Source organism: Acinetobacter sp. YH12239 (assembly GCF_013417635.1).
Lineage (GTDB): Bacteria > Pseudomonadota > Gammaproteobacteria > Pseudomonadales > Moraxellaceae > Acinetobacter.
In genome coordinates this window covers 57,672-115,342 of sequence record NZ_VPDP01000009.1, presented here as the reverse complement: position 1 = coordinate 115,342, position 57,671 = coordinate 57,672, and the positions used below count along the sequence as shown (strand labels likewise).

Below are 57,671 nucleotides of genomic sequence, written 5' to 3'. Positions count from 1 at the left end.
TTTCTTTCAGCGTATACAGTACCTTTGCTCTGCATACTTCTTATTTCATCTTTAGAGGCATCGCTCTTCATCATCAACCATAAAAGCATCATGTATGTTGTACTGAAATCCTCATAATACTTCTCCGATAAACTATTTTTTAGCTCGAAATCATCTAAACGCTGCTCTAGCCTAATTCCTCAAATTTTTTCAATGAATACACTTGAAGTAACACATGCTGAAATATTGCATCTTGTAAATCTTTTGAAGTTTTTGAATCTAATTTATCAATAAGTTTCAAGTTTTGAGGCAGAAATGACAAAACATTACTAGCAGAATGCTCCGCTTCCAGTTGGGCTATTTTAAGGTTGCTTTCATATTTTTCGTCAGCAAAGCTACAACCACTTAACTGAAGAGTTAAAAACAGTACCGTAAGTTTTTTCATATTAATAACCTAACCTTTTATAGTCAGCATTTAATCCATCTCCTTTATAAGTACCTTCTTTCCGCAATTGATCTAACATTCCAGCGTGATAGTCTTGTTTGAAGACTTTCTTGTACATATTTCGATTAATGGTTAATGGACCTTGATTTACAACTAATTCCCTTGTATCTGTAACAACTTTTGCCACACTAAAATTGAAAGGGTAATTGAACATAGTGAGGCAACATTAGTACCTAAAATAGTCTGTAATGCTTTTCGATAACCGCCTTTTGCACCTGCACTGATCACCAAAATCATAACAGGGCCTGGAGTGGCAATCATAATAATGACAGTGAAAATATATAAAAAATACTCAAGATAATTCATGGAAATACTATTTTTTAAATTTTATTTATATGAATATTATAATCTCTTTAGATTTAATTCATCTCATTTATTTAAAATATCTCATAGAGTGAAATAAATAATAAAAAAGGAAGCTTAAGCTTCCTTTTTTATTATATTATTGAATATTAATAACCTACGCTAAAGCGCTCTTGAATATGGTTATTATTTTCAAGTTCATCAATGAGCGCTACTGCGAAATCTTCTGCAGAGATTTTACTACCTTCTTCACCAACGATAAGTTCATCTTTACCAGAGCGATATTCACCAGTTCGCTTACCAGGACTGAATTCCGCTGCAGGAGCAATAAAAGTCCAGTCAATGTCGTCCACTTGTTTTAGCTTATCAAAGAACTGAATGCCTGCTTCCGCCTCAGCTTTATAGGCATCAGGGAAGTCCTCGGTATCGATTACACGCACATTTTTATTTGGCACAGTTAAACCGCCAGCGCCACCAACAACAATATAACGTTTAACTTTTGATTCACGAATAGCATTAAGAAGTGAATTGATATCAAGACCTTGGAAACGTACTGCACTAATGACAGCATCTTGACCTTTCAGCTCATTTACAAGTGCTTCTTGATCATTTAAATCTAAATCTACAGTTAAAACACGCTCTGTATCTGAAACTTTGCTTGTATTACGCGCAATCGCTTTGACGTAGTGTCCACGTGAAACAAGCTCTTCAAGAATACGAGAACCTGCCATGCCTGTTGCACCAATTAATACTATTTTCATAATGCCCTCATTAAATTTATAACTATGATTATTGGAGTGCTAAATATTTAGTCATCACGATTAAAAAAATGAAATCATGAATGATTAAAATGTAATATTAATTTAGCTTGAAATAAAAAAGATTAATGTATTAAATCTATGTTGATTTATAGTTAAAATAGGAGTGAGAAGTTATTTAATTATTTTAAATGTAAATTTTATGTAATTACAAGCTTGAAAAATATTCATATAAAACCAGTCTAACTCTTATTTATTGTTGAAGTTGGTTTAAAGAAAATCGCCATATATCATTTTTATATCCATAGCTTTCATCTTTTGAGTTTGGTGGATGCTGTAAGATAAAATTATGTAGTTGCTTTTTTTGATCATTATTCAGAACTTCAACTATAGCTGGTTGGTCGACAATTTGATTATTTAAATTTGAAATAATGTCTTCAATCATCTTCGGATTTTTATGCGCAAGTTGTTCTAGTGTTGTGTTATTTCCCTGACCATTTAGCAGATATTGAGAAAGAAATTGTGCTTCGTTTGGTGAGATAGAATTTTGTTGAAGAAGTTCTTGTGCAAGATTGTGCTGAGTTTGGACAGATGCGGTATGCGGTAGGCTAGAAATAAGAACTTGTTTAACCTTTGGATCTAAATTTGGATCCTGAAAACGTTGCTCTAAAGCGTGACTAATTTTCTGTCGAATCAAATCATTTTCAGGTAGGGATTTTTTGAGTTCATGTTCTCGATCAGTCAGCAACATCGCATTATTCAGTGCGCCTATTGCTAAGCTTTGAATTTTAGGATTTTGATGTGTTAGAAATGGCAAAATTTGTTCAGTTGCTTCTAAAGGATTGAGAGAAGTAAGTTGAGTCAGGATTTCTTCTATTGCATTTTCATCATGCTGGTTTTGTTCAAGGAGCTGAATTAAATCATGTATTTTTTCTTCTCGATTCGCAGCAGATTGATCCAGTTGAAGTAACTTTTTTGCCCATACGGGTAGGTTAGTGTTGAGTTTCATATCTTCACTATTTTCAGACAAGCTAGTCGCGCGATCTTCATTGCTTTTTAACGTTGAAGTATTATTGTTTTGATTTGATATACTTTGAGTCGTATCTGCTGTCGATTTCAAATACACCCATAAAATTACTGCACAGATCACGAAGATCAAAATAACCAAAAAAATATTTTTCTTATTCATAATATTAAAATATTAAGCTGTCGTTGCCTTCAACATCAGAGATGTGAAGGCAATCCAATGGAATGATTTATTTACACTCGTGTAATTGTGAGTAAGCTACTGTTGAAAGTTCCACGCGGTGTGCTTCCTCCTAGATTACCATTACCCGTCTGAGTGTAGAGCCATTTCGTAAAGCTGTCACATCGGAACGCTCCCTTTTGCCATGTATATTTGCTACAAGCACCATTGGAATTATATTGTGAACAGACTTGCACAGCTGGGTTCGGTGTTGCTGAATACAGCGTGTAAGCGACATGAGGTCGTTGCTGATTTGAAATCGCAGTGATTTGATTAGCAGCAGATGAGTAAGGAGATTTATATCCAAAACTTGTTTTGGCCTTTGCTCCCCAATATTTTGTAGTTTTAAATCCACTTAAGCTGACATATTCAATCACATCTACATATGCCGTTTTGTTCATGACTTGAACAATATTGTTTGAACTTACATATACACCTGTATGCCCTAATGCACCAACGAGTGGAACGTCGAGGTCTCGACCGAGTACATCACCGACTCGTGTAGGATTACCTGCTGCTAAAGTAACTGAACTGATACAGAGTAAACAGAGTGTAGAAATTATTTTAATCATGGACTTGTACCTATTGTTGGAATATCAAGTCCTGTTAGTTTTATTCAACGATGTTAATGTTTGATGTAATTCGTATTTGAAGTTGTAACAGTACATCAGAATTTAATTTCACTACTCGATAATTATCTAATATTTATAAATATAGATCTTGAGCGCTATTGATTTGAGTTTCAAATAAAACTTTATAATTTCAAACTTTACATTCTTATATCGAATACTTCACACATTAAGTGCTGCATAACTATGATTCAAAATTTAATAATTTCGCTTTTACCTATTCTCATTTCTCTTATATTGGGTTGGGGCATAGGTAAAGCTGCAAACGTTCAAGTTCGCAATATATTGGTTGGTCAAATTACGTTTTTGGTTTGGTTGCTCCTCATCTCTATAGGCTTTCAATTTGGCAGTGTATTGTTTGATAAAGACCTTGGTTCAAAAATATTAATTGAAGCTTTTATTTATTCAACAGTGTTAAGTGTGATTACCTTTGGACTTTTATTTAATCGTAGCCACTTTAAGGCTGAGCACCAAAAATCATTCAAGGATATGCTCAAACCTATTACCGAATGCTTGATTGCGATTGGAATGGTGTTGATCGGCATGGGGCTATATTGGCTATTACCCAAGACTTTATCAGGGGAAATGTTAAGCGCGATACTATTGTATGTGTTGATTTTTTTAATCGGAGTGGATTTGTCTACGATTAAAATTCAAGCTCTCACTATGAATCATATTAAAGTGCCATTTTTTTCAATCATTGCACTGTTTATTGGGGCTTATTTGACGAGTCATATCATGACTCAATCCTTTGTCGAACTCGTGGTGATGGGGAGCGGATTTGGTTGGTTCTCTCTTTCTGGTCCTTTAGTTGCTAAAGTTTTAGGACCTGAGCAGGGAACTTTTGCTTTGATCACAGATCTTGTACGAGAGTTTTATGCGATTGCATTGTTGTATTTATTAGGTCAGCGTTATCCAAAGCCAATCATTGGTGTATGTGGTGCCACGGCGATGGACTCGACTTTACCCTTTGTAAAAAACAATTGTTCACCATTAGATGTACAAATTGCAATTCTCAGTGGATTTTTCCTGACGCTCATTGCGCCGTTTTTTATTATTTTTTTTAGTAGTTTGGTATGAATGCAAACTCTAGTGCTCAGCAGAAATAGGAAAGAGCTTCGCTGAATTTATACAATTGATCCTTTGATAGATCAGTAGATCGTTCACTAAACTTCGTTATAATCGCTTCATTGATAAAATAGAGAACAGATCATGCGCGTACTTGTGGTGATGGATCCCATCGAAAATGTAAACCTCAAAAAAGATTCGACCATGGCAATGCTTTGGGCTGCTGCACGTCGCGGTCATGAGTTAGGGTATGCACTTCAGGAAGATTTATATATCGATCAAGGCAAAGCTTTTGGTTTGATCTCACCACTTAAAGTGTTTGAGGATTATAATCATTACTATGAACTTGGTGAAAAACAGAAAGAATCTTTAGCCGCATACGATGTTGTGCTCATGCGTAAAGATCCACCTTTTGATATGAACTTTGTTTATACAACTTATATTCTGGAACAAGCGGAACGTGAAGGTTCGTGGATTATCAATAAACCTCAAAGTTTGCGAGACTGTAACGAAAAGCTGTTCGCTACACAATTTCCAGAACTGCAGGTTCCGACTTTGGTAACTTCACAGCAAAGTTTAATCCGAGAGTTTATTGCTGAACATCAAGATGTGATTGTAAAACCCCTAGATGGGATGGGCGGTATGGGAATTTTCCGTTTAACCGCTGCAGGGGCAAATATCGGTTCAACTTTGGAAATGTTGACTCAAATGGGTCAGCAACCGATTATGGCGCAACGTTATATTCCTGAAATCGTGGATGGGGATAAACGTATTCTGATGGTCAATGGTGAGCCAATTCCATATTGTTTAGCTCGTATTCCACAAAATGGTGAAACGCGAGGTAACCTTGCTGCTGGTGGGCGTGGTGAAGCACGTCCGTTGACTGAAAATGATAAGGCGATTGCTGCTAAAGTTGGACCATTCTTGCGTGAGAAGGGACTGGTATTTGTGGGTCTTGATGTCATTGGAAACTATGTAACAGAAATTAATGTGACTAGTCCAACATGTATACGTGAAATAGACGCACAATTTGGTACTTCTATCGCAGATACATTATTTGATGTTTTAGAAGCTGGACGTTAGTTGATCTGCAAAAAAAAGAGCCTAAACAGGCTCTTTTTTTTGCGTATATATTTTAAATAAATAATAGCTGGTCAATAGTCCTAGGGTGGAAAGACTTAAGGTAACCCATGCGGCATTTGACCACTGGTGAGAAGACGAAACGAGAGCCGCTGTGGCTGGGGGAACAAGGAACTGCGCACATGCAGAAATTTGCAGCACTAAGCCCATACTGGATGCTGCTGCATTGGCCTGTGGAGCGTATTTAAGTGTATTGGCGAAGACGGTCGTCGGAATAATGCCACCGATAAAAGAAAACAAAATAGCGCACAAATATTGCAACTCAAAACTCAACCAATGTGGTTGTGAGAATACAACCCAGCTACATAAAATTAGACTTAAAAAACTACATTGAAGTAATTTAAAAGGAGCTATGCCTTTTTGAAGTAATACGCCTGCGCCAAAGGTTCCACCTAAGTTAGATAACACAACCATTGACACCAAAATTCCTGCGAGCTTTAAATCCATATTGAATGAGACATACAAGCTGGGTAAAAAACCTGTGAGTGTGATCCATTGACTGGTATAGCAAGCAAAGATAACGGCTAGACAGAGAATGGGTGGATGGGTCACGGTGGCTTTAACAATAGATAAAAAAGAGTTGGAGGTTGATGTGCTCAGTGCCTTTGTCGTTACAGTGGTTTGTTTATCGTCATAACGTAAAAAATGGTAAATCATCAAGGCAACCAGCCAACACAAGGCACCAAATAATGCCCAAATGTGTTGCCAACTGAGCCATTCGAGTAATACAGGGATGGTCAAAATAGCAAGACTAACCCCAACTCCCATATAAGAACTCCATAACCCCATTTTAAAATTCATGGTTTCAGGCGTGCTCAGGCGTTTTAAAATTGCGGGAGCGCAAAGACTAATGGTGAGAAATCCAATACCTTCCATAAATCGAAAAAAATAAAGGCTAACACTATGATCAATCCATAAGCCTGCAAAACTACTCATCCCCAATAGAATGAGTGCAAAAATAAGACATTTTTTGAGTCCTATTTTCTCAGATACAGCACCAATACACAGGGCAAACAGCATTCCAGCACCTTGAACCAGTGATAAGGATAGGCCTGCTTGGGTGAAACTTAGATTTAAATCTTTTTGAAGAATTGGAATAACAGCAGAAAGTTTACCGACATGAATTGCAGCAAGGTAGCCTGCCAAAATAATCCAAATGTCATAAGGTGATATTTTTGACATTTGCGTTTAAAAATCCTTTTATTCGCGAGCTGAATCTCAATGAGATATATCAATATCATAAATAGAAAGGTTGCCTCATACCATTTAGACATAAGTTTATATCCAATATGGCGGTAGCGAAGATACGAAGGAATAATAGAACCAATACTGTGGTGGTTTTTAATGTGCACATTAATCATTATTCTGGTGCGTTATAAACTAGATCGAATGGTAAAATACATAAAAAAGGCACACCTCATAATAAATCTAGTTTAAACTCTGAAATCATATGAAAAAAACAATTAAAGGCTCCGTGAAAAAAAGTAAATAAACTTTCATGGATATACGATTGTGATTACAATTGATACCTTATATAAAATTTTCTGTTAGCTCTTAGATTTGAAGAATTAGACCGTGACACAAGCTCAGCATAAACAACCTAAACATGTCATGATGATGGCTGCAGGTACAGGTGGACATGTATTTCCTGCCCTAGCAGTTGCTCAGGAATTACAACAGCAAGGTGTCGAAGTGTCATGGTTGGCAACGCCTTCAGGCATGGAAAATCGCCTGCTTAAAAATCACCACATTCCAATTTATCAAATTGATATTCAGGGTGTCCGTGGCAATGGAATCGTCCGTAAGCTGCAAGCCCCTTTTAAAATTTTAAAAGCAACGCTTAGCGCAATGCGCTATATGAAACGATTAAACGTAGATGCAGTCGCTGGTTTTGGCGGTTATGTTGCGGGTCCTGGTGGTTTGGCTGCGCGTATTCTTGGTATTCCTGTCATCATTCATGAGCAAAATGCAGTAGCGGGTTTCACCAATACGCAATTGGCTCGTGTTGCTAAAACGGTCTGTCAGGCATTCCCGAAAACATTTCCAGAAAATCATAAAATCGTGACTACAGGTAATCCCGTACGTAAGGAAATTTCTGCGATATTGAGTCCTGCTTGGCGATATCAAGAGCGAGAAAAAGCCAATCAACCTATTCGTATTTTAATTGTAGGCGGCTCTTTGGGCGCACAAGCATTGAATGAGCGCGTACCCGAAGCACTGAAACAATTAGATGTTCCTTTAAGTGTTTATCATCAGTGTGGTCAAAATCATGCTGATAGCACGCGGGCACGTTATGCCGATGCTCCTGATCATTTACAGGTAGAAGTTCAACCGTTTATTGAAAATATGGCGGAAGCCTATGCCAATGCCGATCTAGTAATCTGTCGTGCTGGTGCACTGACGGTCACTGAGATTGCTACTGCGGGTGTTGCAGCCGTATTTGTACCTTTGCCAAGTGCAGTAGATGACCACCAAACCGCGAATGCCAAATTCCTAGCAGATATTAATGCTGCAAAAATTTGTCCACAAGCGACACTCACTCCTGATTCATTAAAAGCAGTTTTATTGCCACTCATGAACCGTACATTGTTGACGGAAATGGCTGTTAAAGCACGTCAACAAGCTCAACCAGATGCAACTCAGCGTGTGGTTGGTTTAATTCAAGATTTGTAAGTTTTAGAGAAAATTATGTCTTCAACGAACCCAGCTGATAAAGCAAAAAACCTGATTAAGATTCCTGAAATGCGCCGTATCAAACATATTCATTTTGTGGGTATTGGTGGTGCAGGAATGTGCGGGATTGCGGAAGTCTTAAAAAACCAAGGCTATAAAGTTTCAGGGTCGGATATTAAAGCCTCTAAAACCACTGCACAGCTTGAAGAAAATGGCATTAAAGTTCATATCGGACACGCTGCTGATAATATTGACGGTGCGAATGTATTGGTTGTATCGACTGCGATTGACCAAGAAAATCCAGAAATTAAAGCAGCGATTGAAACACGCATCCCTGTAGTGCGTCGTGCGGAAATGTTGGGCGAGTTGATGCGTTACCGTCATGGTATTGCGGTTGCAGGCACACATGGTAAAACCACAACAACAAGTTTGGTGACCTGTATGCTTGCTGAAGAAAACATGGATCCGACATACGTGATTGGTGGTTTGCTTAATCGCTCTGGAGTAAATGCTGCTTTAGGTGCGAGTCGTTATATTGTAGCTGAAGCAGATGAATCTGATGCTTCATTCCTATATTTAGAACCAATGGCTGCCATTGTCACCAACATTGATGCTGATCATATGGACACTTATGGTGGTAGCTTCGATGTTTTGAAAGATACTTTTGTTCAATTCTTGCAGAAGCTTCCGTTCTACGGTTTAGCCGTAGTGTGTGGCGATGATCAAAATATTCGTGAAATCATGCCACGTATTGGTCGACCTGTTTTAACTTATGGGTTTAACGAAGATAACGATATTCGTGCCGTAGATGTGGTACAAGAGGGGATGCAATCGCATTTCACAGTGCTTCGTAAAAACAAAGAGCCACTCAAGTTAACCATTAATATGCCTGGTTTGCATAACATCCTTAATGCGTTAGCTGCGATTGGTGTGGCAACTGATGAAGGTGTATCTGATGCTGCAATTGCCCGTGCTTTAGAAAGTTTTAGTGGTGTAGGGCGTCGTTTCCAAATTCAAGGTGAATTTGAGTTAGGTGATGGAACGGTCAAACTGGTTGATGATTATGGTCACCATCCAAAAGAAGTTGAAGCAACGATTAAAGCTGCGCGTGCAAGTCATCCTGATCGTAGACTTGTGATGATGTTCCAACCTCACCGTTTTAGCCGTACACGTGATTGTTTTGATGATTTCGTTGATGTCTTGTCACAAGTCGATCAATTACTGCTATTAGAAGTATATTCTGCAGGTGAAAAGCCGATTGTTGGTGCAGATAGTCGCTCATTGGCAAGAAGTATCCGATTACGTGGTGATGTTGAACCAATCTTGATTGATCCAGTAGAAGGGAATTTGCCAAATGTGATACAAAAAGTGTTACAAGCAAATGACTTGTTATTGACTCAAGGTGCGGGTAACGTTGGAGCAATTTCAATTGAGCTTGCTCAGAACCAGCTCTATTTAAAATAATCGTCGTTTGATGATTTGGCTAAATTGAAAATTTTATAAGTTTAAGGAACTAAACGTGTCAAATGCTTCTAAATTCGGCAAAGTTGCTGTATTGCTTGGTGGTAAATCTGCAGAGCGTGAGGTGTCATTAGATAGTGGTAAGGCTGTACTTGAAGCATTGGTACGTTCAGGGGTGAATGCAGAGGGTTTTGACCCTCAAGAACGCAGTGTGACTGAACTGGTAAATTACGATCGTGCATTTATTGTGTTACATGGTCGTGGTGGAGAAGATGGTCAAATCCAAGGCGCATTAGAGTGGTTAAATATTCCATATACTGGAACTGGTGTGCAGGGGTCGGCTATTGGAATGGATAAAGTAAAGACCAAACAAATTTGGCAAGGTTCTGAACTTCCAACAGCGCCATACCGTATTGTTTCTAAAGATACTGATGCGCAAGCACTCGTTGCAGAACTTGGATTGCCACTGATTATCAAACCCGTGCATGAAGGCTCAAGTGTGGGCATGAGTAAGGTTGAGAAAGCAGAGGATTTAGCTGAAGCAATTAAAAAAGCGACTCAACATGATGCTGTGGTCATGGCTGAGAAGTGGATTACAGGTCGTGAATTTACGATTTCATTTTTAAACGGCCAACCATTACCAGTCATCCGTTTACAACCTCCAGCTGATGTAGCCTTTTATGACTATGAAGCTAAATACCAACGCAATGATGTTGAATATGGTATCCCTTGTGGTTTGAGTGAAGCTGAAGAAAAAAGCTTACAAGCGCTTTGCTTACGAGCGTTTCAAGCTGTTGGGGCAAGTGGTTGGGGTAGAATTGATGCTATGCAGGATGAGCAAGGTCAATTTTGGTTGCTAGAAGTGAATACTGTTCCAGGCATGACCAGTCATTCATTGGTACCAAAAGCAGCTCAAGCAGTAGGTTATAGTTTTGAAGATTTGTGTTTGGCTATTTTAGAGCAAACCTTAGCGAAAGAATCACACTAAGTTATGGCTCAACTACCTCCATCGATGCGTCGCAAACGTGCGGCGATTACATCGATTCATGACAAACCACCGACTCGCAAAGAGAAAATGATTAATGCGGGTGGTTGGGTCATGCTTATTTTTGCATGTTGTGTACTTTTGGTCGGGATTTATGGCTTATATAGTGTTATGACCAGTGCAAAGGTAGCATCTTTGGATGTGGTTGGTCTGCAAGCCGAGTCTGAAATTAGTCAAGTGAAACAGCAGTTAATACCTACCATTACAGGCAATTATTTTACTGCTGATCTTGAGCAAATTCGTGATAAGGCATTAGAGATTTCTTGGGTAGATCGAGTGGTCATTTCTAGAGCTTGGCCAGACGGTATTAAGGTTCGTGTTATTCCGAAACATCCGATTGCACGTTGGGGAACAGGACGTCTGTTAAGTGATCAGGGTGTGGTGTATACAGAGGCGTACTCTAGAAATCACGCAAATTTACCACTAATGCATGGTCCGTCAGATCAGTCAAAAGTCATGATGAGACGTTATCATGAAATTAATCAACTGTTTAGTCCAGTTAATCTGCGTTTGAAAGAGCTATATTTAACAGATCGTCGGACATGGTTTATGCAGTTCGATTCGGGTTTACGTATTATTGTGGATCAGGATCAGACCATGAGCAAACTGCAACGATTGAGTCACTTATCTCAAGCAGATCTGAAAGTGGTTTGGCCAAGAGTTTCCGCGATTGACTTACGTTATCGAAATGGCTTGGCGATTCAATGGAAAAATGCGACACCACCAAAGATTATAAATGGTCAGTTTGTTGTAACCATTAATGACATTAACATTGCAGATTCAAGAGTTGCAAAGCCATAATACGTGGCTTTAAAAATAGGCATAAGCCAGATATAAACAATGAAGAAAATGGTAGTGAATCATGAATGAGGCTGTTCCCTCAGTTGTTGCGATAGACATTGGGACACATAAAGTTTCAGTTCTAATTGGTAAAGTACATGCGCCGGATAATATCCAGGTCATCGGTATGGCGACTGCGCGAAATAAAGGCATGAACAAAGGAAAAATTGTTAGCCTTGAAAAAGTGATCTCTGCGATTAAGAATGCGGTACAAGAAGCAGAAGACATGGCGGAGTGTCGTGTGCATTCAGCATGGGTATCGATCCCGAGTACAGAACTTCAAAGTGCTTATGCGACAGGCCGGACACCGATTTCTAATTCAGAACGTACCATTACGACTTCAGAAGTGGTTAAAGCTTTAGAAATGGCAAAAGCCAGTCATTTAACTTCTGATCATTATCTTGCAAGTGCAGTCCCATTGGGTTTTGAGTTGGATGATTCACCTGAGTGGGTGCATAATCCAATCAACCTTTCAGCAAATAGTATGACGGCGCACTATCAACTCATGATGCTACCAATCAGCACCATGCAAAATTTAGATCGTGCAATGAAAGGCGCCAATATTTTTGTCGAAAAGATGGTGATTTCATGTTTAGCAACGGCTGAAGGTGCATTGCTAAAAGATGAAAAAGAGTATGGTGTATGCTTATTGGATATTGGGGCTGGTACAACCAATATTGCAGTTTATATTGAAGGTCATTTAGTGCTAGCACACACCATTCAACGTGGTGGTGAAAATGTAACGCGTGATATCGCTGCAGTATTGCAAACGACGACCGAAGAAGCTGAACGACTTAAATTGCTTTATGGTTGCGTTGATTTACAGCAAGTCAAACCTGAACATATGATCGAGTTTGAAGCGATCGATGGTCCTCAAGCGATCAGTCGGATTGAGCTATCAGAGATTATTATTGCACGTTACGAAGAAATTCTTTCTATGGTGCGTGATGAGTTACAACAACGTGGTGCGCTACAAAGTTTATACCACGGTGTAGTTTTAAGTGGTGATGCATGTCAGATTGAGGGTATGATCACATTATCACGTCGTATGTTGGGTGTTTCTGCTCATTTAGGCAACCCTCCGCTACAAGTATATGCGGATGATCAACATTTACCTGCATTAAGACGTTCAATGTATTCTACCGCAACAGGACTGCTGTTATTTAGTCAAAGCGATTTACAAGAATCGGTTGAGCAACCTGAAGAAGTGAATAAGCGTCCATTATTAGAGCGCATAGCGAATGGTTGGAATGCGTTTAATAACAAATTGAAAGGTATTTTTTAAGTTTAGTTTTTAAGGGAGTATTGTTTGCAACTTGTAAGAGCAACTTCATGTGCTTGACAAGAATGTGATTGCAACGCATCCTAAAAACAAATTTTTATTATTGAAGATCAAGGCAGTATACGGGCTTAAGTGACTGCCAAATTTATTAGGAAAAGTTAAGGTCATGGCTTCATTTGAATTTTTAGAAGATGAACAAACCGATAATAACGGTCAAGCCCGTTTTACTGTGTTTGGTGTTGGTGGCGGTGGTGGTAATGCCGTACAACACATGGTGCAATCTGATATCAAAGGCGTGAAATTTGTTTGTGCAAATACAGATAAACAAGCTTTAGATCGTATGAATGCGCCATTCAAAATCCAATTGGGCCAACAAAGTACGCGTGGACTAGGTGCAGGAGCAAATCCTGATGTCGGTCAAATTGCAGCAGAAGAAAGTCGCGAGTTAATCCGTCAGCATCTAGAAGGTGCAGATATGGTATTTGTTACTGCCGGCATGGGTGGTGGTACTGGGACTGGTGCAGCACCAGTCGTGGCTGAAATAGCACAAGAAATGGGTATTTTGACGGTTGGTGTTGTCACCACTCCATTTAACTTCGAGGGTCGTCGTCGTCAACGTTCTGCTGAAAAAGGGATCGAAGAACTTGAAAAGCATGTTGACTCATTGATTATCATTCCAAACCAACGCCTACTTAGCGTTTATGGTGATATCTCAATGCAAGATGCTTATCGCAAAGCGGATGATGTCTTGCTTAACGCAGTACGAAGTATCTTTGATCTAGTTGTGCGTCCTGGTCATATCAACCTTGACTTCGCCGATTTAAAAACAGCGATGAGCACACGCGGTTATGCGATGATGGGTGAAGGTAAGAGTAGCGGTCCAGATCGTGCTGAAGATGCAGCGCGTCTTGCGATTCGCAGTCCGTTGCTTGACAACGTAAATATTATGAACGCGAAGGGTGTTTTAATTAATATCACTGGCGGTAATGATGTTACCTTACGTGAAACTGAAATTATCACAGATGTTGTCAATCAAATTGTTGATCTGGATGAAGGTGAAGTCTTCTTTGGTACAGTATTTGATCCAGATGCGCGTGATGAAATCCGTGTTACAGTGATTGCCACCGGTTTAACTCGTAATGCGAATGAAACGGAAGTGAAGCGTCGTGCACCAGTGAGTGTTAATCCATCAGTTGGTGGACAGGCTGCTGCTTTGGATGAAGATGATGTTCCAGCAATCAGTAAACGTCAGAATCAAGAGAGTGTAGCCCCAGAGCCTTCTGCAGGGCCTCGATCTGCACCAATGAGCATTCAAGATTATCTTAAAAATCAACAGCGTAAATAACATGTAACATAATGTGTTTACGATGATCAAACAGAAAAGGTGGCGCTTATGCCACCTTTTTGATTTTTATCAATGGCTAAATGTGCTAACGTATACTAGATTTTAGATGAATATTGAAGAAACATGTTGAAACAACGCACCCTGAAACGAGTCGTGAAAGCGAGTGGTATCGGATTACACAGTGGGCAAAAAGTAATGATTAACTTTGTACCACATGTAGCTGATGGGGGTATTGTTTTTCGCCGTATTGATTTAAATCCGCCTGTAGATATTCCTGCCAATGCGATGCTGATTCAGGAAGCATTTATGTGTTCGAATTTGGTACAAGAAAATGCCAAAGTTGGGACTATCGAACATATTATGAGTGCGATTGCAGGTCTTGGTATTGATAATCTGATTATTGAAGTATCAGCTTCAGAAGTTCCAATTATGGATGGAAGCGCCGGTCCATTTATCTATTTACTCATCCAAGGTGAGTTGATGGAGCAAGAAGCGCCTAAAAAATTTATAAAAATATTAAAGCCTGTAGAAGCATTAATTGACGATAAGCGCGCTATTTTTAATCCGCATGATGGTTTTCAACTTAATTTTACGATTGATTTCGATCACCCAGCCTTTGCCAAAGAATATCAGTCTGCCAGTATTGATTTCTCAACGGAAACATTTGTTTATGAAGTCAGTGAGGCACGTACTTTCGGCTTTATGAAAGATTTGGATTATCTTAAGGCGAATAATTTAGCTTTGGGTGCTAGTTTAGAGAATGCAATTGGCGTTGATGATTCAGGTGTCGTGAACGAAGAAGGCTTACGATTTGCTGATGAATTTGTACGTCATAAAATATTAGATGCGGTGGGTGATCTTTATTTACTCGGACATCAAATTATTGCGAAGTTTGATGGTTACAAATCTGGACATGCACTCAATAATCACCTGCTTCGCAATGTTCAGAGTGATCCATCTAATTATGAAATTGTAACATTTGATGACGAAAAGTCATGTCCAATTCAATATGTAAGTGTGATCTAAGTCATTGTCTTCAGGTTAAATGTTATAGTATAACATTGTTAAGTGTGACTTAATTCGCCTTTAAAATAGTGAATGACGTTTAAATCAAATGATCCTGTTACTTTTTATTGCTTGCCAAACGTATCATAGCTTGGCTAAGCTTAGGATCGTTCACAAAACTAGCAGCGTTGAGTAACATTTCTTGCGTTGTCGGACATAAAGAAGTTTTGGAATTTTCAGTTTGTGTTTGGGGAATTTCTTTTTTTGCTCGAAGACGAACTTGGATTTTTTGTAAATCTTTGAGTTCAGGGATTTGTGATAACTGAGAAATATACTGTTTTTGAAGGTAACCGAGTTGACTAATCATGGCTTGATTTTCACCGGTGATGGTCAAAATACCGTATTGATAACAGACAACTTGCCATTGTTCATTTTTGGGCAATAGCGGTTGAATTAATTTTGTAAGTCTCTGCCAGTCAGCAACTTGCTTTGTGAGAAACGATAAGTTTCCTGTTTTTATGTGTTGTCTTGTTTGTTGAAACATATTTTTTGGTTCTGACATACATTGTTCCTACATTGTTTTGTCTTAATCTTAAACGCTTGTTTCTTTCGATATCAAGGAAGAGATCACACAAGAGACTTGAGTAAGAACAGTTTAATGAGGTTTATATGTATACGCGACGTATTTTATTAGCGTTTTCTTTAGCAGCTTCAGCAGCTTCGGTTGCATTTGCAGATTTAGTTCAATTAGATGCCACACAAGCCTCCAATCCTGATCGATTGGAAGAGTTAACAAGAACACTATCACAAGGTTCTTATAGTCATCCAGATGACATGGACATTCCAGCGACAGCACAAGTCGATGTGACAGTTCGGGCAAAGGCGGATCCAATCGAATTAAATAATGCGCTGCTTAATAGCAAATACCCTGCTCAAAAAACTACAACGACAAGTTCAAATCGTTACTCTTCAAATAACGTATATTCATGGTTAGTGACACACCCACTTCCAAGTGGTCGTGTCAGTTCAAATTATGGCGGCCGAACAATGGGCGGACGTGCTGAAAACCATTCTGGTTTAGATCTTGCGGCACCAACAGGAACTCCAATATATGCAACTGGTCCAGGAATAGTGACTAAATCAGGTTGGGGTACAGGTTATGGTCAATATGTCGAAATCAACCACGGTAATGGGTATATCACACGATATGCACATGCTTCACGCTTAATTGCTAAAGTGGGTGATAAAGTCACTGCTGGCGAGCATATTGCCAATGTAGGTTGTACTGGACGCTGTACTGGTCCTCACTTACATTACGAAGTGGTCAAAGATGGTCAGCGTAAAAATCCTTCAACTTACCTAGCGATGTTGCCTTAATTAATTATCAAACCTCATTAATACACATCCATTGTTAAGTCATTTGAATAAATCGCCAAGCATAGTCTTGGTGATTTTCGTTTTTGCAGTCAGGTCACCTGACTAAATTCAAGATTAAAATAAAGCTTTGTATAAAAAAACAGCAAAATTGGCGTTTTAGTGTTAATTTGTGTAATAAATGGTCAAGTAGTATTTATTATCGAAATATTAGTCTAATGTCGTATTCATTTATAGCCATAACTGCGTATCGCGAAAATATGTTAAATATAGGGCATACAAATAGGCATGAATATAGGTGTAATATGGCGTATTACGGTGATACCGACGCACAAGAAACCCAAGAGTGGCAGGACGCTTTTGACTCTGTTTTACAGCATATGGGGACTGAAAGAGCAGCCTTTCTTCTTGAAAAACTGTATCAACGTGCGATTGCGAAACATGTTCCCATTCAGCGTCTAAATACTCCTTACTTAAATACGATTTCAGTAGAAGAGCAACCTGCAATGCCTGGCGATCCAGATATGGAGCGCCGAATTCGTGCTTTGATTCGTTGGAATGCTTTAGCAATGGTGCTTCGCGCCAATAAAACAGGCGACGATCTTGGTGGTCACTTAGCCAGCTTTGCATCTTCTGCAACTTTATATGATGTTGGCTTTAACCATTTCTTCCGTGCGAACAGTGATAACTTCGGCGGTGACATGATTTATTATCAAGGTCACTGTGCACCAGGGATTTATGCGCGTTCATTCTTGGAAGGTCGTTTAACTGAAGAGCATCTAAACAATTTCCGTCGTGAAGTTGATGGTATCGGTTTGCCTTCGTACCCACATCCATACTTAATGCCAGACTATTGGCAGTTCCCAACGGTATCGATGGGTCTGGGTCCAATCATGTCCATTTATCAAGCACATATTCAAAAGTACTTGATGAACCGCGGTTTGATTAAAGAAGAAGATCGTAAGGTTTGGGCTTATCTTGGCGATGGTGAGATGGATGAACCAGAAAGTACTGGTGCAATCTCGTTGGCAGGTCGTGAAAAGTTAGACAACTTGGTTTGGGTTGTAAACTGTAACTTGCAACGTTTAGATGGTCCAGTTCGTGGTAATGGTAAGATCATCCAAGAACTTGAGTCTTTATTCCGTGGTGCAGGTTGGCGCGTGATTAAAGTAGTATGGGGTCGTCATTGGGATCCACTACTTGCTAAAGATGAATCTGGTGCGCTTAAAGCCATTATGGAAGAAGCTGTAGATGGTGATTATCAGCGTTATCAAGTGAAAGGTGGTGCTTATACACGTGCGCACTTCTTTGGTAAATATCCTGAAGCTGAAGAGTTAGTTAAACACTTAAGTGATGAAGATATCGATAATTTAAATCGTGGCGGTCACGATCCTTACAAAGTATATGCTGCTTATGCAGAAGCCATGAAATCTACAGGTCAGCCAACGGTTATTCTCGCGAAAACTGTTAAAGGTTATGGCTTATCTGAAGAAATTGAAGCGGTCAATAAAACGCATCAAATCAAGAAAATGCAACTTGAATCGCTTAAATATGTACGTAACCGTTTCAACTTGCCATTTACCGATGAGCAACTTGAAGAAGTTCCATTTTATCGACCAAGTGAAAACTCGCCTGAAATTAAATATATGAAGGCTCGTCGTGAGGCTTTAGGTGGTTACTTACCAGCACGTCGTAAAGAAAGTGAATCTTTAGCGATTCCTGAGTTGTCTGTATTTGATGCAGTGTTAGCTGGTTCTAATGGTAAGCAACAATCAACGACCATGGTGATGGTACGTTTGATCTCTGCACTACTGAAAGAAAAAGCAATTAAAGATCGTGTGGTACCAATTGTTCCAGATGAGGCGCGTACTTTCGGTTTAGAAGGGATGTTCCGTCAATTGGGTATTTATGCCGCGCACGGTCAAAAATATACCCCTGAAGATCAAGAGCAGTTGATGCATTACCGTGAAGCGAAAGATGGTCATATGCTTCAAGAGGGGATCAATGAAGCAGGTGCGATGAGTGCTTGGGCTGCTTTAGGAACAAGTTATTCAACCAATAACCTTCCTATGATCCCGATGTACATGTATTACTCAATGTTTGGCTTCCAACGTATTGGTGATATTGCATGGGCGGCAGGTGATGCACAGGCCCAAGGTTTCTTATTGGGTGCAACTGCTGGTCGTACTACGCTGAATGGTGAAGGTCTACAGCATCAAGATGGTCACTCACATATTCTTGCGAATACGATTCCAAATTGTATTTCTTATGATCCATGTTTCGGATATGAACTTGCGGTGATTGTACATGACGGTCTAAAACGCATGTATGTGGATCAGGAGCGAGTGTTCTATTACTTAACTGTAATGAATGAGAACTATGAGCATCCAGCGATGCCACAAGGTGCTGAAGAAGGCATTAAACGTGGTATGTATTTACTTGAGGAAGATGAAAAAGCCACAGTTCAGCTTTTAGGTTCAGGTGTAATTCTGCGTGAAGTGATTAAAGCGGCTCAAATTTTACGTGATGAATATCAAATTCATTCGAATGTCTACAGCGTAACAAGCTTTAATGAGCTTGCGCGTGATGGTATGGCGTGCGAAGAATATAATCGTTTACATCCACTTACTGAAGATGTAAAAGAAGCATGGGTGTCGAAGCAGTTGCGGGGTACGAAAGGTATCGTCGTTTCTGCAACAGATCATATGCGTGCTTACAGTGAGCAAATTCGCGCTTACCTTCCAGATAACCGTCCATTTGTAGCATTAGGTACAGACGGTTATGGTCGCTCAGATACACGTGCAAAACTTCGTAGCTACTTTGGTGTAGATGCTGCACATATTGTTGTTGCGACACTGAAGAAACTTGCTGACGAGGGTGAAGTAGATGCACGTCTAGTTAAAGATGCAATTTCTAGCTTTGAATTAGATACTGACCGTCCAGTCGCTTGGGCACCTCAAACAACGCCTGAACTTCACGCTGTAGCTGACTACAAAGAGGAGAACTAAGCATGCAAATTACGACTCCTGATATTGGTGTAGATAAAGCCACAGTGGCTGAAATTTTGGTCAAAGTGGGTGATACGATTAGTGTCGATGACAGCATTGTTTTGTTGGAGTCTGACAAAGCATCTGTTGAAGTGCCAAGCACTTCAGCAGGTGTGGTGAAAAGTATTTTGGTGAGCCTTGGTGACGAAGTTGCTGAAGGTGCAGTTTTGGTAGAGCTTGAAGCGGAAGGGCAAACGTCATCTGAAGCACCTACAGCACAAGTTGAAGAATTGAAAGCACAAGCTCAAGCAGAACCTGTAGCTCAATCTCAAGTGGAAGCACCAAAAGCAGCAGCAACGGCATCTGAAACTGTTGATGTTCAAGTACCAGACATTGGTGTTGAAAAAGCCACTGTGGGTGAGATCTTGGTTGCTGTTGGCGATGAAATTGATGCCGATCAAAGTATCATAGTCGTTGAGTCAGACAAAGCAACAGTCGAAGTTCCAAGTGCTGTTGCGGGTACAGTTGAATCGATTGAAATTTCAGTTGGTGATACAGTGAAAGAAGGTGTTGTGATTCTGAAAGTGAAAACAGCAGCTTCAGTATCAACCGCGGCGCAAGCTGCTGCAGAAACTGCATCGACTTCTGCTCCAGCTGCAGAAGCACCACCTGCAGAATCAACAAAAGCGACAGTTGCTTCAGCGCCAGCAGGTAAAGTTGAGATTGCTGTCCCTGACTTAGGTGTAGACAAAGCTGCTGTAGCTGAAATTTTAGTGGCTGTTGGTGATAAGGTTGAAAAAGACCAAAGCATCATTGTGGTTGAATCGGACAAAGCGACCGTTGAAGTACCAAGTACTACCACAGGTGTGATTACCGCAATTCATATTGAATTGGGTCAAAACGTGTCTGAAGGCGTGGCTTTAGTTACGATTGAAGCTGAAGGTCAAGTAACCCCAGTTACAGAAGCCCCTGTAGCAGCACCAGTGAGTACAAAAGCGGAAGCACCAAAAGCAGTCCCTGCGCAAGCTGCTGCTCCTGTACAAACAGCTGCTCCTTCAGCAGATAAGCTGACCAAAGAGCAAAATGCAGCAAATGCTAAAGTATATGCTGGTCCTGCGGTACGTAAGTTGGCGCGTGAGCTTGGTGTTGTGTTGGCAGAAGTCAAAGCTTCTGGTCCACATGCACGCTTAATGAAAGAAGACATCTTTGCGTATGTGAAAACACGTTTAACTGCACCAGCACCTGTAACTGCTGCACCGACAGTTGCTGCACCAGCAGGATTGCCTAAATTACCAAGTTTTGATGCCTTTGGTGGTGTAGAAGAAAAAGCGTTAACACGTTTACAGCAAGTGTCTATTCCACAGTTGTCATTGAACAATTATATCCCGCAAGTGACCCAATTTGATGCGGCAGATATTACGGAGCTTGAAGCATGGCGTAATGAGCTTAAAGGCAACTTTAAGAAAGAAGGCATTAGCCTGACCATTATGGCATTCATCATCAAGGCTGTAGCGCATTTGCTAAAAGAAGAGCGTGAGTTTGCAGGTCACTTGTCTGACGATGGCAAAACCGTATTACTGCGTAAAGAAATCCATATGGGCATTGCTGTTGCTACACCAGATGGTTTAACAGTGCCTGTGCTACGTAATCCAGATCAAAAATCAATTAAGCAAATCGCAGTTGAACTCGGTGAGTTGGGTCAAAAAGCACGTGATAAGAAATTGTCACCGAAAGATCTGCAAGGTGCCAACTTCACGATTTCAAGCCTAGGCGCAATTGGTGGTACGGCATTCACTCCGCTTGTCAACTGGCCGCAAGTGGCAATCTTGGGTATTTCACCTGCAACGATGCAACCTGTGTGGAATGGACAAGGTTTTGATCCACGTTTAATGCTTCCATTGTCATTGTCTTATGACCATCGTGTCATTAATGGTGCTGATGCTGCTCGCTTTACCAATAAACTGACGAAGCTGCTTAAAGATATTCGTACATTGCTCATCTAAATATTTTTAACGTATTTTGTCTGCAGAATCAAAACCTCACTTCGGTGGGGTTTTATTTGTAAAAACAAAAAGCCAGGCTTATAATGGATAAACTTCATTGGGGAGTAGCCGCTGTTCTGCAATAGAACAGGTGATGGTCAACATATTTGCTCTAAAACGAGCATGGTCATCATAGCAAAGAACCAAATGAGCTCTATTTGAGCTTTCTTTTGTTGGCAAGACCTTTGATTTACCATTCTGCGGATTTTTGGCTAGCAGGGATGGTGGGTCATTGGTATTTGTTATGCTAGCCAGAGAAAGACATCATGTATGAATTCCTTCTGTCTACAGGTATCGTCGCACTAGCTGAAATGGGTGATAAAACCCAATTGTTAGCTTTACTTCTTGCTGCACGCTTTCGTAAACCCGTTCCAATCTTAATTGCTATTTTGTTAGCAACAATTGTCAATCATGGAGTTTCCGCTGCTCTAGGACAATGGGTTACAACAATTTTAAGTCCCGAGATCCTCATGTGGATTCTAGCAATAGGATTTATTGCTATGGCTGCTTGGATGTTGGTCCCTGATGAATTAGAGGATGAGTCTGGTAGTATTCAAAAATGGCAAAAATTTGGCGTTTTTGGAGCGACATTTATTTTATTTTTCTTGGCTGAAATTGGCGACAAAACGCAGATTGCGACAGTGGCACTTGCTGCACGTTTTGACAGTATCTGGTGGGTGATGGCTGGAACGACATTAGGTATGATGATCGCTAATGCGCCGGCAGTATTTATTGGTGATAAATTGGCGAATCGATTACCTATTTCCTTGATTCACAAAATTGGCGCAATAATTTTCCTTGTCATTGGTGTGGGCACTTTAGTGCAACATTATTGTTTATAAATGGTTGTATACGCATAAAGATCTGAATCTTCAAAAGATTTATTTTATTTATAAATAGTATTGAAATAATGCACCATGAAAGTGATTCATAATGGTGCATTTTTTTAATGGAAGTTATTGATTAGTAAATAAATATAATAAAAATAAATCTTGTTTTTGAAATTAAGTTTTTTTAGGATTTCGTCACTAAAAAATTATTTTTAAGAGATTTAAAAATGCTCTCTCAGATTTCTGCACAGGATGCGTGTTTAAGTTGTGGTGCTTGTTGTGCCTATTTCCGTGTTTCATTTTATGGTGCGGAAGCGATGAACATCCCTACCGAGATGGTTGAGGATATTAACCCTGTATATGCTTGTATGGTGGGGACGAATCAAACTAACCCGCGATGCGTTGCTCTAGAAGGAGAAATAGGGAAGCAGGTCTCTTGCTCGATTTATACGGTTCGCAGTTCATCGTGTAGAGAGGTCCAAGCCGGAGATGCGCAATGTGCCAAAGCTCGACAAGCCCATCATCTGATCCCATTAATTGATATTGAAATTGTTCCATCGTCGAATGATGACGATTACGATCAGGTCAGTTAATTTGAATGATTTAAAATATGCTTCTGTTTTATATGCTCTTATTATGATTTTCTCGGATAGTAAATTGCATAAAAATAGGGGTGATGGGTAAATTTCATAAAATTGTCGATAATAAGAAATGAAATTTACCTTAAAATTTGTATATAATGGCGCACGGAAATTACCAGTGAGACTGTTATGTTGACCATCGTTCAAGACGCGTTAACTTTTGATGATGTCCTATTACTCCCTGCCTACTCTACTGTTCTCCCAAAAGATGTCTCTCTAAAGACACGTTTAACTCGCGGCATTAATTTGAATATCCCTCTTGTGTCTGCAGCAATGGATACGGTGACTGAATCCCGTATGGCAATTGCAATGGCACAAAATGGCGGTATTGGTATCCTTCATAAAAATATGGATATTGCAGCGCAAGCTGCTGAAGTACGTCGTGTTAAAAAATTCGAAGCAGGCATGGTGAAAGATCCAATTACAGTAACCCCTGAAACGACTGTGCGTGAGTTAATCGCAATTACGCAAGCGAACAATATCAGCGGTGTGCCAGTGGTGAAAGATGGCAAAGTAGTTGGTATTGTGACAGGTCGTGATACACGCTTTGAAACTAATCTTGAACAGCCAGTAAGCAACATCATGACTGGTCAAGATCGTTTGGTCACTGTTCGTGAAGGTGAATCGAAAGAAAACATTCAGGCACTTCTTCAAAAAAATCGCATTGAGAAAGTGATTGTTGTTGGCGAAAACAACGAACTAAAAGGTTTAATCACTGTAACAGATTTTAATAAAGCTGAGCTTTATCCAAATAGCTGTAAAGATGACTTAGGTCGTTTACGTGTGGGTGCTGCAGTTGGTACAGGTGTAGAAACTCCAAGCCGTGTTGAAGCATTGGTTGATGCGGGTGTTGACGTGATTGTAGTCGATACTGCACATGGTCACTCTGCTGGTGTTATCGAGCGTGTACGTTGGGTTAAAGCCAACTACCCACAAGTTCAAGTCATTGGCGGTAACATTGCTACTGGCGATGCTGCATTGGCTTTACTTGATGCAGGCGCAGATGCTGTGAAAGTAGGTATCGGTCCTGGTTCAATCTGTACGACTCGTATTGTTGCAGGTATTGGTATGCCACAAATTTCGGCGATCGATTCTGTTGCTAACGCACTGAAAGATCAAATTCCATTGATCGCAGACGGTGGTATCCGCTTCTCAGGTGATATGGCAAAAGCGATCGGTGCAGGTGCAAGTACGATTATGGTGGGTTCTTTACTTGCTGGTACTGAAGAAGCACCAGGCGAAGTTGAATTCTTCCAAGGTCGTTATTACAAAGCTTACCGAGGAATGGGTTCATTGGGTGCAATGGCGGGTGCAACAGGTTCTGCGGATCGTTATTTCCAAGACTCTAAAGCAGGTGCTGAGAAGTTGGTTCCAGAAGGTATTGAAGGCCGCGTACCTTACAAAGGGCCAATGGGCAACATCGTGCATCAAATGATGGGTGGTTTACGTTCATCTATGGGTTATACAGGCTCTGCAGTGATTGAAGATCTTCGTCAAAATGCGAAATTCGTGAAAATCACGTCTGCGGGTATGTCTGAATCACACGTTCACGATGTGACCATTACTAAAGAAGCACCGAATTACCGTGTTGGTTAATTGCCTGTTATAAAACAATTTTTAAAAAAAACCGTCATGTAAATGACGGTTTTTTTATTTTGGTGTAAAGTGGTGCGCATTGAAAAAGGATGATGTTAATCACCCGCTAAGAAGTGAGAGAATGAATGAGTTATTTTGGTACTGATGGTATTCGTGGGAAATTCGGTGTATTTCCAATCACACCTGAGTTTGCACTCAAATTAGGGTTTGCTGCGGGTAAAGTACTTAAGCGTAGAACAAAAAGAAATAAACCGATTGTGGTGATGGGCAAAGATCCTCGTTTATCAGGTTATATTTTAGAAGCGGCTTTACAATCGGGTTTAAACGCAGCTGGTGTTTACGTGCATTTATTGGGTCCATTACCTACGCCTGCCATTGCTCATTTAACTCGTGCTTTGCATGCGAGTCTTGGGATTGTCATCTCAGCTTCACATAACCCTTATCATGATAATGGCATTAAGTTTTTTTCTTCAGAAGGAAAAAAATTACCAGACGAGTTTCAAGATGAGATTAATGCTGAACTCGAGAAAGATATTGTCATTGATGATATTGCGAGTCTAGGAAAAAGTGTGCGTGTTGATGATGCTCCAGGTCGTTATATTGAATTTTGTAAATCAACGTTCCCATACCATTATGATTTAAACAATTTAAAGATTGTCGTCGACTGTGCCAATGGAGCAGCATATAACGTGGGTCCTGCGGTATTCCGTGAGCTCGGTGCCAAAGTGATTGCGATTCATAATGAACCGAATGGTTTGAATATTAACCAAGGCTGTGGCTCAACTCATCCTGAGAGTTTGCAAGCTGCTGTTGTTGAGCATCAAGCAGATTTGGGTATTGCATTTGATGGCGATGCAGATCGTGTCATTCTAGTGGATCAGAATGGAAAGTTGATTGATGGCGATCATATTCTGTATATTTTGGCGACACAAAGTGCCAACAAACCAGCCGGTATTGTTGGTACGCTCATGAGCAATATGGCACTTGAATTGGCACTTGAAAAAGCAGAAGTTCCATTGATTCGTGCCAAAGTGGGTGACCGTTATGTACTGCAAGGTTTAGAAGAAAACGGTTGGGTTATCGGTGGTGAACCTTCAGGTCACATTTTAACTTTAGACAAGAGCACCACAGGTGATGCGATTATTGCAGCCCTACAAGTCTTAACTGTCATGGTTGAACAGAAGAAAGCACTGCATGAGTTGGTTGCTGACTTTAAATTACTGCCAAACGTACTTGTAAATGTTCGTTTAGATGCAATGTTTGATCCATACTCAGTCCCCGCATTGGCTGCAGAATTTGCCAATGCCGAAGCGCAACTGAAAGGTCGTGGTCGATTACTCATTCGTAAATCAGGGACTGAACCTGTAATTCGTGTGATGGTTGAAGGTGATAATCTTCAAGAAGTGACTGCACTGGCACATGCTTTAGCAGATGCTGTACGTGCTAATGCAGCAGCTTAATCGGGGATTGACTCATGAGTGATTTGATTAAAGATCTCAGTGAACTGCGCCTAAGTTATCAAAAAGGCGAATTACATGAGGATCAAGTGAATGCTGATCCACATGAACAGTTTCTATTGTGGTTTAACCATGCGTTAGAAGCAGGGCTTCACGAACCGTATGCCATGTCATTGGCTACGGCAAATGCCGATGGTCGACCGCACGTACGTACCGTATTACTTCGAGGTGCGGATGAAAATGGTTATGCGTTCTATACCAATTATGACAGCCAAAAAGGACTCGACTTAGTAGCCAATCCTTATGCGCAAATTCTGTTTTATTGGGCAGAACAAGAACGCCAAATTCGCATTTCAGGTCGAGTGGTAAAAATTTCGGAACAAGAATCCGCTGATTATTACCATAAGCGTCCGCGTGATAGTCAAATTGCAGCGCATATTAGTACCCCACAAAGTGGTGTGATTGCGAGCCGTGACGAGCTACAGCAACGCTTTAATGATTTGCATGAGCGTGTGGCAGATCAACAAACTTTAGATAAGCCTGACTTCTGGGGTGGTTACCGTATAGAGCCAGATTATTATGAGTTCTGGCAAGGTCGCCCAAACCGTTTGCACGACCGTTTGTGTTATGAAAAAATCGACGGTGCGTGGAAATTACAACGATTGATGCCATAAATGCCAAAATTTGAAATCAAGCAACGTCCATTTTTAACACGCCCTGAAAATTTTCAGGGCGTGCCTTCATTTATTGCCGAAATTTTGGCACGTCGTGGCGTTGAATCTGAACAAGAACTAGAACTGAAATTAAAATACTTATTAGCGCCAACTATGAAGGGGTTAGATGCTGCAATTCAGTTGATCGACCAAGCCATTGATCAACACAAAAAAATTGTGATTGTCGGTGACTATGATGCTGACGGTGCGACCAGTACAGCACTGATGATGCTTGCACTACGTGACATGGGGGCAGATGTTGATTATTTAGTCCCTGATCGCTTTAAGTATGGCTATGGTTTGACACCAGCTATTGCAGATCTTGCGTTTGCCAACTTTACGCCTGATTTGTTGATTACGGTCGACAATGGCATTTCAAGTCATGATGGAGTTAAGCAAGCTCAAGATCATGGGATGCAAGTAATTATTACCGATCACCATCTCACAACCAAGCCAACGCCTATGGCAGAGGCAGTGGTGAATCCGAATCAACTCGGTTGTGAGTTTCCAAGTAAAGCTTTGGCAGGAGTAGGAGTTGCTTTTTATGTGTTGGCGAATTTATCTAGTCATCGTAAAAAAATGGGCAAGTCTTTTGCACAAATGATCAGCTATTTGGATTTGGTAGCGCTTGGGACCTATGCCGATGTTGCCAGTTTGGACTATAACAACCGAATCTTAATCGACAGTGGTCTAAAGCGGATTCAACAAGGATTATGTCGCCCCGGGATTTCAGCCTTATTAGATATTGCAAAACGTGATCCTGCAGGACTGAAAGCGCAAGACTTAGGTTTTGTGATTGGACCACGAATTAATGCGGCGGGTCGTATGGAAACCATGGATATTGGCATCGAATGTCTCTTAGCTCCAGACTTAGGAACAGCATATCCTTTAGCGGAACAGCTGAATCAACTCAATGTTGAGCGTCGTCAGGTTGAAGGCAAGATTAAACAAGAAGCATTAAGTGCATTAGATCAAATTCAGTTAGATTCGGATGTAGTACCTGCAGCGTTAATTATGTTTGAGCCACATTGGCATCAAGGTGTGATTGGAATTGTGGCAGGACGCTTAAAAGAGCAGTTCCATCGTCCAAGTATCGTTTTTGCCCGTGATGAAGATGGCATTCATATCAAAGGTTCAGCGCGTTCGATTGAGGGAATTCATATTCGGGATGCGATTGAGCGTGTGGCTGAGCAATATCCACATATTGTCAGTCACTTTGGTGGGCATGCTGCAGCTGCAGGTCTAACCATTAAAAAAGAACATTTTGCTGAGTTTAAGCAGGTATTTGAGCAGTTGATCGCCAGTCAAGATGAAAGTCTGTTTACTGCAACTTTATGGACGGATGGGGAGTTGCCAGCATCAGCTTTCCAAATTGAAACGGTGGACATATTACAAAATTTAAGTCCTTGGGGGCAAAAGTTTCCTGTGCCTGTATTCGAGGGAGTATTTAAAATTTTGGATTATCGCTGGCTGAAGGATGTGCACTTGAAACTGCGTGTAGCTTTAGAAAATGGTCAAGTGGTAGAGGCAATCGCCTTTAACGCAGCAGATAAATATCAGTTTGATCCGATGCTCAATGAAATTCGCTTGGTCTATGAGCTGGATAAAAATACCTTTAATGGCAATACTAGTTTACAAATGCGCATTGTACATATGCATCAATAAAAAAACCGCTCATTAGAGCGGTTTTTAGCACTCAAAGATTAGAAGCGGTATGCACCACGTACAGCAAAGGTATTACCGTCATCTGCAAAACCAATTCGACCTTCGACACTTACTTTCTGATTGAAGAATTTTTTAGCATTTACACCAAATTCATCAAAAGATCCGCCGTTGAAATCTTGATTGAAATAGTCGACACCCACGCTGAGTGTTTTATCAATGTAATAATCGCCTCTTAAAGAGAACTCGTCTAAATCACCAAATGCAGCACCAGCCTCTAAATTCACATCGTTTGCGCCAATTTGAGTGACATATTTTGCTCGAATAGTAGGGTCAATGCCATCATCATAATCATGATCCCAACCACGTAAACCAGCTGCGACCAATAAAGATGGTGCTAAGAAATAACCAGCTTCAACTTTATAGAAAGTTATATCAAAGTCGGGAGTATTCGGAGCTTTTTCAGTTTCCTGAGAAATATTGGCATTTAGATAGAAATCAGTGTTTGGAACAAAATATTCAACTCCAACACCATAATTCCAATATTCGTTTACATCAAAGTCGTCATAAGACACTTGTGCATTCACGTTGCTCGAACGATTTAAAAATGCAGCTTCGTTCAATGGAGAGTTCTTGATTTGAACAGGATTAAAATAATATGTGCCATCAAGCGCAAAACCTGCAGAATTGCTACCATTATCGGGATCGATCAATTTGGCTGTAGCCCCAACTTCAGCTTGATACGCATGTGCAGTTCCTAAGCTTGCAATAAGTGCAGTCGCAAGTGTAATTTTTTTAAACATATATTGACTCTCTTTGTTATAGAAATATGACTGTTTTGTGACAGCTAATTTCTATTGTAAGAACAAAAGGGGGTGAGTCAATGCACAAAAAATGACATTCCCTCGGGATTTTGCACAAAAAAAGCCCATCATTAAGATGGGCTTTTGAGAAACACTAAATTTTAATTAAGATATTAGAAGCGATATTTAGCAGCTAAACCGAATTTGTTGTAATCATTATTTGCAAGTTCACCAAAACCTACACGACCTTCTAAGCTTACTTGAGGTGTGAAGAATTTACGTGCGCTTACACCAAACTCGTTTGTATCTGCAGGACCAGTATCTTTACTATAGTAATCCACACCAACACTTAAAGTTTTATCGATGAAGTAATCAGCAGCTAGATTATATTCATCAAGGTCACCAAATGCAGCGCCAGCTTCTAAGTTGATATCTTTACCGTTAGACAATGTAGTTACATATTTAGCACGTAATGTTGGGTCAACACCATCATCATAGTCGTTATCGTAACCCTTAAGACCTGCTGCAATTAATAAGCCAGGTGCAGGCAAATAACCTACTTCAGCACCATAAACTGTCTCATCAAAATCAGGTCCAATATCAAATTTACGATCATCACGACCAACATTACCGCTTACATAAAAATCAGAATTAGGGACGAAGTATTCAACACCTACGCCGTATTGATGTCTTTCATCATCACCAACTTCGCTGTATTGGTATTTCGCATTTACATGACTTGCACGATCAAGGAATGCAGCTTCAGCTAGTGGAGCATTGCGTGTTTGAACTGGTTGGAAATAATAAGTACCATCAACACCAAATGAACCACTTGTACTACCATTATCAGGATCGATAAGACCTGCAGAAGCACCTACTTCAGCTTGATATGCATTTGCAGTTCCAGTTACAGCTAAAGCAGAAAGAAGTGCAGACGCGATTGCTAATTTTTTCATGGATACTTCCCCTCAATAGAGTTAGTTGTTAATACATTTTTTGTTACAAGTTCAGTGTAGGGGAAAATCATGAAGGATCAATCAAGCAAAAGTAACAGTAATGTATCTTGTGTGATTTTTGTGTAAAAATATAGTGTTAAACTAATGATTTTAAAAAATAAAAAATCATGTTAATTCATGTGAAAGATAAGGTGTTTTAGTCATTTTATGTTGCTTTTGAATATGAATTGTATGAAATTTGAACGAAAGTAGCAGTTTTGGCACTGCTACTTTTCCATGTTGAATGGAATTAGAATCGATAAGTTCCGTTTATATTAAACTTATTTTCATCATCACTGAATCTTAAAATACTCCCAAGAGAGAGGTTATTATTGATAAAGTATTTGCCACGTAATTGGTATTCGTCTTTATGAATTTTACTAGTGCTATTTGTATCTCGCGTATAAGCACTACCGAAGCTTAAGCGTTGATTTAAATAATAATCCCCACCAAATGTAATCGAATCAATATCATGTCCAAAGCTACCATCCAATTCTAAATTGAGATATTGACCATGTTGGCCTAATGGGGTGACATATTTGGCTTTTAAAGCAAAAGCATTTTCATCAAAGCCTTCACCTTTATAAGCATTAATACCTACTGCTATCAGTAAATTTTGAATAGGAGTATAACCAACAAGAGCTCTATAGGTGGTTAGATCGAAACGTTGCTTAGCATGAGATGAACTGTTTGGTGAGCTTGAGCGTGATTCCACTTTATAATGTTGACGACCGACCTCACCTGTGAAGTACAGTTGATCAATATAATATTCTCCCCCTATTGAATAGCCGTGCAGCTCTTGTTTGCTTTGTGCAACTGTTTCATTTATATACACTTTATCGTCTTTAATATGCTGAAAACTATATTTCGCTGAAACGCGATTATGGTGGCCAAGAAATGCAGCCTCATTAAGTGGTTTATTTTCAGTATCAACTGCTTTGAAGTAATAAGTACCTTCTGTTTCAAATACACCGTGATAATCAACCTTGAGACTATCATGGTCAAAATAGGTATATCCAGCATCAATTTGAGCTTGGTAGGCCATGGCTGAAGTTGTCAAAGGGAGGATGGCCAAAGCCAAATAGGTTTTGTTCATTATCATAAGTCTCTGCTTATTGTTGTAAAATTAAAGTAAGTATTTTTTAATAATTAAAGGTATTGTTAATAATAACTAAACAATGGTCAAGAGAATATTGAATAAAAAAGCAAACTCTCAAGTTTTACTTGGCTGTGTTAAAATATTGGCAATTTTGATATAGACATATTTAGGATCTACACCGTGGAAATTAATCCTTATCTTCTCCAGCTAAAAGACTTGAGCGAACGTGGTCAAACACTACGGGGGTATCTTTGACTACGATCTAAAGAAAGAGCGTTTAGAGGAGGTTCTCCGCGAACTTGAAGATCCAGCAATTTGGAATGATCAAAATCGTGCTCAAGCGATGGCGAAAGAAAAAGGTGAGCTCGAAAACGTTTTAAATGTTTTAGATGGTTTAGCAACACAACTTGATGATGCACAAGCGATGCTTGATCTTGCTGTAGAAGCGGATGAAGAAGAAATGCTTGCAGATGTTCAAGCAGAACTTGATTCAGCTGAGGCTGAACTGGCTAAACTTGAATTCAGACGTATGTTTAGTAATCCAATGGATCCAAATCCTTGCTATGTCGAAATCCAAGCGGGGTCAGGTGGTACTGAAGCTCAAGATTGGGCATCTATGCTATTACGTATGTACTTACGTTGGATTGAGCGTCATGGCTTTAAAGCTGAGTTAATGGAAGAATCTGACGGTGATGTGGCTGGGATTAAATCGGCAACTATTCGTGTAGAAGGCGAATATGCTTATGGTTGGTTACGTACTGAATCAGGTGTACATCGCTTAGTTCGTAAATCACCTTTTGACTCAGGCAACCGTCGTCACACTTCATTCTCAGCGGTTTTTGTGTCTCCAGAAATTGATGACAACATTGAAATTGAGATCAATCCAGCAGATGTCCGTACGGATACATACCGCGCTTCAGGTGCAGGTGGTCAGCACATTAACAAAACAGATTCTGCCGTGCGTTTAACCCATGCACCTACTGGAATTGTGGTGGCTTGTCAGAACCAGCGTTCACAACATGCTAACCGTGATCATGCTTGGAAACAGCTTCGTGCTAAATTGTACGAATTGGAAATGAATAAGCGTAATGAAGCAGCTCAAGCACTAGAAGATTCTAAATCGGATATTGGGTGGGGGAGCCAAATTCGATCTTATGTGTTGGATGATTCACGTATTAAGGACTTACGTACTGGCGTTGAGAATTCAAATACGGGTGCCGTGTTAGATGGTGATCTTGATAAATTTATTGAAGCTAGTTTGAAACAAGGGCTTTAATATTTTTTTTAAAAAAGCAGGGCAAAAGCCCTGCTTTTTTTTGTTCTAGCACGAAGCTTGCTAGATTAAATCAGTTCAATGTTAGAATCAGAATTATTCGGCACAGTCATTCATAAACTCGATTTGTTAAATATCGTAATAATTCGATATTAATATCTATAAAAATCGATATAATGAGTTCAGCACAGTGCAGATCATTAACTTGAGTGAAATGAGATGGATACTGAAGCAATTTTTAAAGCCTTATCGAACCCGATACGCCGCCAAATTTTACAATGTTTAAAAGATCCAGAGCGCTTTATTCCACAAGATGAGTGCGTGCAAGATTTTAGTCGTGGCGTATGTGCAGGACAGATTGAAAAAATTGCAGATGTATCTCAGTCAACCATGTCTAATCATTTATCTGTTTTACAGCAAGCAGGTTTGGTTCATGTTACTAAGCATGGTCAATGGTCTTATTTTTCTCGTAATGAAGCACTGATAAAAAGTTTTGCAGAACACCTTCAACAATCACTCTAACGATAATGAGTGAAGAGGATAGATGAATGACTGATTTTAGTAGCCCAGTAGTCTTTGGTGAATTAAAGCTCAAAAATCGCGTGGTTATGGCACCTTTAACGCGTAGTCGTGCGACAGATGATCGTGTACCAACAGAAATGATGGCTGAGTATTATGCGCAACGTGCAAGTAGTGGATTAATTATCTCAGAAGCGACCGTAATTTCTGAGGAGGCGAATGGCTATTTAAATACGCCAGGATTATTCACTGATGCTCAAGTAGAAGGGTGGAAGAAAGTAACCCAAGCTGTTCATGATAAAGATGGCTTAATTGTCGCTCAGCTTTGGCATGTTGGACGTGTGTCACATCCAGATTTACTGAAGGGTGATATACCCGTTTCGGCGAGTGCTGTTCAACAAGCCGGACATGTCAGTTTGTTGCGTCCGAAACGTCCTTATGTCTTGCCACGTCCATTAGAAATTTCTGAAATTCACGCGATTACAGCGCAATATAAAGAAGCAGCAATTCGTGCTAAAGAGGCAGGATTTGATGGTGTGGAATTGCATGCGGCGAATGGTTATTTAATTGATCAATTCTTGCAATCGAAAACCAATCAGCGTGAAGATGAATATGGTGGCTCGGTTGAAAATCGTGCGCGTTTCTTGTTAGAAGTCGTAGATGAGCTAATTGAAGTTTGGGGTGCTGGTCGAGTAGGTGTACATTTAGCTCCTCGTGGTGATGAACACGATATGGGTGATGATGATCCACGTGAAACTTTCGGTTATGTGTTAGAACAACTCGGTCAAAGACACATTGCATTTTTCTTTACACGTGAATATTTGGCAGAAGATAGTATTAGTCAAGAATTAAAAGCGCGTGGACAAGGTATTCCTTTTATTGCCAATATGCGTTTAAGTCGAGAGGATGCTTTACAACTTCTCACTTCAGGTCAAGCTGATGCAGTGTCTTTTGGTAAAGATTATATCGCCAATCCTGATTTATATGAGCGATTAGTACAGAATGCTCCTTTGAATGAATTAAAGTTAGAAAATATGATTGGGACGAATGTGGCTGAAGGCTATATCGATTATCCTTTTTTACAAGGAAATTGAAATTTAAGATAAGTATTTGAACCGAAAAAATTCGCAGGGTATGATCTCAACTTCGTGGTCATGCCCTATTTTTTTAAGAAAGCTCGAGGTCTTACGTTTTGACAACTCCATTTTGGTATAACGCAGCATTGGCTTTACTAAAGCCAATTTATAAATGGCGTATAAAAAAGCGAGCAGACAATATTGAGCAATTTCATCAAGAGTGCTTAGAGCGCTTCGGTCCGTTTCAATCTCCAAAAAATCTTAATGCGATATGGTTTCATGTGGTTTCAGTTGGAGAAACCAATGCTGCACAACCTCTGATAGAACATTATTTAAAGCTTGGGTATGCTGTGTTGGTTACGAATACTACCAAAACAGGTCAGGCACGAGCTAAATCCTTATTTGCAAAAGCACCATATGTAGATCTTTTTCAAGCAGTATATTTACCTGCAGATCAAAAAAAATTAGTCAGTGCTTTTTTAAAAAAATATCAGCCTAAAATGTTGGTTTTGGTTGAAACGGAACTATGGCCCAATTTAATTGATCAGGCGAAAATTAGTAAAATACCCACTTTTTTGGTGAACGCACGTTTATCTAAAAAGTCAGCAAAAGGATACGCCAAAGTACCAAGTATTACTCAGCCTATGCTCAGCGGTCTGACTCAACTCTTGGCTCAAGATGAAGCTTCACTGAATCGATTTAGGGCTTTAGGTGCTGCTACAGCGCATAGTCAAACAGTGGGCAGTATTAAGTTTGATATTCATGCGCCCGAAGAAATGTTATTGAAAGCGCAACAACTTCATCAAGATTGGGATTTGCAAGCACGCCAAATTATTACGATTGCAAGCACACATCATCCTGAAGAGAAAAATTTGTTATCCAAGTTTAAAGACTACTTAAATGATCATCCTGCCGTCTTGCTGATTATTGTACCCCGTCATCCAGAACGTTTTGATGAAGTTGCACAAGCCATTCAAAGTCATGAATTAAAAATGCATCGACGTAGTTTAGGTGAAATCATTGAGGCTGATACACAAGTTTATCTTGCTGATAGTATGGGTGAAATGTGGATTTGGTATGCATTGTGCCAAGCAAGTTTTGTGGGTGGATCATTAAATGAACCTGGCGGTGGACATAATATCTTAGAGCCAATATCACTCAATGTCCCGACTGTGATTGGACCGAACTACTTCAACTTTCAAACCATTGTCGATGAATTTGTGGAAGAAAAAGGGATTCTAATCGGTCAAACTACGGAAGAGGTGGTGAATCATCTTATTCAGTGCTTATCTCAGGATGAAACGATTTTAGCAGTACAAAATCAGGCTCAACAGATCATGCAACGGAATACAGGGTCGTTGCAAAAACATATTCATGTCCTGAATCAATACCTTTAGTTTTTTAAGTATATGAATATTGTATTGCTTGATCCTGCATCAGCACAGGATGACCTCTGGACGATTCAATCTGCACGCCAAATTGAGCATCTGAAGCATCAACTTGATATTAAAATTGGAGATACTTTAAAGGTTGGTATTAGAGGTGCTGGTCGATATACAGCTGAGGTCATAGAAATTTCTGAAAGGAAAATCTTAATTCAGCCACTTTATGAAGAGCCTGTACCGAAGAAATTACCTGTAACGTTAATCGTTGCTATGCCTAGACCGAAAGTATTGAGACGATTGATTCAAGATGCTGTAACTTTAGGCGTAGAAAAAATCATTTTGCTGCACAGCTATCGGGTCGATAAAAGCTATTGGCAAACACCATTTTTACAGCAAATTAATCACTATGTTCAACTGGGCTTAGAACAAGCGGGTGATACATTTCCACCTGAAATCGAAATATATAAACGCTTTAAACCTTTTGTGGAAGATATTCTTCCTCAAATGATTTCCGTTGAACGACCAGCTTATGTAGCACATCCTTATGCAACCCACAGTATGCCTCATGCGATTGAGCACCCGTGCACGATATTGATTGGGCCTGAAGGTGGTTATATTCCTTATGAGATTGATTTACTCAAAAAAAACGGCTGCCAAGCTGTCAGCTTAGGCAACCGAATTATCCGTACTGAGACGGTGATTCCTTATGTGTTAGGTCGTCTGTTTAGCACGTGGTGATTCATCTTCTTGTGAAGAATCTCCGCGATAGACTTTAACTTCTTGAACTGGATATGGAATCGAAATTTCATGTTCAGCAAAAGCTTGAATTACTTTTTCTTGCACTAAACTGATAGATGTAGATGTCGCAGTTTCACCCGTATTCACCCACCAACGTACAGTGAGGTTGATTGAGAAATCAGCTAAGGCAGAGACATTCACGCTAAATCCGGGTTGACTGAGAATCTGTTGATCGCGGTCTAAAATACTTAAAATAATATCTTTCGCTTTTTGAACATCATCTTCATAACCAATACCAACCACGAATTCACAACGACGACGTGGATATGCCGTATTAACAGTAACTGCATTGGTATAGACCGTTGCGTTTGGAATGACGATACGGCGACCATCAGGTGAACGTAAGTAGGTTGCACGAATTTGAATATCTTCAACGGTCCCCTCTAAACCATTTACGATGATATCGTCGCCAATTTTGAAGGGTTCACCGAGTAGAATTAAGATACCAGAGAGCAGGTTTTGAAAAATATCTTTAAATGCAAAACCAATTGCGACAGATCCGATCCCCAGTGCACTCATCAGTTGTCCAGGTGTAAACCCTGGAATTGCAATAACCATCGCGATTAAGAAACCAAAGAAAATAATAAAAGAGCTACCGACGCGGTTGAGGACGAGCACTAAATTTTGTTTGGTATATGAACGCTCTGAAAGTGCTTTTCTGACAAATAATTTGAACAGCTTAGACAACAACCAAAATAAGGTAAATACAATCAAAGCAATACAGATATAAGGGATTCGTTCCCAAAAGCTATCCATGATTTTATCAATGGTGGTATATGCATCATTGTATTTCGCAGTATGTGCAATGACGGTTTGAGCCGTTTTCTCACTTGCATCTTGTAGAAGTTGAGTCGTACCTTGAGCCACCTGACTCAAAGAATTTTGTTGTTCAGCCACGAGTGTTCCAAATGTATTGAATGTTTACATTTTGCCTGAAAATAGAGTGAATAAAAATCACGTTCGCAGGTTTTATCGTCATTTTTATTCATTGAATAAACTGAAAATAACAAAAAAAATTGTATGTTTTTATAAACATTCAGCACCTTGTCCAACAAAAAAATCGAAATGGTATTTATTAATAAAAAAATGGAGTTTTTTGACAACGACAGATTTTACTTGCTTAGGAATGATGATCAGCAATGATTCGGATCATTGACTGTTAGATATTTTAGGTCGTTCAATTGGCAGGAAAATACGGATAACTTTTGAAATAAATGAATGCTCAGTCTACGACCAAAGCATGATTGTTTGAAATTTTAAAGTATAGTCATACTCAAGATATAAGACAAAAAATGATCAGTATGATCAAGACAACTCTCGAGATGAGAAACATAAATCAAGGATGCGAATTATGAATGAAATATATCCAGTACCCGAAGTTTTTAAAAAAACTGCACGAACCAATGAAGAGCAATATTTCGAGCGGTATAAAGCATCTATTGAAAACCCCGAAGCGTTTTGGACCGAAGCAGCCAAGAAACTAGACTGGATTAAGCCTTTTACACAAGTCAAAAATACCAACTTTGATAAAGAGAATTACAAAGTTGAATGGTTTGCAGATGGCCAATTAAATGTCAGTGAAAACTGTCTCGATCGACATTTAAAAGAACACCCACATAAACCTGCGATTATTTGGGAAGGTGATCATCCATCACGCCATAAAATTATTTCATTTGAAGAATTACACGATGAAGTTTGTCGTTTTGCCAATGTCCTCAAGAAGCATGGCGTGACTAAGGGCGACCGTGTTGTTCTGTATATGCCAATGGTTCCTGAAGCAGCCATTGCGATGTTGGCATGTACGCGTATTGGTGCGGTACATTGCGTGGTGTTTGGAGGTTTTTCACCAGATTCTTTAGCAAGTCGAATTGATGATAGCCAAGCAAAAGTCATCATTACAGCAGACTCGGGCATGCGGGGTGGGAAGCCAATTCCACTGAAAGAAAACGTTGATGCAGCGATGGAGCTTGAAGGGACGAGTTCTGTACAAAATGTCATTGTGGTACATCGTACTGGTAACCCAATCACGATGCATGAAGGGCGTGACCTGTGGTATCACATGGAAATCATGACAGTCACAGATATCTGTCCACCTGAACCAATGAATTCAGAGGATCCGTTGTTTATTTTATATACTTCAGGCTCAACGGGTAAACCTAAAGGTGTGCTACATACTACAGGCGGTTATCTGACTTACGCGAACTTTACCTTTAGGGAAGTATTTGATTTAAAACAAGACGATATTTTCTGGTGTACCGCTGACGTCGGTTGGATTACTGGTCATTCTTATGTGTTGTATGGTCCACTTTCAAATGGGACGACAACATTGATGTTTGAGGGTGTTCCACAATACCCAACTTGGGCACGCACAGGACATATTGTAGATAAGCACAACGTCACAATTTTATATACGGCACCAACGGCGATCCGAGCGATGATGCGTGAAGGTGATGCATTTATCCGTGAAAGTGACCGTAGTAGCTTACGCTTGTTGGGCTCCGTCGGTGAGCCAATTAATCCTGAAGCTTGGAACTGGTACTACACCGTAGTTGGTGAAAGTCGTTGTCCAATTGTAGATACATGGTGGCAAACTGAAACAGGTGGCTTCATGATTTCGCCTTTACCGGGCGCAACTGCACTTAAACCTGGTTCTGCAACACGCCCATTCTTTGGGGTACAACCTGCTTTGGTTGATGCTGATGGTAAAGAGCTAGAAGGAGAGGCTGAAGGTAATTTGGTGATCAAAGATTCTTGGCCAGGACAAATGCGTACCATTTGGGGTGATCCAGATCGTTTTATCGAGGCATATTTCTCAACTTATCCAGGGAATTATTTCACGGGAGATGGTGCACGCCGTGATAAAGATGGTTATTACTGGATTACGGGTCGAGTGGATGATGTTCTGAACGTTTCGGGGCACCGCTTGGGAACAGCAGAGATTGAAAGTGCCTTGGTTGCACATGAACATGTTGCAGAAGCAGCCGTTGTGGGTATGCCGCATGACATCAAAGGTCAAGGGATAGCAGCTTATGTGACTTTACAGGCGGATACGCCGGAGTCAGAAGAACTCAGGAAAGAGCTGGTAGGTTGGGTACGCAAAGTTCTGGGACCTGTGGCTACACCAGATGCAATTTATTGGGCGCCAGCATTACCAAAAACACGTTCAGGCAAGATTATGCGACGAATTTTGAGAAAAATTGCTGCTAATGAGCTAGATAGTTTGGGGGATACCTCAACTTTGGCAGATCCACAGGTCGTGGATCAATTAATTGCTGAAGTGAAATCACAGCAATAATCCCGATTAAACAGATGAAGTCATGTTTTAAATACCGTTAGTTCAACTAGCGGTATTTTTAGTTCAGTGATAAGAAAAGCAGGCATTGTGATAAGTCAAATCATGTTGATCTGCTAAGCTTATTAGCAGATGCGAAACGGAATATAACAATGAATTCTCCCCTAAATTTTAATCCTGAAACGCCACTTGAGACTGCGCAAATACTTGCATCTGAGTTTGCGAAGACCGCAGCAGAACGCGACAAACAGGGTGGAAATCCAAAGGCTCAGCGAGATCTAATTCGACAAAGTGGTTTATTGTCTTTATCTATTCCAAAAGAATTTGGTGGGCAAGGTGCAACTTGGAGCACGATTTTTAAAACCATTCAAACCATTGCTCAAGTCGATAGTTCGCTTGCGCATGTATATGGCTTTCATCATTTACTTATAGCGACGGTACAACTTTTTGCACAACCAGCTCAATATGGAGATTGGTTTAGACAAACCGCCAAACACAACTTATTTTGGGGTAATACGTTAAATCCATTAGATCGTAGAACAACCGCGAAACAAATTTCTGATGAAGAATTTATCTTCCATGGTGATAAAAGTTTTTGTTCTGGATCAATTGATTCAGATATCTTGCTCTGTTCGGGATTTAATGAAGATGGGAAGTTACTGATTGGCGTGATTCCAACAGCACGAGAGGGCGTGAGCTTTCTTGGAGATTGGAATAATATGGGGCAACGTCAAACGGATAGTGGTACCAGTCATTTTGAACAGGTCAAAATTCGCAAGGAAGAATTACTCCTCAATCCCGGTCCTTTGAGTACACCTTATTCAAGTTTGAGGCCGCTAATTGCTCAACTGATTTTCGTGCATTTATTTTTAGGTGTTGCTGAGGGAGCGTTCAATGTTGCGAAAGAGACAGTTCAAACACAAAAAGCTTGGTCGAAATCACTGGTTGAACAAGCGGTGAATGATCCATTTACCCAGAAGCATTTCGCCGAATTTTATGTGCAACTTGAAGGTGTGCGCTTGCTCGCGGAAAAAGCGATCAATACATTACAAAAGGCGTGGGATGAAGGCGAAACGTTAACTGCGGAGCAACGTGGTGAAGCCTCAATTGCAATCGCCACCGCCAAAATCGCAGCGACTCATACTTCACTTTATGTAACACAAAATATTTTTCAAGTGATGGGGGCACGCGCGACTACAGCAAAACTGAATTTGGATCGATTCTGGCGTAATGTACGAACCCAAACCTTGCATGATCCAATTGATTATAAATATCAGGAAGTCGGAGAGTGGGTATTAACTGGAAAAGTTCCAGATCCGAGTTTCTACTCTTGATATACTTTTTGGTTCATGAACTATATTAATAACAAAAATGAAACTTGATAAAGCTCTTTTGATGGCGTTGACTTGTTGGATGTTAATCGCATGTGAAAAAAATTATATTTATTTGACACCTAATATTACAGGCTATTTATATGATGCGGAAACAAGACAACCAATACCAAACCGAAAAGGGTTTATCAATTTTGGTTTGACAAGTCATGATATAGAAATGAAGGTGACTGATGATTATGGAATATTTTCAGCAAGGGCTTTCAGCTTAGATTATTGGTTGATTCCACCGTCATATCATTCTTATAAAGCTTTTTCAGGTGATCTATATATAGAAGTTTCAGGTTATGCCCCCAGATTTTATGATTATTCTAAGTTTGCTTTAACACAGGATTTAGGTTCCTATAGTCGGCCTTCAAAATTAGATGTTGGAAGGATTTACCTCACCCCAATGAAATTTGATGATAGGAAAAGCCCAGAATATGAAAATTGCCCAATTTCATTTGGTGATAAGTATTGTAAGGAAAACTATAGATACAATAATTTTGGTGTCTTACTTAGAAATCCTGATTCGCAAATGAAATAACAAGCGAAATCCATGAAAAGCTATCTGAGTAAGAAAGCTTCTCATAAAAATATTATCGTTGATGAATATTTTCTAAAGTATCGACAAGCGTACGTGTCATCTGATCAATTTCGTAATTGACTTGATCGCCGACTTGAACATATTTCCATGTGGTTAAGCGTAAAGTTTCTGGAATAAGATCGATTGAGATTTGATTGTTTGCACGATCAACCTGATTGACTGTCAAACTGCAGCCATTTAAACCGATAAAGCCCTTTAAGAAGAAATATTTGATATTGCCATTTGGAATTTCAAGGTCGATATGAACAGTTTCGCCATTTTTGGTTAAATGCTTTACAGTTGCAGTGCCTTCAATATGACCATATAAATTATGCCCACCATTCTCAGCACCTACTTTAGCGGAGCGTTCAATGTTGACCTCATCACCGATGTTGAGTTGACCTAAAGTGGTTAATTCAAGTGTCAGATTTGAAACATCAAAATGCACTTGACCAGCGATCAGATCAATTTGTGTAGTGGTTAAGCAAACACCATTAATAGCAACACTGGCGCCGATAAATACATCATGAAAAAGATTGAGCGCATTAGAAATAACAAAAGTCCGATATCCCTCTTTATGCTGTATATCTAATACTTTTTCTAACCCTTGCACGATACCTGTATACATAATAAACCTTTGCCTAAAAATAAATCTTAACTGCTTTTAATCCTACCTGAGATTGAAGAGATGATCATCTTACGCAGATCAATTGGTTCTAGGTAAAAAGAAAGTCAATAAACCCAGTAGTGGTAAGTATGAGCTAAAGTGAAATACCCAACGAATACCTTGATGATCTGCTACATAGCCCAAAGCTGCTGCCGCGATACCGCTGATCCCAAACATCAAACCAAACATCAAACCAGAGACCATGCCGACACGACCTGGCATCGCTTCTTGTGCATATACAACCATTGCTGAAAATGCGGAAGACATAATCAATCCAGCAAGAATCGCAAAGATACACGTCCACATCAAATTCACATGTGGCATGAGTAATGCAAAGGGTGCCATGCCAATGAAGGAAATCCAAATGACAGCTTTACGACCTATTTTGTCACCGATAGGGCCGCCAGCAAAAGTACCGATTGCTACTGCGGCTAAAAAAGCAAATAAATAAAGCTGAGCCTGTTGAATACTGACCTGAAACTTTTCGATCAAATAGAAGGTATAGTAATTTCCAATACTTGCAATGTACGTGAATTTTGCAAACATTAACGCACAGATAATCACAATTCCCTGTACAAGTTTAGAACCTTTCAACGGTGTTGATTGCTTGGCTTTTACTGCTGAAGCAGCTTGAACACCATATTGAATGGTCCATCGACTGATTCTGTAAAGCAGATAAATAGCGAAAATGGCAAATATCAAGAGCCAAGCAACTGAGGCTTGACCGTTCGGTACAATGATTGCTGCGGCCAACAGTGGCCCAACGGCAGAGCCGCTATTACCACCCACTTGAAAAGTGGATTGAGCAGTTCCGAAGCGACCGCCTGATGCTGTTCTTGCTACTCGTGAGGCTTCTGGGTGAAAGGTAGATGAGCCCACACCGATGAGTGCTGCTGAAATCAGTAAGATAGGAAAAGTCCATGCAAATGCCAGCAGAACGATACCTAGCAGTGTAACGCACATACCCAAAGGGAGGAGGTAGGGCTTAGGATGCTTATCAGTGTAGAGTCCAACCCAAGGTTGTAGAATTGATGCAGTCATTTGATAGACCAAAGAAATAATCCCAATTTGGGTAAAGCTTAAGTCAAAATTGAGTTTCAGCATGGGATAAATGGCAGGTAAGCAAGACTGGATCAGATCATGTAATCCATGCGCTAATGCAATAGCGAAAATAATATGAACCGCCATTTTATTCGCTGAAGCACCAGAGGAATTATTTGAATGTTCTATTGATTGAATTGAACCCATAAGGCTGTGCTGTCTTCATTTTTGAGGTGATTATAACCTTGCAACAGCGGAACAATGTACGATTTATTCAATTTTCGCTGTACTGTTGCTGATCAGATTATATGAACTATCCAATAAAAAGCCCCCAAGCCGAGCCTTGGGGGTTAAGTTGCTACTGCATGACGCTATTATTATAGTTATCAGGGTCAAAACAAGATTGAACAAAGCGCTGATTTCATTCAGATCGTTGTTGAATAATCGAAGACAAATTAAGCTGATTTAGCGGTGATGTGTTGTTGCTGTTCAGCTTCGAGTTTTCGAACTAAAGGCAGTACTTTTTCACCAAAATATTCAACTTCCTCTATAAAATGTAAGAAGCCAGATAAGATCAGATCCACACCAACTGATTTTAATTCAACGATACGTTCAGCAATTTGTTGCGGTGTACCGATGAGATTTGTTCTGAACCCGTCGTTGTATTGGACAAGATCTTCAAATGTTGATTTTGCCCAGTTACCTTCACCTTCTTGAGTTGCGGCACCTGCTTCACGAGTTGCATCACCAAAAGCATTGACTGCTTCTACATTTGCATTGTCAATGATTTCTTGAAGTACAGCTTTTGCTTCCTCTTCAGTATCACGAGCAATGATAAAGGCATTCACCCCAATTTTGACTTGATGGTGATTCAGCTTAGCTTTTTCACGGATGTCATCAATCTGCTTTTTAATTTCAGCAGGCGTGTTTCCATTGGTGAAATACCAATCAGAAACACGAGATGCCATATCACGTGCGGCACGCGAGCTACCCCCTTGGAAAATTTCAATATGTGGGCTTTGAACAGGTTTTGGCTTCAAGGTGTAGTCTTTAAATTGATAATATTTTCCATCAAAACTAAAGTTATCCTGCGTCCAAATGCCTTTTAAGCTACGAATAAACTCTTCTGAACGTGCATATCGTTGATCGTGTTCAGGCCATTCTTCACCGATGGCATCAAATTCACCACGGAACCATCCGCTGACGACATTAATAGCGATACGTCCATTGGTTAAATGGTCAATTGTCGCGAGCTGTTTAGCCGCCAGCGCGGGTTTCCAAGGGCCTGGTAAAATTGCTGCGATCACACGTAACTTTTCAGTTTTTGCCAATAAGCCATGACTAAAGCTTACAGATTCATGCTGATTTTCCGCGCCGTATCCTGCCGTGAATCGAATCTGTGTCAAGGCATATTCAAATCCACTTTTTTCAGCAGCTTGCGCGAGTCGAACATTGTAGTCGTAGCTCCAGTCAGTTCGTTGCTCAACATTACTGACAACAAGACCACCACTGACATTTGGAACCCAATAGGCAAATTTAATCGCTTGTTTTTCTGCATTAGACATGGCTTATACCCTCATTGATTCAATTATATTTATGCCACTTCAATTTTTGGGGCAGCATTATTCTTGTGATGCAAGCGTGACTCTGCTGCATCTAAACTTGGTACTGCTGCTGAAGGCAATACTTCTTCTTGTTCGATTTGTTTGTTAATGCCCAAGTTCTGATTGGCTTGTTGGGTTTTATCTTTCACAACCTCAGCACGTTTACCTTTGGCTGGTGCCCACTCTAAAATTGGTAAAGCACGAGCAATGGCTAAGGTAATGCGCGCACGTAATAGTTCACTGTGAATGGTGTATTCAGGCGTAAAATCACGATCAGTTGCATAAACGCCAATTGGCAAAGTCTGTGCTTGGAAGAAGCTAAATAAAGGACGCAATTGATGCTCAAGTACTAAGGCATGGCGATCACTGCCCCCTGATGCAGCTAGTAATACAGGCACATCAACCAGCGCAGTTTGTTCTACAAAGTCAAAGAAATGTTTAAATAAACCTGTGAAAGATGCGCGATATACAGGCGTTCCCACAATCAATGCGTCCGCGGCTTCAACAGCAGCAAGATCATCTTGAACACGTTGCGGCAGCTGATTGCGATAAATGGCACCACCTAATAAATGACCGATTTCGCTAAATTTAATAAAATGCACATGAATTGGTGTTGCTTCACTTAACTCATCTAAAATCGCTTGAACAAGCGCTTCAGTTTTTGAAGGATTATTTAAACCGCCAGAGACAGCGACGATATTTAATGGTTTTTGTTGAGCAGTAGACATAGTACAAACCTAAAAATTTAAAATTAATCTCGGATGCACTATTTATGTGGATTAATGCTTATTCTGTAAAATAACCAAAACAAGAATAAATATCATTTTTGCGTATATAGCGGGAATTTAATCTTCTTAAGATATAAATTAGTGATAAATAACTGAATAAACTTATATTTATGATTATGAATAAGCTATTTCAGTATTTGAATAAATTTTATATTTAAAAGTGATGTGCTTATCGAATTTTCAAAATTACATAAAAAAATCGCGTTTGTAAGATTTAGCCCGACATTTTCTGCAAAAATTCGTTAATATTTATATATCCTTAACAGCTATAGCACAGTTAGTATATTGATTGTGTTTGAGATCTCTCGCCTCGCTTATGAATATTTTAATCGTTGATGATCATCCACTGTTTCGTCATGCTTTAATTCAAGCAGTTCGTTACAGCTTACCGCAAGCCCAAATCCATGAAACAGCTGCTGTTAATGAATTTTATGAACGTTTAGAAAAAGGTCCTGAACCAGATTTAGTGCTTTTAGATTTGAATCTTCCAGGTGCATCAGGCTTCTCAGCGTTGGTGCATGTGCGTGCACAGTATCCATCGTTACCAATTATTGTCGTATCGGCACATGAAGAAGTTTCAATTATTCAACGCTCGATTGCACATGGTGCAATGGGCTATATTCCAAAATCAGCGCATCCGAGTCACATTGGTGAAGCGATTCGTCAGGTATTAGAAGGGGATATGTGGTTACCACCAAACCTGCCTGCGAATTTAAACTTTGATTCACGTGCTGCAGATGAAACAGCTTTAGCAGAACGTATTCAATCTCTAACACCACAACAATTCCGAGTGTTAATGATGGTTGCGGAAGGTTTGTTGAATAAACAGATCGCATACGAACTTGATGTTTCTGAAGCAACGATTAAAGCGCATGTGACCGCGATTTTCCGTAAATTAGGCGTTCAAAATCGTACTCAGGCTGTATTAGCGATTAATGCATTAAACATCGAAGAAAAACGTGTTTAATTGATTCTTAGATTTGAAAAAAAGACCTAATCAAAGGTCTTTTTTTCGATGTGTATCTACTTTAGGCTAAACAGTCCTGTTTAGGTGTTAACTCATTACAATATAGAGGATTGAGTGCACATTGAAGTTCATCAATTTGATCTTGTGTTACATAGCCCTTGCGTTTTAAATATTCTGCAACGCGATCATCTCTAAGACTTAAAAAAGCGGCATCATAAACTTTCAGATCAACAAAGAGTGCAGCCGTTTCAAGTCCATTAAAACGATCTAAAAACACCTCATTGCCATACATGAGAAAAATATGATCGAAATCTACATATGCATCGATGCCTAATTGTTCTGCGAGTGCAAGCGGCGGTGTTTTGATAAAAAGTAAATCTGAAATTTCATCAAACTGCGTGGTATCAAGCGTATTTTCACCAGTTTTCACTTTACCAAGCCAAGCTTTAAAGACCAAAACTGCGCCACCACGCAACAACATACTCCACACTTGATGACGCGTATGTTCATCTAAATCTCGGCATTCTGATGCTAAACGTTGAATAAGTTGATTTTCTTGTTGTGCCAATTTATCAAATAAACCTAAGCCTTGAGGGTGATAAGCTGCTGGTGTAAATACATCAAATTTTAATTGTTCAAAAACCTGTAAAGCCAAAGGTACTGCAGTTTGGTAAATCTGTTCCAAGGCACGTACATGTACATTTTTTAGGGATGTAGATGGAAAAATTTCTTGCCACTTGATTTCAGGCAAAATTGCATTGGCACCATATTGGCGATGAAATTCGTGATTACGATCTAAACCATGTGGCATAGCTTCTGAAATGTTCATTGCAAGACTCCATTTGATACTTTTATTCTCGAGAAAATTTGAGGCACTTTGATTGCTTTAATCGAAAGAAGATGTGCTGATGGCTAGATTTAGAATTATGTTGATTGCAATAAGAATAAGACTAAAGTATTAATTTTTATTTGATGAGTAAATTTGTCATCTAAAAACATGATGTTAGTAAACTTGTAACTATTTGTTTTAAATGATCTTTCAACTTTTGATGTGTTTTGCCATAGAAAATCGGACTTTGATTTTTTTGGTCAATTGCCAACGCGCTCTTTAGCTTTATTTTGTTCTCTTTTGCCACCTCTAAAGCTAAGGTTTGCCAATCATTGTAAAGTATGGTGTAAATATGTATAAAAATCACCCAGCTCTTCTTGGAAAAACTGGGTGATGAATGTATCAAAATATAACTATTCAAATCTTATTTTGAAATTTTTAAACCTGATAACCATGAACGTAGTGAGGCAGGTTTGAGAGGTTTTTTCAGTAGGACAATATTCAGCTCTTTGAGTCGTTGAGGAAGCTCAGGATCTGAATCAGCTGTAATCAATGCCACAGGTACATTTTCTTGACGATGGTCTACAATAAAATCTAATCCTATTTTATTTGAATTCAGGTGTTGATCGACCAACCAAACTTGAATGTTCTCTTGTTGGATAATCTCAAGCGCTTGTTCAGGTTCTGTGGCTTTAAACACTTGATAACCCCACTTAGTAAGCAAAGTTGCCATGCCTTCTAAAATAGTTTCATCATTGTCTAAACATAAAATTTTATACGCTGCAGATTTTAATGGTGTGGCTTGAACTGGTGCGGTCACAACCTTTGGTGCATCGATGAGTGGGACTTCAATCATAAAACATGAACCCTTACCCAACTCGGAATACACATGCACAGGATAACCCAACATACTGGTCATTCTCTGAACGATGGCGAGTCCAAGACCTAAACCTTGTTCACCCCATGGCGAGGTATGTCCGCAACGTTCAAACTCTTGGAAGAGTTTAATACGTTGTTGTTCAGCAATCCCTGGACCAGTATCCCAAACACCAATACGAATATGATTCGCTCTTTCTGCTGAACGTAACACCCCAACAATTACACGACCTTTTGCTGTGTATCTTAGGGCATTACTGACAAAGTTTTGAATAATACGGCGAATCCATTGAGGATCTGTATCAATCCAGAACTTCACGTCATGCACTCGGAAGGAGATCGCTCGTTGTGCTGCAATTGATTTAAATTGTAGTTCTAAGTCACTCAATAGGTCATGTAATGGATAGGCTTGTCGTTTAGGTTGTATTGTTCCACCTTCTAAACGTGCAATGTCTAATAATGCAGAAAGCATACTCTCTGCACCATGTAAGGCGCGATCGAGTTGCTGCAGCGTTTTAGCATCTTCTTCATTTTGAATGCTTTGTTCTAATGCCGTACTGAACAAGCGTGCAGCGTGCATAGGTTGAAGTAAATCATGGCTTGCGGCAGCAATGAATCGACTTTTTGACATATTGGCTTTGTCAGCTTGTTCACGTGCCAATTGTTGTTCTGCCAAGGCATTGGCAAGTTGTTGAGTACGATCTTGAACGCGTCCTTCAAGTAATGCTTCAGTTTCTCGGAATGCCGTAATATCAGCAAATGTCGTCACGAAGCCACCGCCTTCTATTGGATTTCCTCGCATTTGGATAACACGACCATCTTTTCGAATACGTTCGAACTCATGAGCGCTACCTACTTTCATCCAATGAATACGTTTACGTACGTGCTCTTCAACGGAACCAGGTCCACATTCACCGCGCTCTGCGTTGTATCGGATCAAGTCTGCAATTGGGCAGCCCACATATACCAAATCTTTTGGATAATCGAATAAAACGAGATATTGATTATTCCATGCGACTAAACACATGTTTTCATCGACAACACTTACCCCTTGGGTCATGTGGTCGATCATGGTCATAATTAGATTTTGGTTAAAGCGTTGCCATTGTGATGCTTGGTCTAGAATATTAGCGACCTGTCCAAGTGCTAATCCATTGTTAACCATGGCTGTAGTGAGTAGGGTACGTGCCGATGCAGCTCCAATCGTGCCAGCAAGATATTGTTCAGTGAAACGCCACCACATCCCATTGGCACTGCTGTTTTCGTTTAATATCACATTATTGGATAAGCAGAATTGATTAAACGCATGCATGGTCGGACCTTCACCCGTAATCCGTTTGGCAAGCGTGATCAGGTCACCCACTTTTAATCGTGCGACATCATGATGTAAATAATTAACTTCATTTGAGGTTTGTTGCGTTTGTAGGGGTTTTGTTTCGTAATAGAAGAAACTTTCTGCCTGTATTTGCTCAGCAATACTTGGACGATAAATTCGTGAGATCCAGATGTAGAGCACGATATTTAAGCCAAGTGACCAAATTACACCATGTGTTAATGGCGCAAATGATTCAAAACCAAGTAATGCTTCAGGCTTTAATAAGTCAAATCCCAGAGGTCCAAACATCAGAAACGAATAGGTAAATTGATAATATTCATCTGGTAAACTTCTTAAAATTGTTGGTAAGAGCAGTGTGTAACTCCACATTACAAAACCAACGATGAGACCTGCATAGACCCCTTGTTTACTTCCACCTCGCCAGTACAAACCGCCAATAAGTGCAGGTGCAAACTGTGCTACAGCACTAAATGCCAAAAGACCAAATACTGAAAGCTGATCAATGTCATTAAAGAAATGGAAGAATAAGAATCCAAGCAGCATGACTGCCAAAATACATACGCGACGTGTGAATTTCAGCATTCGAGGTAAACGCTTGTCATGACGCGAAATCCAACCCAAGCGCCATAGCGCAGGCATAATCAAGTCGTTACTGAGCATGATTGAGAGTGCGACTGAAGAGACTAAAAGCATACCCGTTGATGCCGAAAATCCTCCAAGGAATGCTAAGAGCGTCAGCCATTCTTGGTTATAGCTCAAAGGCAGTGACAGCACGGCAACATCAGGGACTGCCATGTATTCTGGTGCAGCATGAAGTGCCCAACTCGCAATCGGAATAATCGCGACAATGGTTAAAATGATATAAGCGGCAAACCATCTGCGCGCACCACGAATATGTTTTTCATCACGTAATTCAACTACAGCAACATGAAACTGGCGTGGCAAACATATAATCGCTAATGCTGCTAAAAGTGTTTGAATCCAGAAGGTATCTGGCACGCCCATCAGTTGAATTTCATGGAAGGTTTTGGATACGTCTGCGGAAACTTGAATGAGGTTTTCGGGGCGGTCAAATAAAAAGAAAAAAGCGACACAGAGGAGTGCGAATAATTTAACAAAGGATTCAAAAGCGACTGCCAGCATTAACCCACCATGCTGTTCGGTATTGGCAATCTGACGTGTACCAAACATCATAGCCAAAATTGCGAGAACCCCTGTAAGTGCAAGAACACCATTGGTGGTCAGATTCATCACTTCTGAATCTTGTTGTAACATCACGGATGCACTGAGTGCAATGGCTCTCAGTTGTAAGGCAAGATAAGGAATGATGGCGATCACTGCTAAAATGGTGACGAGTGAGGCGAGAGGTCCGCTTTTGCCATAACGTGCTGCCACAAAGTCAGCAATTGAGGAAATAGCATGGTGCTGACGTACTCGACCTAAGCGACGCCAAATATCATAACCAAACCAGACAAACAGAAGTGGGCCTAAGTAGATTGGAAGGAAAATGATCCCTTCACGAACAGCAGCACCCGTTGCGCCGTAGAATGTCCAAGACGAACAGTACACGCCTAAGGTCAAACTAAACAATAACATACGTCCACGTGGGCTGAGCCGACTGGCATGTTTTTCACCAAAAAAGGCGCAAATAAAAAGGATGAGGATGTAGAGGGTGAGTACCCCAATAATCAACCAACTGTTCATAGGACTTACACTTGAGAATCTCGTGTAATGATAACGCATCCATGAACTGTCACGTTCAAATTGATCAAAATTTAGCGACCAAAGTCTAAATTACAATCAATGCAAAATCTTGCTAATTTAAAAATCGGAATAATTTAAATAAAAAAAATGACCTACGGTTGGGTCTCATATGGAGTCTTGTTTATGGATGAGAGACAAGTAGAGCAAATTCTACAGAATCCCAAATTCAAAGAAATGGTCAAAAAGAAAAGCACACTGAGCTGGACATTGACAGGCATTATGCTGTTCGTCTACGTTGGTTTTATGCTTTTAGTTGGCTATAACAAAGAGTTTTTATTGTCATCGCTTTCAGGTGGTGTAACCACTTGGGGTATCCCTCTAGGATTAGGCATCATCGTGCTGTCTTTCTTGTTATGTGGTGTGTATTCGTACATTGCCAACAACAAGCTCGATCAATTAAACGAAGAAGCTATGCGCGAAGTTGAAGCCATCACTCATGAGAAGGGACTACACTAAGATGAAATGGAATTCTTTACTCACATTTGCAGGGACTGCAATGTTATCTGGATTGGCATTCGCAGGTCCTGATTTAGGTGCAGCAGAACAACAAGCAACAAATTGGCCTGCGATTATCATGTTCTTGATTTTCGTCGGTGCAACGCTGGGGATCACCAAATGGGCGGCTAAACAAACCACGAACACCAAAGATTTCTATACCGCAGGCGGTGGAATTTCTGGTTTCCAAAATGGTTTAGCCATTGCTGGTGACTATATGTCCGCAGCATCGTTCCTTGGTATTTCTGCGATGGTTTTCCTGTCAGGTTTCGATGGCTTACTCTATTCACTTGGTTTCATGGTGGGTTGGCCAATCGTACTTTTCTTAGTAGCAGAGCGTTTACGTAACTTGGGTAAATATAATTTATCTGACGTTGTATCATTCCGTTTACAAGAAAAACCTGTACGTACACTGGCAGCGTTAAGCTCGCTTGTTGTTGTTGCATTCTACTTGATTGCCCAAATGGTCGGTGCTGGTCAGTTGATTAAGCTTCTGTTTGGCTTGAACTATAACATTGCTGTTGTCATCGTCGGTCTGCTCATGATGGCATACGTTATGTTTGGCGGTATGTTGGCGACAACATGGGTGCAAATCATTAAGGCAGTGATGTTGTTGTCAGGCGCTACCTTCATGGCATTTATGGTGATGAAAGGCGTTGGCTTTAGCTTCACCAATATGTTCGAGCAATCGATTCAAGTCTTCTCTAAAGTACATGATTTAACCTTAGATGATGCAACCAAAATCATGGGACCAGGTAGTCTGGCATCAAACCCAATTGATGCGATTTCTCTTGGTTTAGCATTGATGTTTGGTACAGCTGGTTTACCACATATCCTCATGCGTTTCTTCACAGTAAAAGATGCGAAAGAAGCACGTAAATCAGTTGTTGTTGCAACAGGCTTTATCGGTTACTTCTATCTTTTAACTTTCATCATTGGTTTCGGTGCGATTCTGTATGTATCGAACAACCCACAATTCCTTGATATTGCGAAAATGGCAGTAACTGGCAAGCTAGAGCTTGTTGGTGGTAATAACATGGCTGCGGTTCACTTGTCTGATGCTTTAGGCGGTGACTTGTTCATGGGCTTCATTTCAGCGGTTGCATTTGCCACGATTCTCGCAGTTGTTGCAGGTTTAACGTTGTCAGGTGCTTCAGCAATTTCACATGACTTATATGCGAACGTATTGAAGAAAGGACAAACTACACCTGAATCTGAACTTCGTATGTCTAAAATCGCGACTTTAGGTCTTGCGATCTTTGCGATGATCTTGGGTATCTTGTTCGAGAAACAAAACGTTGCCTTCATGGTAGGTTTAGCATTCTCTGTTGCTGCATGTGCAAACTTCCCAGTGCTTGTACTTTCAATGTTCTGGAAAGGTTTAACAACGCGTGGTGCAGTTGCCGGTGGTGTTGTTGGATTAGTTTTAGCGGTTGTACTCATCGTACTTTCTAAAGCAGTTTGGGTAGATACGCTTGGTATTTCTGATACACCAATTAATCCATATAACGGTCCTGCATTATTTGCGATGCCTTTAGCATTCTTCTTCTGCTGGTTGTTCTCTGTGACAGACAATTCTGCACAAGCGCAAGCAGAACGTAAAGCATTTGATGCACAGTTTGTACGCTCACAAACAGGTATTGGTATTTCTGGTGCGTCAGACCACTAAGCTATACTGATGATGATAAAAAGCCCCTTTAAGGGGCTTTTTCTTTACCAAATTTCTATTTTAAATGACATACAATCCATCAACTGTCCGCTATGCTGTCATTCAAAACAATAAAAATAGCTGGAGTTGAGATGAGTTTAATATTCCGCGCGATACGTGATCTCGTACGTTTACCATCCGCGTGTCTACTGATTTTACAGCTGCTGATTTTATTCCTCGCAGTGGTATCAAGTCATGATTTGGCTTATCGCTCCATGACTTGGATTCTCGGCGCTTTAGTCCTTCTTATTATTGCTAAAGTCATCAAAATGACCCCAATTTTTAGTGCTGTAGGTTTATTTGGGGTACTAGGGGCTCTCATTTTTTCTTTCTTGATTCTGATTGGATATCATCAAGCTTATATTCAAATTACAGCGCATGTATTTGAAGTTATCGCGTATACGACAGCGGCTTATGGTTTAGTTCGATATATGTTCGAAGACCGCTATTTGACCAAAGATGAATTATTTGCGGCAGCAGCTGTTTTTACTTTAATTGCATGGAGCTTCGCATTTTTATATAGCATCTGCCAGCTATATGACCCACTGAGTTTTAGCATAACGCCTGAACAATCTGTTCAACATAGTTGGTTAGATTTGTTGTTTCTCAGTTTTAGTATTCAGTCGGCAACAGGTCTTTCAGATATTATGCCCTTGAGTCCGCTAGCGAGACTGATTGCCATGATTCAAATGTTTAGTGGAGTCATGTATCTGGCTTTGATTGTTTCGCGTTTAATTGCATTGCAATACATTGCTCATTTGCCAAAGCATCAGGATGATTAAAACAGAACGTTACATCTTGCTAACGGCATTCATCTGCAAAATCATGAATAATAAGTACTTAGATCAAAAAACAGTCTCCGATGCTCTATATTGAGCCGATTTTTCTATGCCGTCTTTGATGAAACTAACTCGGCTTTGTATGAGGTTGAGGATAAATGATCTCATTTCATATAGCGTTTTATCCAGTTTGAAGCGTTTCACCGAAAAATAAATATATAGGGGAATTATGTCTTCTCAGCATCCTTCATGGTATTCAAATGTGAATCCACGTGTTTTTATCAGCACGGTACTCATTATTTTTGTATTTTTGGCCACTGTGGTGTTATCTCCTAATGGTTTTGAATTAGTTACTCAGCAACTGAACCAATGGATTACGGATTCTTTTAGTTGGTTTTATGTTTTAGCAGTTGCCATATTTCTGATCGTGCTGGCTTATATCGCAATTTCTGACTACGGCAAAATCAGGCTCGGTCCAGATCATAGCCAACCGAGTTACAGTAATGGCTCTTGGTTTGCAATGCTCTTTACCGCAGGTATGGGGATTGGCTTGATGTTTTTTGGGGTAGCAGAACCTGTAATGCATTATGTCTCTCCACCAGTCGGTGATGGAGAAACGGTTATGGCAGCGCAGCAAGCGATGCGAGTGACTTTCTTCCACTGGGGACTTCATGCATGGGGAATCTATGCATTGATTGGATTGTCCTTGGCCTATTTTGCTTATCGACATCAATTGCCTTTAAAAGTACGTTCCGCGCTTTATCCGATCATTGGAAAAAAAATTCATGGTCCAATGGGGGATGCCGTAGACACATTTGCCACGATTGGAACAGTATTTGGTGTGGCGACAACGTTGGGTTTTGGTGTAACGCAAATTAACTCAGGCTTGAATTATTTATTTGATGTTCCTCAATCAGCAAGTACTCAAGTGATACTGATCATTATCGTCAGTTCATTGGCATCATTGTCCGTTTTTCTAGGTTTAGAAAAAGGAATTAAACGGTTGTCTGAGTTGAATTTGGTATTGGCAATAAGTTTATTGCTCTTTGTATTCTTCGCGAGTTCTACCATTTATCTTTTGCAAACCACAATTCAGAACATGGGTCAGTATGTTTCTAATCTCTTTACCATGACATTTAATTTATATGCTTATCAACCGAATGGTTGGATTGGTGGTTGGACGATCATGTATTGGGCATGGTGGATCTCGTGGTCACCATTTGTCGGGATGTTTATCGCACGTGTGTCTCACGGAAGAACTATTCGAGAGTTTATCGTTGGAGTTATGTTGATTCCTACTGGATTTACACTCATTTGGATGGGCTTTATGGGGAATGCTGCGCTCTTCAGTATTATGCAAGAAGGCAATCAAGCACTGATGCTAGCCGTACAGAAAGATTCTTCCGTTGCATTATTTGAATTTTTAAATAGCTTACCACTCGCTTCAATGATGAGTGTAGTAGCAACATCGCTGGTTATTTTATTCTTTGTCACTTCAGCGGATTCAGGTGCATTAGTTACAGACTATTTGACGGCTAAAGGTGAAGATTCACCGACATGGCAACGACTTTTTTGGACGGTGCTTATGGCGGTATTGGCAATTGTATTGTTATTGGTCGGTGGGCTTGGTGCTTTACAATCTGCGACTATCATGAGTGCATTGCCATTCTCCGTCATTATGCTCTTTATTTGTTGGGGATTACTCAAAGCCTTAAAAGTAGATTTAATTAAAATGAATGCTTTGCAAGAAGCGAGAATTACACCTCGAGCAATTCATCAACCACGGAGTTGGCAAAAACGCTTAGGATTGATTATGCACTATCCTCATTCTAAGGAAGAGGTTGATGTATTTATTGAATCTCAAGTATATCAAGCATTAGAGCAAGTGCAGAAAGAGTTCAAGAGAAGACAGTTTAAGGTTAGTGTAAATCGATTGGGTGAAGGAATAGAGTTGAGGGTAGATCATCATGACGAGTTGAATTTTGTATATCAAGTGATGTCACAAAGAACAACGCCACCGAGCTTTATGCCAGATACAATGGTGAATGAGCAGGATTATTATCAGGCGGAAGTGTTTTTAAGAGATGGTGGACAGGCCTATGATGTAATGGACTGGACACAAGAAGACTTAATTCAAGATGTCATTGATCAATACGAAAGACATTTACATTTCTTAAGTGTAATTCGTAGCCCTGAGTAAATAGTGAATGATGAAAAAAGGACGCATTATGCGTCCTTTTTTGATTCTGTATCTAATAATTTATTAGAAACGGAATTTAGCATTTAAGCCAACAGTTTCAGTATCACGGCTAGAACCATTTTCAGCGTTAGCATTTACATAACTTGCACCAACAGCTACAGCTGGAGTGATGAAGTAGTTTACGTTAGCACCGATAGCTGAGCTTGGAGTGTCATTAAAGCTTGATTCAGTATAAGAAACGCCTGCGCTTAACTGTGGATTGAAGTAAAGGTCAGATTTTAATTGGTAAAGTGTATCTTCACCGTATACTAAACCAGCTTCAAAGCCAACAGACATATTTGTATCAGTGATGCCGCCTACATATTTAGTACGAGCTGTGATCGCATCTTGATCTTCAGCAATAGTACCTGTTTCAAGTGCTGAGAATACGCTGCCGTTGTTGATTGCTTTAAAGACATCAAAAGAGTATTGATCAGCAACGCTTGTATAACCTACAGCAACTAAGAAGTTTGGAAGTAACATTGCACCAAGTTCTAAAGCATAACGATCGCCGTTACCATCTGCTAATTTAGCAACTTGTGGGTGGTTTAATGGGTTGTTTGCAGTGAAGTCATTTTTAGCATCAGTTTTTGAATGGCTATATGACGCGCTTGCATATAAAGGAATAAGTTTAGTTGGGATGTAAGCTTCAGCTTTAGCACCGTAGTTATGTTGTTCTGCTTTAACTTCTTCATTAATACCGTAAGCAGGTACTTTAACATCAGCAGAATATTCACCGAAGTTATAAGCTACAGATACATTAGATGCCTGATTTAAGAAAGCAGCTTCAGCTAAAGGACC

The 57,671-nt window shown here is 40.0% G+C and carries 48 protein-coding genes, 2 pseudogenes and 1 riboswitch (2 of these 51 cut by a window edge); of the genes and pseudogenes, 31 read left to right on the top strand and 19 right to left on the bottom strand.

The genetic code is table 11. The annotated features are described in order from the left end of the window. From FTV17_RS15605 to FTV17_RS09700, 6 genes and pseudogenes are all read right to left on the bottom strand, one after another. Positions 1-173, bottom strand: a pseudogene (locus tag FTV17_RS15605) (hypothetical protein); its annotated part reaches 19 nt to the left of the window's first position; the annotation flags it as partial. Beyond that, on the bottom strand, positions 167-424 hold the full coding sequence (locus FTV17_RS09720; protein ID WP_179999175.1) for a hypothetical protein: 258 nt from the start codon (positions 422-424) through the stop codon (positions 167-169). The gene FTV17_RS09720 and the pseudogene FTV17_RS15605, both read right to left, overlap by 7 nt. A 165-nt stretch (positions 425-589) precedes the next feature. Then, positions 590-790: pseudogene (locus FTV17_RS09715) on the bottom strand (LysE family translocator); the annotation flags it as partial. A gap of 146 nt (positions 791-936) precedes the next feature. Continuing rightward, positions 937-1,548 (bottom strand): NAD(P)-dependent oxidoreductase, encoded by a 612-nt coding sequence (locus tag FTV17_RS09710; RefSeq protein WP_179999173.1) that lies wholly within the window; start codon positions 1,546-1,548, stop codon positions 937-939. 250 nt (positions 1,549-1,798) lie between these two features. Further along, a complete protein-coding gene (locus FTV17_RS09705) occupies positions 1,799-2,734 on the bottom strand; it encodes a hypothetical protein (protein ID WP_179999171.1) in 936 nt (311 codons plus the stop codon). A 71-nt stretch (positions 2,735-2,805) separates the two neighbouring features. Further along, entirely contained in the window at positions 2,806-3,363 is a 558-nt protein-coding gene (locus tag FTV17_RS09700) for a hypothetical protein (RefSeq protein WP_179999169.1), read from the bottom strand. 243 nt (positions 3,364-3,606) lie between these two features. Here FTV17_RS09700 and FTV17_RS09695 point away from each other — a divergent pair, with 243 nt between their 5' ends. Beyond that, on the top strand, positions 3,607-4,500 hold the full coding sequence (locus tag FTV17_RS09695) for a lysine exporter LysO family protein (protein WP_179999167.1): 894 nt from the start codon (positions 3,607-3,609) through the stop codon (positions 4,498-4,500). 132 nt (positions 4,501-4,632) lie between these two features. Continuing rightward, positions 4,633-5,571, top strand: a complete 939-nt coding sequence (gene gshB, locus FTV17_RS09690; RefSeq protein WP_179999165.1) for a glutathione synthase — start codon at positions 4,633-4,635, stop codon at positions 5,569-5,571. Between the two features lie 21 nt (positions 5,572-5,592). On the opposite strand, the gene FTV17_RS09685 is transcribed toward gshB, so the two are convergent. Next, positions 5,593-6,810 carry a CynX/NimT family MFS transporter gene (locus FTV17_RS09685; protein ID WP_179999163.1) on the bottom strand — a complete coding sequence of 406 codons (1,218 nt, stop codon included), beginning with the start codon at positions 6,808-6,810 and terminating at the stop codon, positions 5,593-5,595. Between the two features lie 393 nt (positions 6,811-7,203). On the opposite strand from FTV17_RS09685, the gene murG reads away from it, so the two are divergent. The 7 genes from murG (at position 7,204) to lpxC (ending at position 15,300) form a co-directional block, all read left to right on the top strand. Further along, positions 7,204-8,301: an undecaprenyldiphospho-muramoylpentapeptide beta-N-acetylglucosaminyltransferase gene (gene murG / locus FTV17_RS09680; protein WP_179999161.1), complete on the top strand. Its 1,098-nt coding sequence runs from the start codon at positions 7,204-7,206 to the stop codon at positions 8,299-8,301. A gap of 15 nt (positions 8,302-8,316) precedes the next feature. Next, positions 8,317-9,765 carry a UDP-N-acetylmuramate--L-alanine ligase gene (murC, locus tag FTV17_RS09675; RefSeq protein WP_035265836.1) on the top strand — a complete coding sequence of 483 codons (1,449 nt, stop codon included), beginning with the start codon at positions 8,317-8,319 and terminating at the stop codon, positions 9,763-9,765. A gap of 55 nt (positions 9,766-9,820) precedes the next feature. Next, positions 9,821-10,750, top strand: a complete 930-nt coding sequence (locus FTV17_RS09670) for a D-alanine--D-alanine ligase (protein WP_035265835.1) — start codon at positions 9,821-9,823, stop codon at positions 10,748-10,750. A 3-nt stretch (positions 10,751-10,753) separates the two neighbouring features. Beyond that, the gene (locus FTV17_RS09665) at positions 10,754-11,608 is read left to right on the top strand and encodes a cell division protein FtsQ/DivIB (protein ID WP_179999159.1); all 855 of its coding nucleotides are present in this window, start codon (positions 10,754-10,756) and stop codon (positions 11,606-11,608) included. A 61-nt stretch (positions 11,609-11,669) separates the two neighbouring features. Continuing rightward, positions 11,670-12,932: a cell division protein FtsA gene (gene ftsA, locus FTV17_RS09660; RefSeq protein WP_179999156.1), complete on the top strand. Its 1,263-nt coding sequence runs from the start codon at positions 11,670-11,672 to the stop codon at positions 12,930-12,932. A 163-nt stretch (positions 12,933-13,095) separates the two neighbouring features. After that, the gene (gene ftsZ, locus FTV17_RS09655) at positions 13,096-14,274 is read left to right on the top strand and encodes a cell division protein FtsZ (protein WP_179999154.1); all 1,179 of its coding nucleotides are present in this window, start codon (positions 13,096-13,098) and stop codon (positions 14,272-14,274) included. A gap of 123 nt (positions 14,275-14,397) precedes the next feature. Continuing rightward, entirely contained in the window at positions 14,398-15,300 is a 903-nt protein-coding gene (gene lpxC, locus FTV17_RS09650; protein WP_179999152.1) for a UDP-3-O-acyl-N-acetylglucosamine deacetylase, read from the top strand. A 97-nt stretch (positions 15,301-15,397) separates the two neighbouring features. Here the strand turns inward: lpxC and FTV17_RS09645 are convergent, their stop codons facing one another. Further along, positions 15,398-15,841: a hypothetical protein gene (locus FTV17_RS09645; RefSeq protein ID WP_035265826.1), complete on the bottom strand. Its 444-nt coding sequence runs from the start codon at positions 15,839-15,841 to the stop codon at positions 15,398-15,400. A gap of 107 nt (positions 15,842-15,948) precedes the next feature. On the opposite strand from FTV17_RS09645, the gene FTV17_RS09640 reads away from it, so the two are divergent. From FTV17_RS09640 to recJ, 9 genes are all read left to right on the top strand, one after another. Then, positions 15,949-16,656, top strand: coding sequence for a M23 family metallopeptidase (locus FTV17_RS09640; protein ID WP_179999150.1), 708 nt, complete (start codon positions 15,949-15,951; stop codon positions 16,654-16,656). 302 nt (positions 16,657-16,958) lie between these two features. After that, positions 16,959-19,661, top strand: a complete 2,703-nt coding sequence (aceE, locus tag FTV17_RS09635; protein WP_092766512.1) for a pyruvate dehydrogenase (acetyl-transferring), homodimeric type — start codon at positions 16,959-16,961, stop codon at positions 19,659-19,661. Between the two features lie 2 nt (positions 19,662-19,663). Next, entirely contained in the window at positions 19,664-21,643 is a 1,980-nt protein-coding gene (locus FTV17_RS09630; RefSeq protein ID WP_179999148.1) for a 2-oxo acid dehydrogenase subunit E2, read from the top strand. Between the two features lie 87 nt (positions 21,644-21,730). Further along, positions 21,731-21,872, top strand: a riboswitch (yybP-ykoY riboswitch). Between the two features lie 76 nt (positions 21,873-21,948). Then, a complete protein-coding gene (locus FTV17_RS09625) occupies positions 21,949-22,524 on the top strand; it encodes a TMEM165/GDT1 family protein (RefSeq protein WP_035265818.1) in 576 nt (191 codons plus the stop codon). Positions 22,525-22,739: 215 nt separating this feature from the next. Next, entirely contained in the window at positions 22,740-23,105 is a 366-nt protein-coding gene (locus FTV17_RS09620) for a YkgJ family cysteine cluster protein (protein WP_179999146.1), read from the top strand. Positions 23,106-23,282: 177 nt separating this feature from the next. Next, entirely contained in the window at positions 23,283-24,749 is a 1,467-nt protein-coding gene (gene guaB / locus FTV17_RS09615) for an IMP dehydrogenase (protein ID WP_035265814.1), read from the top strand. A 125-nt stretch (positions 24,750-24,874) separates the two neighbouring features. Continuing rightward, positions 24,875-26,209, top strand: coding sequence for a phosphoglucosamine mutase (gene glmM, locus FTV17_RS09610; protein WP_179999144.1), 1,335 nt, complete (start codon positions 24,875-24,877; stop codon positions 26,207-26,209). Positions 26,210-26,223: 14 nt separating this feature from the next. Then, the gene (pdxH, locus tag FTV17_RS09605) at positions 26,224-26,880 is read left to right on the top strand and encodes a pyridoxamine 5'-phosphate oxidase (RefSeq protein ID WP_179999142.1); all 657 of its coding nucleotides are present in this window, start codon (positions 26,224-26,226) and stop codon (positions 26,878-26,880) included. After that, positions 26,881-28,584, top strand: a complete 1,704-nt coding sequence (gene recJ, locus FTV17_RS09600; RefSeq protein ID WP_179999140.1) for a single-stranded-DNA-specific exonuclease RecJ — start codon at positions 26,881-26,883, stop codon at positions 28,582-28,584. It abuts the gene before it with no gap. A 38-nt stretch (positions 28,585-28,622) separates the two neighbouring features. Here the strand turns inward: recJ and FTV17_RS09595 are convergent, their stop codons facing one another. The 3 genes from FTV17_RS09595 to FTV17_RS09585 all read right to left on the bottom strand — a co-directional run bounded on the left by FTV17_RS09595 (position 28,623) and on the right by FTV17_RS09585 (position 31,475). After that, complete coding sequence (locus FTV17_RS09595) at positions 28,623-29,384, bottom strand: putative porin (protein WP_179999138.1); 762 nt, start codon at positions 29,382-29,384, stop codon at positions 28,623-28,625. A gap of 173 nt (positions 29,385-29,557) precedes the next feature. After that, complete coding sequence (locus FTV17_RS09590) at positions 29,558-30,340, bottom strand: putative porin (protein WP_179999136.1); 783 nt, start codon at positions 30,338-30,340, stop codon at positions 29,558-29,560. A gap of 289 nt (positions 30,341-30,629) precedes the next feature. Then, positions 30,630-31,475, bottom strand: a complete 846-nt coding sequence (locus tag FTV17_RS09585; protein ID WP_179999134.1) for a putative porin — start codon at positions 31,473-31,475, stop codon at positions 30,630-30,632. Between the two features lie 183 nt (positions 31,476-31,658). On the opposite strand from FTV17_RS09585, the gene prfB reads away from it, so the two are divergent. The 5 genes from prfB (at position 31,659) to FTV17_RS09560 (ending at position 36,469) form a co-directional block, all read left to right on the top strand. Beyond that, a protein-coding gene (gene prfB, locus FTV17_RS09580) for a peptide chain release factor 2 (protein ID WP_143047395.1) occupies positions 31,659-32,754 on the top strand; the annotation gives its coding sequence in 2 pieces (ribosomal slippage) (positions 31,659-31,730 and positions 31,732-32,754; 1,095 coding nt in all). Positions 32,755-32,970: 216 nt separating this feature from the next. Further along, entirely contained in the window at positions 32,971-33,273 is a 303-nt protein-coding gene (locus tag FTV17_RS09575; protein ID WP_035265803.1) for a helix-turn-helix transcriptional regulator, read from the top strand. Positions 33,274-33,299: 26 nt separating this feature from the next. Then, positions 33,300-34,364, top strand: a complete 1,065-nt coding sequence (locus FTV17_RS09570) for an alkene reductase (RefSeq protein WP_179999132.1) — start codon at positions 33,300-33,302, stop codon at positions 34,362-34,364. A 98-nt stretch (positions 34,365-34,462) separates the two neighbouring features. After that, positions 34,463-35,743, top strand: coding sequence for a 3-deoxy-D-manno-octulosonic acid transferase (locus FTV17_RS09565; RefSeq protein WP_179999130.1), 1,281 nt, complete (start codon positions 34,463-34,465; stop codon positions 35,741-35,743). A 12-nt stretch (positions 35,744-35,755) separates the two neighbouring features. Continuing rightward, positions 35,756-36,469 carry a 16S rRNA (uracil(1498)-N(3))-methyltransferase gene (locus tag FTV17_RS09560; protein ID WP_179999128.1) on the top strand — a complete coding sequence of 238 codons (714 nt, stop codon included), beginning with the start codon at positions 35,756-35,758 and terminating at the stop codon, positions 36,467-36,469. Here the strand turns inward: FTV17_RS09560 and FTV17_RS09555 are convergent. Next, entirely contained in the window at positions 36,443-37,426 is a 984-nt protein-coding gene (locus tag FTV17_RS09555; RefSeq protein WP_179999126.1) for a mechanosensitive ion channel family protein, read from the bottom strand. The genes FTV17_RS09560 and FTV17_RS09555 overlap by 27 nt on opposite strands. A 454-nt stretch (positions 37,427-37,880) precedes the next feature. Here FTV17_RS09555 and acs point away from each other — a divergent pair, with 454 nt between their 5' ends. The 3 genes from acs (at position 37,881) to FTV17_RS09540 (ending at position 41,738) form a co-directional block, all read left to right on the top strand. Then, the gene (acs, locus tag FTV17_RS09550) at positions 37,881-39,824 is read left to right on the top strand and encodes an acetate--CoA ligase (protein WP_179999124.1); all 1,944 of its coding nucleotides are present in this window, start codon (positions 37,881-37,883) and stop codon (positions 39,822-39,824) included. A gap of 149 nt (positions 39,825-39,973) precedes the next feature. Beyond that, positions 39,974-41,155: an acyl-CoA dehydrogenase family protein gene (locus FTV17_RS09545; protein ID WP_179999122.1), complete on the top strand. Its 1,182-nt coding sequence runs from the start codon at positions 39,974-39,976 to the stop codon at positions 41,153-41,155. A gap of 37 nt (positions 41,156-41,192) precedes the next feature. Beyond that, positions 41,193-41,738 (top strand): hypothetical protein, encoded by a 546-nt coding sequence (locus FTV17_RS09540; protein ID WP_179999120.1) that lies wholly within the window; start codon positions 41,193-41,195, stop codon positions 41,736-41,738. A gap of 52 nt (positions 41,739-41,790) precedes the next feature. Here the strand turns inward: FTV17_RS09540 and FTV17_RS09535 are convergent, their stop codons facing one another. From FTV17_RS09535 to msuE, 4 genes are all read right to left on the bottom strand, one after another. Continuing rightward, positions 41,791-42,405: a riboflavin synthase subunit alpha gene (locus tag FTV17_RS09535; RefSeq protein ID WP_179999118.1), complete on the bottom strand. Its 615-nt coding sequence runs from the start codon at positions 42,403-42,405 to the stop codon at positions 41,791-41,793. A gap of 78 nt (positions 42,406-42,483) precedes the next feature. Continuing rightward, the gene (locus tag FTV17_RS09530; RefSeq protein WP_306669584.1) at positions 42,484-43,632 is read right to left on the bottom strand and encodes an MFS transporter; all 1,149 of its coding nucleotides are present in this window, start codon (positions 43,630-43,632) and stop codon (positions 42,484-42,486) included. Positions 43,633-43,940: 308 nt separating this feature from the next. Continuing rightward, positions 43,941-45,050, bottom strand: a complete 1,110-nt coding sequence (gene sfnG / locus FTV17_RS09525) for a dimethylsulfone monooxygenase SfnG (RefSeq protein WP_035265790.1) — start codon at positions 45,048-45,050, stop codon at positions 43,941-43,943. A 29-nt stretch (positions 45,051-45,079) separates the two neighbouring features. Then, positions 45,080-45,817 carry an FMN reductase gene (gene msuE, locus FTV17_RS09520; RefSeq protein WP_179999114.1) on the bottom strand — a complete coding sequence of 246 codons (738 nt, stop codon included), beginning with the start codon at positions 45,815-45,817 and terminating at the stop codon, positions 45,080-45,082. 376 nt (positions 45,818-46,193) lie between these two features. On the opposite strand from msuE, the gene FTV17_RS09515 reads away from it, so the two are divergent. Continuing rightward, positions 46,194-46,844 carry a response regulator transcription factor gene (locus FTV17_RS09515; RefSeq protein WP_179999112.1) on the top strand — a complete coding sequence of 217 codons (651 nt, stop codon included), beginning with the start codon at positions 46,194-46,196 and terminating at the stop codon, positions 46,842-46,844. A gap of 61 nt (positions 46,845-46,905) precedes the next feature. Here the strand turns inward: FTV17_RS09515 and FTV17_RS09510 are convergent, their stop codons facing one another. Together FTV17_RS09510 and FTV17_RS09505 are read right to left on the bottom strand one after the other, a co-directional pair. After that, positions 46,906-47,673, bottom strand: coding sequence for a hypothetical protein (locus FTV17_RS09510; protein WP_179999110.1), 768 nt, complete (start codon positions 47,671-47,673; stop codon positions 46,906-46,908). 424 nt (positions 47,674-48,097) lie between these two features. After that, complete coding sequence (locus tag FTV17_RS09505; RefSeq protein ID WP_179999108.1) at positions 48,098-51,589, bottom strand: PAS domain-containing hybrid sensor histidine kinase/response regulator; 3,492 nt, start codon at positions 51,587-51,589, stop codon at positions 48,098-48,100. A 183-nt stretch (positions 51,590-51,772) separates the two neighbouring features. Here FTV17_RS09505 and FTV17_RS09500 point away from each other — a divergent pair, with 183 nt between their 5' ends. From FTV17_RS09500 to betT, 4 genes are all read left to right on the top strand, one after another. Continuing rightward, entirely contained in the window at positions 51,773-52,105 is a 333-nt protein-coding gene (locus FTV17_RS09500; protein ID WP_035265779.1) for a DUF485 domain-containing protein, read from the top strand. Between the two features lies 1 nt (position 52,106). Beyond that, entirely contained in the window at positions 52,107-53,813 is a 1,707-nt protein-coding gene (locus FTV17_RS09495) for a cation acetate symporter (RefSeq protein ID WP_179999106.1), read from the top strand. A 131-nt stretch (positions 53,814-53,944) separates the two neighbouring features. Continuing rightward, positions 53,945-54,634 carry an ion channel gene (locus tag FTV17_RS09490; RefSeq protein WP_179999104.1) on the top strand — a complete coding sequence of 230 codons (690 nt, stop codon included), beginning with the start codon at positions 53,945-53,947 and terminating at the stop codon, positions 54,632-54,634. A 226-nt stretch (positions 54,635-54,860) separates the two neighbouring features. After that, complete coding sequence (betT, locus tag FTV17_RS09485; RefSeq protein ID WP_179999102.1) at positions 54,861-56,831, top strand: choline BCCT transporter BetT; 1,971 nt, start codon at positions 54,861-54,863, stop codon at positions 56,829-56,831. A 63-nt stretch (positions 56,832-56,894) separates the two neighbouring features. On the opposite strand, the gene omp33-36 is transcribed toward betT, so the two are convergent. Beyond that, positions 56,895-57,671 carry the 3' portion of a porin Omp33-36 gene (gene omp33-36, locus FTV17_RS09480; RefSeq protein WP_035265773.1) on the bottom strand. The gene runs 171 nt beyond the window's last position, so the window shows 777 of its 948 coding nt (coding positions 172-948); its start codon lies beyond the right edge, outside the window — the gene reads right to left on this strand; the stop codon is at positions 56,895-56,897.

What these genes read in the sequence shown, in the direction of transcription:
- FTV17_RS09685 (WP_179999163.1), bottom strand. Translation starts at nt 6,810, where the DNA reads ATGTCAAAAATATCACCTTATGACATTTGGATTATTTTGGCAGGCTAC.
- FTV17_RS09590 (WP_179999136.1), bottom strand. Translation starts at nt 30,340, where the DNA reads ATGAAAAAATTAGCAATCGCGTCTGCACTTCTTTCTGCTTTAGCTGTA.
- sfnG (WP_035265790.1), bottom strand. Translation starts at nt 45,050, where the DNA reads ATGTCTAATGCAGAAAAACAAGCGATTAAATTTGCCTATTGGGTTCCA.
- betT (WP_179999102.1), top strand. Translation starts at nt 54,861, where the DNA reads ATGTCTTCTCAGCATCCTTCATGGTATTCAAATGTGAATCCACGTGTT.
- FTV17_RS09710 (WP_179999173.1), bottom strand. Translation starts at nt 1,548, where the DNA reads ATGAAAATAGTATTAATTGGTGCAACAGGCATGGCAGGTTCTCGTATT.
- aceE (WP_092766512.1), top strand. Translation starts at nt 16,959, where the DNA reads ATGGCGTATTACGGTGATACCGACGCACAAGAAACCCAAGAGTGGCAG.
- FTV17_RS09645 (WP_035265826.1), bottom strand. Translation starts at nt 15,841, where the DNA reads ATGTCAGAACCAAAAAATATGTTTCAACAAACAAGACAACACATAAAA.
- FTV17_RS09640 (WP_179999150.1), top strand. Translation starts at nt 15,949, where the DNA reads ATGTATACGCGACGTATTTTATTAGCGTTTTCTTTAGCAGCTTCAGCA.
- FTV17_RS09505 (WP_179999108.1), bottom strand. Translation starts at nt 51,589, where the DNA reads ATGAACAGTTGGTTGATTATTGGGGTACTCACCCTCTACATCCTCATC.
- msuE (WP_179999114.1), bottom strand. Translation starts at nt 45,817, where the DNA reads ATGTCTACTGCTCAACAAAAACCATTAAATATCGTCGCTGTCTCTGGC.
- FTV17_RS09695 (WP_179999167.1), top strand. Translation starts at nt 3,607, where the DNA reads ATGATTCAAAATTTAATAATTTCGCTTTTACCTATTCTCATTTCTCTT.
- FTV17_RS09545 (WP_179999122.1), top strand. Translation starts at nt 39,974, where the DNA reads ATGAATTCTCCCCTAAATTTTAATCCTGAAACGCCACTTGAGACTGCG.
- FTV17_RS09705 (WP_179999171.1), bottom strand. Translation starts at nt 2,734, where the DNA reads ATGAATAAGAAAAATATTTTTTTGGTTATTTTGATCTTCGTGATCTGT.
- ftsA (WP_179999156.1), top strand. Translation starts at nt 11,670, where the DNA reads ATGAATGAGGCTGTTCCCTCAGTTGTTGCGATAGACATTGGGACACAT.
- ftsZ (WP_179999154.1), top strand. Translation starts at nt 13,096, where the DNA reads ATGGCTTCATTTGAATTTTTAGAAGATGAACAAACCGATAATAACGGT.
- FTV17_RS09620 (WP_179999146.1), top strand. Translation starts at nt 22,740, where the DNA reads ATGCTCTCTCAGATTTCTGCACAGGATGCGTGTTTAAGTTGTGGTGCT.
- glmM (WP_179999144.1), top strand. Translation starts at nt 24,875, where the DNA reads ATGAGTTATTTTGGTACTGATGGTATTCGTGGGAAATTCGGTGTATTT.
- FTV17_RS09570 (WP_179999132.1), top strand. Translation starts at nt 33,300, where the DNA reads ATGACTGATTTTAGTAGCCCAGTAGTCTTTGGTGAATTAAAGCTCAAA.
- FTV17_RS09665 (WP_179999159.1), top strand. Translation starts at nt 10,754, where the DNA reads ATGGCTCAACTACCTCCATCGATGCGTCGCAAACGTGCGGCGATTACA.
- FTV17_RS09530 (WP_306669584.1), bottom strand. Translation starts at nt 43,632, where the DNA reads ATGGCGGTTCATATTATTTTCGCTATTGCATTAGCGCATGGATTACAT.
- FTV17_RS09560 (WP_179999128.1), top strand. Translation starts at nt 35,756, where the DNA reads ATGAATATTGTATTGCTTGATCCTGCATCAGCACAGGATGACCTCTGG.
- FTV17_RS09500 (WP_035265779.1), top strand. Translation starts at nt 51,773, where the DNA reads ATGGATGAGAGACAAGTAGAGCAAATTCTACAGAATCCCAAATTCAAA.
- pdxH (WP_179999142.1), top strand. Translation starts at nt 26,224, where the DNA reads ATGAGTGATTTGATTAAAGATCTCAGTGAACTGCGCCTAAGTTATCAA.
- FTV17_RS09535 (WP_179999118.1), bottom strand. Translation starts at nt 42,405, where the DNA reads ATGTATACAGGTATCGTGCAAGGGTTAGAAAAAGTATTAGATATACAG.
- FTV17_RS09720 (WP_179999175.1), bottom strand. Translation starts at nt 424, where the DNA reads ATGAAAAAACTTACGGTACTGTTTTTAACTCTTCAGTTAAGTGGTTGT.
- gshB (WP_179999165.1), top strand. Translation starts at nt 4,633, where the DNA reads ATGCGCGTACTTGTGGTGATGGATCCCATCGAAAATGTAAACCTCAAA.
- FTV17_RS09630 (WP_179999148.1), top strand. Translation starts at nt 19,664, where the DNA reads ATGCAAATTACGACTCCTGATATTGGTGTAGATAAAGCCACAGTGGCT.
- FTV17_RS09595 (WP_179999138.1), bottom strand. Translation starts at nt 29,384, where the DNA reads ATGTTTAAAAAAATTACACTTGCGACTGCACTTATTGCAAGCTTAGGA.
- FTV17_RS09585 (WP_179999134.1), bottom strand. Translation starts at nt 31,475, where the DNA reads ATGAACAAAACCTATTTGGCTTTGGCCATCCTCCCTTTGACAACTTCA.
- FTV17_RS09700 (WP_179999169.1), bottom strand. Translation starts at nt 3,363, where the DNA reads ATGATTAAAATAATTTCTACACTCTGTTTACTCTGTATCAGTTCAGTT.
- FTV17_RS09490 (WP_179999104.1), top strand. Translation starts at nt 53,945, where the DNA reads ATGAGTTTAATATTCCGCGCGATACGTGATCTCGTACGTTTACCATCC.
- FTV17_RS09495 (WP_179999106.1), top strand. Translation starts at nt 52,107, where the DNA reads ATGAAATGGAATTCTTTACTCACATTTGCAGGGACTGCAATGTTATCT.
- FTV17_RS09510 (WP_179999110.1), bottom strand. Translation starts at nt 47,673, where the DNA reads ATGAACATTTCAGAAGCTATGCCACATGGTTTAGATCGTAATCACGAA.
- recJ (WP_179999140.1), top strand. Translation starts at nt 26,881, where the DNA reads ATGCCAAAATTTGAAATCAAGCAACGTCCATTTTTAACACGCCCTGAA.
- murC (WP_035265836.1), top strand. Translation starts at nt 8,317, where the DNA reads ATGTCTTCAACGAACCCAGCTGATAAAGCAAAAAACCTGATTAAGATT.
- guaB (WP_035265814.1), top strand. Translation starts at nt 23,283, where the DNA reads ATGTTGACCATCGTTCAAGACGCGTTAACTTTTGATGATGTCCTATTA.
- FTV17_RS09575 (WP_035265803.1), top strand. Translation starts at nt 32,971, where the DNA reads ATGGATACTGAAGCAATTTTTAAAGCCTTATCGAACCCGATACGCCGC.
- FTV17_RS09625 (WP_035265818.1), top strand. Translation starts at nt 21,949, where the DNA reads ATGTATGAATTCCTTCTGTCTACAGGTATCGTCGCACTAGCTGAAATG.
- acs (WP_179999124.1), top strand. Translation starts at nt 37,881, where the DNA reads ATGAATGAAATATATCCAGTACCCGAAGTTTTTAAAAAAACTGCACGA.
- FTV17_RS09515 (WP_179999112.1), top strand. Translation starts at nt 46,194, where the DNA reads ATGAATATTTTAATCGTTGATGATCATCCACTGTTTCGTCATGCTTTA.
- FTV17_RS09540 (WP_179999120.1), top strand. Translation starts at nt 41,193, where the DNA reads ATGAAACTTGATAAAGCTCTTTTGATGGCGTTGACTTGTTGGATGTTA.
- lpxC (WP_179999152.1), top strand. Translation starts at nt 14,398, where the DNA reads ATGTTGAAACAACGCACCCTGAAACGAGTCGTGAAAGCGAGTGGTATC.